The organism is Methylobacterium sp. WL9, from assembly GCF_008040035.1.
GTDB lineage: Bacteria > Pseudomonadota > Alphaproteobacteria > Rhizobiales > Beijerinckiaceae > Methylobacterium > Methylobacterium thuringiense.
Genome location: NZ_VRVE01000032.1, coordinates 1 through 42,291, shown reverse-complemented (window position 1 = coordinate 42,291; position 42,291 = coordinate 1). Strand labels below are relative to the sequence as shown.

Genomic DNA, 42,291 nt, shown 5'->3' with positions numbered 1-42,291 from the left:
CGTGGCTCGCTGCCCGCGGCCCCCGCCGGCTTCGGCGGGTCGAGCCTCTCCGTGACCGTGCCGCTTCGCTTCAGCCCCGGCGGCTGACCGCGGAGCAGAGCGGCCGCGGCCACGTTACCGTCGATCGGGCTGGAGCGTGGCCGTGGCCGTCCATTTCACCAGCGACACGCATTTCGGTGATCCCAGGGGCCTGCGCATTGACCGCCGGCCCTTTCCCGATCTCGCCGCGCACGATGCCGCGCTGGTCGAGGCCTGGAATGCGGTCGTCGGGCCCGACGACGAGGTCTGGCATCTCGGCGACTTTGTCCTCGGGCCGCCGCCGGAGCGGATCCATGCGCTGCTCTCTGCGCTGGCCGGCCGAAAACACCTGATCATCGGCAACAACGACGGGCCGGCGACCGTCGCGGCGCCGGGCTGGTCCTCGGTCGGGCATTATGCCGAGATCGAGGTCGAGGGGCGGCGGCTGGTGCTGTGCCATTATGCGTTCCGCACTTGGAACGGCATGGGACGCGGCGCGCTCAACCTGCACGGCCATTCACACGGCCGGCTCACGCCGATTCCGCGCCAATACGATGTCGGCGTCGATCCGATGGGGTTCCGGCCGGTGACACTCGATTCGGTGCTGACCTTGCGCCGCCCCCGCACTGCGAAGACGGCACCCGAAAAACGCGGAACCTAACAGCAGCTTGACCGTTCATCGCTTCGGAACCGCAACAATTGGTCTCGCCGTCGGTGACGGCGTCGGACCGATCCCGCAGTCACCGCCTCGAGTGTCCGATCATGCGTCACACGATCCTCTCCGCCGGCCTCGCCGCGACCCTTCTCGCGACGATCGCCGCCCCCGCCTTCGCTTTCCCGTCTTGCGTGGACGGTCAGCGCAAGATCGAGGAGGCCAGCGCGCTGCGCTATCAGGCCCGCCAGGAGGCGCGCCTCGGCAACCACGACCGCGTCTGCGAAACCCTCGACGAGGTCGGCGACCGCTATCACGACGCGCAGGGCGCGTTCGAGGATTGCGGCAGCGCTGTCACGTCCATCGATATCCGCAGCGAGCTGCGAAACCTTCGCTTGGCCAAGCGCGTAAATCGTTGCGATTGAGCCCGGCTTCAGCCCTGCCGTCAGGGTCGGGTGCGTCCCCACACGCCCGAGCGGCCGGGATTGCGCCATCGTCACGACCTTACCTGCCCCGATCCGCTCACCGCACCGACCTCAAGAGCATCACGATGAACACCGCCAGCACCGCCGACACGCTCCCGACCGCCCCGTCCTTCGCCGCAGCCCTATGCGGATTCCTCAGCACGACGGCCGCGACCACGATGCTGATGTTCCTCGTCCGCAGCTTCTGAGCGGCTTCCGGCCGCGCGAGCATCGGCCGGGCGATAAGAAATCGTTTCAGAACAGAGGTTCGATACCCGGCCGATACGTCCGGGTCGGGCGCGACGCCTAGCGATCACCGTCAGGGTGCGACGTACCAGAACCGGCGCCGGGAAAAGAGCGCATCGGCCTGCGCAGCCGTCGCCTGCAACGGGTCGGTCTTCGCCGGAACCACGCAACGGACCTCTTTGCGGGTCGGCGGCTCCACCAGGGCGGCCTGCGCGGGCGGGACCAGCCCGAGGCGGGCCTGGATCTCGGGATGGCGGGTCGCGGAAATCGTCGCGACGCAGGCGATGAGGCTGCCGGCCAAGAGACCGAGCAGAAAATTTGTCATGCAAGCCGGGTCCAGGCTCGATCGAGCCGCACGCTCTCGCCCGGGCTATGGCGCACCAAGCCGGCACCATTGCGGCAGGCGGCGCGATGATGCCGAAATTTTAACATCCGGCATGTCAGATCCGAATACACCGGACGGGCCAACCGTGCGGTCGGGGAGACGTCGGGGCGATGATGCAAGGGGCCAACGCTTACGCAAGGGTTGCACGCAGCGCCTTGACGCCGAGAGAGGCCGAGGCTGCGGTGCTGTTGAAGGCCGCGGGGCGACTTCAGGCCTTCTCCGGACAGGATCTGTCGAGCTCGGCCGGCCTGAATGAAGCGCTGATGTTCAATCAGAAGGTTTGGGCGATCCTGGCCGGCGCCGTCGCCGATCCGGCCAATCCGCTGCCCGACGAGATCCGTCAGAACGTCACCAACATCGCGGTATTCGTGTTCCGCACCATCATCGATGCGATGATCGAGCCGTCGGCCCGTAAGCTCGATGCGCTCATCTCTCTCAATCACCACCTCGCGGCCGGCCTGCAGGGCAGCCCGGTGCCGTCGGCCACCTGATCCGCGATGGCCTCGGAAGCGCGCCGCTGAGATCACGCGGCGTTTCGATCGGATCGACCGAAACGCAGAAAACGTGATCGACGCAAAAGTTCGGAGCAGGCTTCGCGCGAAAAACCGTCGCCACTTTTTCGCAGCCTGCTCTAGGCGCGCTTCTCGACTCTTGCGCCGGTGACGGGCGGATTCGGATCGCGTCCGTAGACCCGCGCCTTGATGATGATCTCGTTCGGGATCTGCACGATCACGTCGCCGCTGATCGTATCGGTCACGCGGTAGACGAGGGATCGGCTGTCGCCGTCACGCTCGAAGCCGCGACGTTCGGTGTCGGCCTTCCTGGCCTTCCCGGCATCCGGGCTGATATCGACCGAGACGGCTGGATCGAGGGTGCGATCCCCGCTGCCACGCGCGTCGCCGGTATCGGCCGCGCGGGTGGGCGGATCGACGGCTGCGATCGGCGGCGGAGAGGTGACGGGACGGATCGGATCCATGACATGCTCCCGGATTGCGAGGGGCTACGTCGAAGGATTCATCGTCCGGAGTCATCCGACTCTTAACGCAGCCCGCTTATCCCCCGGCGACCCAGAGCAGTGCTTCCATTGCGTTAACGGCGTCCGGACATTTCTACGGAAATCGGATCGGCGCGCCCTGCCGGACACGCCGATCCGGTGATCGGGGCTACTCGGCAGCCTCGACGTAGAGCTTGCCGCCTTCGGCCAGAAATTCCTGCGACTTCGCCGCCATGCCCGCCTTGCGCTCGGCGTCGCTCATCGGCTGAGCCTGCCCGATCACGATGCCGGCTTCTTCCATGGCGAGGACGTCGGCGCGCAGGTCCTGCGTGATCTTCATCGAGCAGAATTTGGGGCCGCACATCGAGCAGAAATGGGCGACCTTGTGGGCGTCCTTCGGCAGGGTCTCGTCGTGGTAGGCGCGGGCGGTATCCGGATCGAGGCCGAGATTGAACTGGTCCTCCCAGCGGAAGTCGAACCGGGCCTTCGAGAGGGCGTCGTCACGCAGCTGCGCGGCCGGGTGGCCCTTGGCGAGGTCGGCGGCGTGGGCGGCAATCTTGTAGGTGATGACTCCGGTCTTCACGTCGTCGCGGTTCGGCAGGCCGAGATGCTCTTTCGGCGTGACGTAGCAGAGCATGGCGCAACCGAACCAGCCGATCATCGCCGCGCCGATGCCGGATGTGATGTGGTCGTAGCCCGGTGCGATGTCGGTGGTCAGCGGGCCGAGGGTGTAGAACGGCGCCTCGCCGCATTCGGTGAGCTGCTTCTCCATGTTGATCTTGACCTTGTGCATCGGCACATGGCCGGGACCCTCGATCATGACCTGGCAGCCCTTGTCCCAGGCGATCTTGGTGAGCTCGCCCAGCGTCTCCAGCTCTGCGAACTGCGCCGCATCGTTGGCGTCGGCGATCGAGCCGGGGCGCAGGCCGTCGCCGAGCGAGAACGACACGTCGTAGGCCCGCATGATGTCGCAGATCTCGTCGAAGCGCTCGTAGAGGAACGATTCGCGGTGCCCGGCGAGGCACCAGCGCGCCATGATCGAGCCGCCGCGCGAGACGATCCCGGTGGTGCGCCGCGCCGTCAGCGGCACGTGCGCCAACCGGACGCCGGCATGGATCGTGAAGTAGTCGATGCCCTGCTCGGCCTGCTCGATCAGCGTGTCCTTGAAGACCTCCCAGTCGAGCTTGAGCGGATCGCCGCCGACCTTCTCCAGCGCCTGGTAGATCGGCACGGTGCCGATCGGGACCGGCGAGTTGCGCACGATCCACGACCGGATGTTGTGGATGTTGCGGCCGGTCGAAAGGTCCATGACCGTGTCTGCGCCCCAGCGGGTCGCCCAGACCAGTTTCTCGACTTCGTCGGCGGCCGACGACGTGACGGCCGAGTTGCCGATGTTGGCGTTGATCTTCACCAGGAAGTTGCGGCCGATCGCCATCGGCTCGAGTTCGAGGTGGTTGATGTTGGCCGGAATGATCGCGCGGCCGCGGGCGATCTCTTCGCGGACGAATTCGGGCGTGATGAAGGGCGGGACCGAGGCGCCGAAGCTCTCGCCGTCGGCGAGCGCCTCGTGGGCGCGCTCCAGCATCTGATCGCGGCAGGCGTTCTCGCGATGCGCGACGTAGATCATCTCCTCGGTGACGATGCCGGCGCGGGCGAACTCGTATTGCGTCACGCGCTGGCCGGGCTCGGCCCGGCGGATCACCCGCTCGGCGGGGCAGGGGGCGACGAGCTTGTCCTCGGAGGCGAAGCCGTTGTCTTCGGGCTTCACCGCGCGCGGCGTGACGGTGGCGTAGCCGCGCTTAGCGATCCAGGCCTCGCGCACCGGCGGCAGGCCGGCTTCGAGATCGATGCGGATGTCGGTCTCGGTATAGGGGCCGGACGGATCGTAGACCCGGACCGAGGGCTCGTTCGGATCGCTCAGCACGATCTCGCGGAACGGCACCGTGATGTCGTCGCGGCCGGGAACGGTGGCGTAGACCTTGCGCGAGCCCTGGATGGGGCCGGTGGTGACGCTGGCGGGCGTACCGTTCGGAAGGTCCTTGGGACGGACGGGTGCGTTCATCGTGTGTCGCTCCTGGCGTTGGAGACGACCCGCGCGGCGGCGACGATACGGCAAGAAGGGCGGCGCGCTGTCGAGCGCCGGCCGTCTGTTCCCGTCCCTCCGCCGGTACGAGCCGGATCAGGTTCAAGGGTCAGGGCGACGCGCCCAATCTCAGCCCCCATCGGGGCTCCCCTCGGAACGGTTCCAGAGTCGGAGTCCGGGCGCGTTTTGTCAATGCGGACGGTGAGAGCTGGATGTCGAGGTCGTCCGGCTAAACGGCATTTCCCCCGGCCTCGAGATGACGATGCCGGGACGGCCCCTCAGTCCATGCACATCTTGAAGTAGATCTGCCGGATCTCTTCCATGGCCTGAAACCCCTCGGCGCGCGGGTTCAGAAGCTCCGGCCCGTCCGGAACCCGGCCGAAGAACGCGTTGGACAGATCGACCACGAAACCCCGCTCGCCCGAATAGAGGCCGTCCCGATTCTTCACGTTGACCGATCCGCAGATCCACGAGCCCTCGGCTTTGCGCAGGGACGTCACCTTCGGAGCGAGCTCCTCGAACCGCTGCCCGATCAGGTCGAGGACGATGCGCGCGTTCGCCTTGCCGATGGCCGTATCCGAGCCGTCTTCCACGACCTGTGCATGGGACGCGAGGGGCGTCACCAACGCAGAAAGCGCCAGGACATGAAGCGAAACCGCCAAAGCCGTCGCAGTTCTATGGCGATCGATTCGAGGACACATCGGCGTAAGTCTCTCGAACCTCATTTGCCCGACGTCTTGACGATCCGGCCTTTGGGGGCTGACGGGTTGGATTCGGCGATCAGGATGTCGAGCGACAGGCGCACGATCTCTACCGCGCTCACGCCTTTGCTATCCGCCTCGGCCTGAACTTCGGCTTGCTCTGCCGGACTCATGCCGTCGAACAGCGCCTGCGCGACCCCGGCGGATGCGTCCTTGTGATGTTCGCCCATCGTCATCGTCCCTAAGAATTCTTATTATAGACTTACAGAATAGAGCATCCTCTCGTCTCCACTCTGCTGTCGAGATCTCCTACCACAGCCGCATCAACCGGTAACCCGTCACCACGTCTTGCGGCGAGAAGCCGAAACTGGCGGTGATGGTGAGGCCGGCTCCGAAGATCGCGCGGGTGAAGGCACCCGAGAGCAGAAACAGCCCGGTGATGACGAGGCCGCTATAGCGGCCGATCTGGTCGCCGGCCTCGCGCGCGCCGTCGGGGATCCACGGCCGGATGATGCCGTAGCCGTCGAGGCCGGGGATCGGCAGCAGGTTCAGGACGATCGCGGTGGCCTGATAGAGCGCCGAGACGGCGAGCACCGCGCGGATCGTGTCGGCATCCTCGCTCGCGAGACCGTAGAGCAGCACCAGGAACACCAGGAAGGCGAGATTCATGGCCGGGCCGGCCAGCGAGACCGCCGACTGCCACATGGGCGACCGCAGCAGATCGCGGTTCACGAACACCGCGCCGCCGGGAAAGCCGATGCCGCCGAGGATCGTGAACAGTACCGGCAGGACGATCGAGGTCAGCGGATCGATGTAGAGGCGCGGATCGAGCGTCAGGTAGCCGGTGCCGGCGATCGCGTGGTCGCCGCCCTTCCAGGCGACGAAGGCGTGGCCGAACTCGTGCAGGCAGAGCGAGAGAACCCAGCCGGCCAGCACGAAGACGAAGGCGAGGCCCTTCTGGCCGCCGAGGCCGAACTGGATCGCCAACCCCGTGCCCGCGAAGGTCAGCAGGATCATCAGGAAGTTGAAGCTCGGGATGGCGGCGTCGCCCGCCTCACCCGATCGCGGCATCTGCACCATGGTCACCCGGCTTCCGGCGTCGGCGGTGGGCGAGAATGTGCCCGATCCGCCATGTCTTTGGTGGTCCGGCCTGTCTTTGGGCATCCGCCCTCTCTTTGGGAAGGGGTGCGAGGCGGTGTAAGCACGCCGTGGTTCGTGAGCTTGGCGGGGCCATGCGCATCCTCGGATACCTGCTCGTCGCCATCCTCTGCCTCTACGGGGCGGCGGCCGGCGTGCTGGCGTTCTACCAGCGCCGGTTGATCTATCCGGGCGCCTTCATGGCGTTTCCGCATGACGACGCCGTGCCGGCTGGGACCGAGGCGGTCACGCTGACGACTGCCGACGGCGAGCGGCTGCACGGGTTGTGGTCGGCGCCCAGACCCGGCTGTGGCGTCGTGCTCAGCTTTCATGGCAACGCCTCGTTTCCCGGGCCGCATGCGGCGCGCTTCGCCGGCTCGCCCTGGCGGGAGGCGGGCTGGGGCGTGCTCTCGATCGCCTATCGCGGCTATCCCGGCTCCACCGGATCGCCCAGTGAGACCGGGCTGATCGAGGACGGGTTCTCGGCTTACCGCTTCGTCTCCGAGAAGGCGCCCGGCGCGCCGGTGCTGCTCCACGGCCACTCGCTGGGGGCCGCCGTCGCGGTGGCCGTGGCCGAGAGCCGGCCGCATCTCGGCCTCTATCTCGAAGCGCCGTTCGATTCGATGAGCCACGTGGTGCGGGTGCATTTCCCCTACGTGCCCTCGGGCCTGTTTCTGCTCGACACCTACCGCTCCGATCTGCGCATCGCGCACGGCAGCGCGCCGGTGCTGATCGTCCAGGGCGACGACGACAACATCGTGCCGGATGCGCTTGCCCGCGAGCTGGCCTCGGCCGCCGGGCCGCGGGCGCGGATCGAGCTGATCCCGGGCGACCACGTGTCGATCCTCGGCAGCCGCGACGGCGAGGCCGAGGCGCTGTTTCGGGGGACGATCCCGGTGCCTTGCGGGGCTGGCCGATAGTTCATCCGGATTCGGCTTCGCCGAAGCGGAGTGCCGTGGCGATCAGCAGGTACAGCACGAGCGCGTTCAAGAGGTGCCAGAGGAAGTGCGTTCCCCCAGGATGCGCGGCGCAAACGCTCCGGTCGATCGTGCGGAAGGTCAGCGAGAGCAGGAACAGCGCCGCGACGCCGAGCAGCGACAGCCCCGCGCTCCGGCGCGCGGATATTCCAGACGCCGCCAGGATGCCGCCGACGCCGAGCAGGGCCAGCACCGCCGGCACGTAGTCGATCGAGCCGTTGGTCAGCGCCGCACTCGATTGCCCGAGCACGGAATCCGCGATGGCGCCGAAGCCGAGATTGACCGCGGCGAAGACCAGCGTGATCGCGGCCGCCAACAGGCTCGGCAGGCCGAGGAGGCGGCGCAGGGCCAGGAGCAGGTAGGCGTAGATGAACAGGCCGATCGGGATCACGTCGGCCAGCATCGACCAGCGGTTGGCCAGGGTGTGGAACAGGAACGAGCCGATCCCGACCAAAGCCACCAGGGCGGCCAGCACCAGTGCCGCCGGATCGCGATGCTCACATCTGCGCTCGCGCAGCACCGCGACGCCGGCCGCCGCGAGGAAGGCGCCGTTCGAGACGGCGTTCAGCGGCTCGGCCCAGAAACCACCGTCGAGGCGTTCGCAATAGGCCATCACCGGCGCGAACCAGGAAGCATCCATCGTCCAGAGCCCTCCGCGCTCCGCGCCTTGCCAGCGCGGCGCGAAGGCCCGATGACGGTCGCCTCACCCGAAGCGGCTGGTACCGGACCCGATGTGGATCACCACTTGGAACGTCAACTCGATCAGGCAACGGCTCGGCCACCTCCTCGCCTTCCTGGACGAGGCGCAGCCCGACGTGGTCTGCCTGCAGGAGCTGAAATGCCAGGATGCCGGCTTCCCGCGCGACGAGATCGAGGCGGCAGGCTACGCCGTCGAGACCCTCGGGCAGAAGGCCTATAACGGCGTCGCGCTGCTGGTGCGCCGGCCGCTCGCGATGACCCAAGTGCTGCGCGGGCTCCCCGGCGACCCGGAGGACGAGCAGGCGCGCTATCTCGAGGCGCTGGTGGTAGGGGAGGACACGCTGCCGGTGCGCGTCGCCTCGATCTACCTGCCGAACGGCAACCCGGCTCCCGGTCCGAAATACACCTACAAGCTCGCCTTCCTGGAGCGGCTGCGGCTGCATGCGCGCCGGCTGATGGAGACCGAGGAGGCGCTGGTGCTGGCCGGCGACTACAACGTCATCCCGATGCCGGAGGACGCCGCCAACCCCGAGGCCTGGACGGAGGACGCGCTCTTTCTGCCCGAAACCCGCCGCGCCTTCCGCGCACTGCTCGCGGAGGGGTTCACGGAGGCGGTCCGCGCCTGCGACCCGCGAACGGAACTCTACACGTTCTGGGACTATCAGGCCGGCTGCTGGCAGCGGAACGCCGGAATCCGCATCGACCACCTGCTGCTCTCGCCGCAGGCCGCCGACCGGCTGGTCTCGGCCTCGGTGCAGAAGCACCTGCGCGGCCTCGAAAAGCCCTCTGACCACGTGCCTGTGACGGTGGCGCTCAGTGCCGCGGCTTGAAAGCCGGGCCGCCGACACCAGAACTCAGCGCAACGATTCCGGAGGAACGGATTTTCACGCCATGACGACGATGTTTCACACCGCCCTCATTTGTGCCGCCCTCGCGGCCTCCGCCGGCACCGCCCAGGCCCAGACCGCCGTCAAGATGGAGGGGCGCTGCGAGAAGCTGGTCATCGCCGGCCTCGACATCACGCAGAACTGCAAGGAAAGCCTGACCAATTCGGTCGTGGGCAACCGCACCAGCTTCGATTTCGCGGCCTGGGACGGGCAGACCCTGAGTTTTGCCGGCAGCGGCGCCGTGCAGGAGGCGACCGAGCTGACCGAGCAATTGCAGCCGATCAACCTTGTTACGCCCGGCCAGTCGAGCAAGGAGGGAATCGCCCGCTCCCCGGCGCCGGCCGTCGGTGCCTGCCGCTTCTCGACGCCTGCGCCCGGCAAGTCGGCGATCACCTGCGAGGCGACCTCGCAGGGCAAGACCTACGCCGGCACCTTCGTTACCGACGCGAAGCCTAAAGAGGCGCCTGCGAAGCCCTGAACTGCGCCTGCGAAGTCCAACGATGCGCCTGCGAAGTCCAAGGATGCGCCCAAGCCCTGAGGCTCCGCATCGGGGATGCGCGACTGTGCAGGCTGGTCAGGGGCCGGCCGCTACACCATCTAAGCGCTCGAACGCCGAAACACGCAATTTGACCCGAGGGTTCCATGCTCACTGACATACCCGCGACCGGTGCCCGGCCGGGCGCTCCAGGCGGGGTGGTCAAGGATACGACGACGGCGGGCTTCCGGCAGGACGCCATCACCGAGTCGATGAATCAGCCCGTCCTCGTCGATTTCTGGTCGCCGCGCTCGCCTGCCTGCAAGGCCCTCTCGGCGGTTCTCGAACGGATCGTCGCGGCAACCGGCGGCAAGGTGAAGCTCGTCCGGCTCAATGTCGACGAGCACCCGGCCGTGTTCAGCCAGATCGGCCAGCAGCTCGGCCTCGAAGGCGTTCCTGCGGTGATCGCCCTCGATCGCGGCCGCCCGGTCGACATGTTCAGCGGCGCGGTGCCGGAGGCCGACGTCAAGGCCTTCGTGATGCGCCTGATCGGTCCCTCGGAGATCGACCAGCTGCTCGAAGAGGCCGACCGGCTCGCCGGCGCGGGCGACCACGCCCAGGCCTCCGAAATCTTTACCCACGTCATCCGCGAAGAGCCCGACAACGTCCGCGCCTATGCCGGTCTCGCCAAGGGCCAGCTCGATCTGGGCCAGCCGGCCAACGCTCGGCAGGTGCTCGAGATGGTGCCGCCGGAGAAGGCCGCCGACCCGGCGCTCGCCGGCGTGCGGGCCGCCCTCGAACTCGCCGAGCAGGCCGAAAGCCTCGGCGATCTCACGGCTCTCGAGCAGAAGGTCGAGGCGAACGGCGACGACTATCAGGCGCGGTTCGATCTGGCGCTCGGCCTCAACGCCAACGGACGGCGCGACGAGGCCGTCGACCAGCTCGTCGCCATCGCCCGACGCGACCGTACCTGGAACGAGGAAGCTGCGCGCAAACAGCTGCTGCAGTTCTTCGAGGCCTGGGGTTTGATGGATCCCGCGGCGATTCGCGGGCGGCGCCAGCTTTCGACCCTGATCTTTTCGTGAGCGCTGGCGGGCGCACGTCCAACCGTCGCCTCGGGGATGCGAATCGATGAGCCTGCATTCGGGCTACAAGTCGCCGGGGGATTGCCCGGCCATCATCCCGGTGTTTCCGTTGCCGGGTGCGCTGTTGCTGCCGCGTGGACAGATGCCGCTCAACATCTTTGAGCCGCGCTATCTCGCCATGGTCGACGACGCGCTGCGCACAGATCGGATCATCGGCATGATCCAGCCCGAAGCCGACGGCGGCGGCCCGCCGATGGCGCCGCGGCTCTACCGCGTCGGCTGTGCCGGCCGCATCACGCAATATGCCGAGACCGGCGACGGCCGCTGTCTGATCTCTCTGACGGGCGTCGCCCGCTTCCGCGTCGAGAGCGAGATCGCCGCCACCGGCTACCGCCGCTGCCAGGTCTCCTATGACGGTTTTGCCTCGGATTTCGAGCCGCGGGCCGGCGAGGAGGCCGTTGACCGGCAGGCGGTGCTCAAGGCCCTGCGCGAGTTCGTGGAGGCCAACGACCTCAAGGTCGATTGGGCCGGCATCGAGGAAGCCCCGAACGAGGCTCTCGTCAACGCGCTCTGCATGATGAGTCCGTTCGGCGTGCGCGAGAAGCAGGCCATGCTGGAAGCGCCCGATCTCAAGACCCGCGCCGAGGTGCTGGTCGCGGTCACCGAGATGGAACTGGTGCGCGGCGACGGCTCGGAACCGACCCTGCAGTGATTCTTATGGCGACGCGTGGGGCATTCCGGGGCTCGCCAGAGGCGAGAACCCGGAATCCATGACCGGAAGCGGCGGCTCGGGTAGATTCCGGGCCCCGCTTCGCCACTCTAAAATGACAGATGGCGGGACCGTCTTCGTCTTTTCCCGCGCGCCTGCCCGTCGCCCGCGCTATAGCCGCTCCGTTTCCATCGGAACCTGCCACCATGACTGACGACACCACCCAGCCGGTCGAGGCGACCCGCGTCGATCCCAAGCTCCTCGAACTCCTGGTCTGCCCGCTGACCAAGGAATCGCTGGACTACGACGCCACGCGCCAGGAGCTCATCAGCCGTTCCGCCAAGCTCGCCTACCCGATCCGCGACGGCATCCCGATCATGCTGCCGGAAGAGGCGCGGTCGCTGGCGGATTGAGATTTTCGCAGCTTGCGCGCGCATCCCCCTCGCCCCGCTTGCGGAGAGGGGGCGTGCTCTGCGCCGCTGGGAATTTTTACGTCAAGCCGCCGCATTCCGGTCCGGCTCGGCCGGCGCCGCCCGCCCGATACACCGCCGCCCGAAGATCGACCGGGCGAAGTCGTCGAGCGGCAGTATGATCGGCAGGACGTATTCCTTGAAGGTCGGCTCGAAGATCGGCGGACCGACGAAGCTCAGGCCGAGGCCGAGCAGGAAGCGGACGATGGCCGGCAGCGGCAGTGTGTCGAACGAGCCCTCCGCCGCGAGGCGGCGCTGCTCCTCGGTGTAGAACGGCCGGCACGGGACGTGGTCCGGTTCGGGAAGCGTCGAGCGCAGGCAGGGTCGCGAGGCGGTGCGGCCCTTTTCACCCAGGATCGCCAGGACGATGTTGGTGTCGGCACGCAGGTCGGTCTCGGTGAGGCTGAAACCGATCCAGTGGGTGATGCCGTCGCGGCGGGAGGCCTCGTAGGCCGCCCTGTAGAGCCTGCCGATGGCCGGCGAGCCCCGGTGTTCGCGCAGGATCGCCGCCCGGCCGAGTTCCGCCACATGCGCGCGGGGCGGCATGTCGTCGATTCGGCATTGCAGTTCGAGCGGCAGGCCGAGGGGCAGTTTCTGGACGCGGGCCACGGCCGGGTTCGGCCGCAGCAGCCGGATCGTGCCGATCGCCTCTTCGCCCCTGTAGCAGACGAAGTTGTCGGTCGTGTCGAGGACGTCGAAGCCGTTGATTTCCCGAAGAGCCGGTAGCAGGCCCGGCGCGAGTTGCATCGCGTCGGAAAACACCTGCCAACGGACACGTGCGGCGTCGTCGAGTTCGGCCACCGTGCAGGCCTTGGCGACGCGGTAGCCGGTGGTGGAATCGCTCGTCGACATTGCCCGGTTGCAATCTGCGGCCTTGCCGAGCCCGGCCCGTGATCGGGGCGCGCCGACCGTCATTCCGGGTCCGCATAGCGGAACCCGGAATCTACGGTGGGATGCGTCGTCTCAGGCCTCGGCGTCTTCGGCGGATTCCGGGTTCTCGCCTTCGGCGAGCCCTGGAATGACGATCGTGTGGTGTCGCTCGTCGTGTGTCCCGAGACTCAGTGCGCCGTCGCCCGTGTCCGCGCGACCTCGTCGAGCATTCCGAGATAGGCGCCCCGCGTGGCCGCCGCGGTCATGACGATGGCGTCGCGCTCGGTGGGATCTTCGAGGTTGGCGAGGATGCGTTCGAGATCGTCGACATGGCCGATATCGGCCTCGGCGTGGAGGTCGAGGAAGGTGACGGCGTCGGCGATCTTCGGGATGTTGCTCGACGCCACCAGCGCCTTCGCCACCTTGCCGGCGCGCTCGACGGCCAGCCCTTCGAGGATGTAGGCGCTGCCGAGGAAGGCCGCCGGATGGCGCCCGTTCGTCGCCGCCGTGATCCAGCTGTTGTAGGCGGTGATCCATTCGCCGGGCGGATGTGCCGCCAGCGTCGCCTCGGGATCGAGGCCCAGCGTGCGCAGGTCGTCGTCGACGAGGATGTCGTGGCCGGCCTCCTCGTCGGCCTTCTGGAAGAACAGGTCGGCGAGTTCGGGATGTTCGCCGAGCTCCTTGAGCCGGCGGCCGGCGGCTTCGAGGCAGGGCGCCGTCAGCGCGACGTAGTGACGGGTCTGCACGAGGAAGGCGACGTAGAGGTCCTTCTCGGCCGAACCGTCCTTGAAAGCTTTGATCGCCGGCTCCTGGTCCAGGCCCGCGACGAGCCGGTCGAGTTCGTTGCGCAGATCCGCGACGACGCCGCGCGGTGACAGATCGACGGCAGCTTCACCCATTCCACTCTCCTGGTTCTCGCGTCGGATACCGCTACCGGGGCAGGGCCGTCCCCGCCGTTGCCGGTGCCTCCGAACGACCTGGAGGCTAGGCCACCCTAGGCGGTCGCGTCCAGAAAAATCTACCTGTGATCTGCATTATCTATCTTTGGTTGTGCAATAAGTCACTCTAGGTTATATGTTCGTTCATAGATTGAATCTCTGCTGTGGATCGACGGCCACGAAAAAGGGCGCCGGATTGCTCCGGCGCCCTGTATCGATACGGTCGTTGCGACGGTCTGCGCTCAGCGGCCCTGCTGGATCGCGGAGAGCAGCCAGGAACCGCCGCGCTCGCGGGCGAAGGTCCAGAACTCCTTGGCTTCGGACGGGCCATTCTCGACGACGCGCTGCGAGTTGCGCTCGATGGTGACGTCCGTCAGCGCGAAGCGCATGGCGACGGTGGCGTATTCGACGTTGCCCTCGCGCCAGGCTTCCGACAGGTCGCCCTGAAGGAGCTTCACGTCGGAGATGCGGTTGACGACGCCGCGCTGGGCGTTGCCCCGAAGCTCCTCCTCGAAGTAGCCGACCATCTCCGGAGTCGCGACCCGGCGCAGGGTGCCGAGATCCTCGCGGCCATAGGCGGTCTGCACCTCCCCGAGCGTGCGCTCGAAGGCCTCGAAATCGGCCGGCTCGACGTTCACCGGCTGCGCCCGCGGGGCGGCACTGCCACCGCCGTAGGGTGCCGCGCCGCCCATGCCGGCTCCACCGATGCCTGCACCCGCACCGTCGAGGTTCGAGCGGGCGTAGGGCGCGTTCCCGGCCATGGCCGGCTGGCCGGCTTGCTGTCCACCCTGGCGGCGACGGAAGAACCGGACCGCCAGCATCACGAGGCCGACGAGCAGGCCGACCTGCAGGAGCAGGCCGAGGAACGACGCGATCCCGCCGAGGCCCCCGAAGAAGCCGCCGCCGACGAGCGCACCGAGAAGGCCCGCGCCGAGAAGTCCGGCGAAGAAGCCTCCGCCGAAGCGGCGCCCCGGAGCGGCCTGCATGCCCGGATTGCCCATGCCGGGGCTCGGCGACGTCTGCGAGCGCTGGATCGGCGCGGTGGCGCCGGGAGAGGTGCTGGTGCCCGCCGGCGGGCTGAAGGTGCGCGATCCCCGCGAGCCGAAGCCGCCGCCACCGCCGCCGGGACGGGCCTCGACGACCGGAGCGGCGGTGACCGCCAGCGCTGCGGCAAGGGCGAGCATGGTCGCCATGCGCCTGCGACCGGTGGTTGGGGTTGCCATGGACATCCTCTGAAAAATCCGAGCCGGGCGGAAATCGCCCGTTCTTATATGGGGACGTGCCGATTTAAGTTTTAGTCCCGTTTCAAGGTGCGGCCGGGAAGATCAGCCGCACCGTCGTTCCCTCGCCGGGCCGGCTTTCCAGTGAAACCGTGCCGTTCTGCCGCTTCATCAGGCCGTGCACGATGGCGAGCCCGACGCCGCGGCCGGCCTCGCGGCTGGTGGCGAACGGCGCAAGCGCCCGGGTCAGCATCTCCGGCGACATGCCGTGCCCGCGATCCGAGACGGCGATGCCGACGGCGCCGTCCGAGGGCCGCTGCAACGTACGGTCGCCCGGCGCGACGGCGAAGGTCGCGACGGTGATGGCGCCGGAACCGGCGGTCGCCTCGGCGGAATTCGCCAGGATGTGCCGGAGCGCGAGTTCGACCTGAGTCGGATTACACAGGGCCGGCACCATGTCATGCGTCGTGGCGAACACCAGGTCTATCCGTGGCGGCAGTGCCGCGCGCAGCGATTCGGCGATCGAATCGATGAAAGCGTCGAGGTCGACCGCCCGTACGTCCGGTGCGATCCGGCGCGAATGGGTGAGGAGATGGCGGGTCAGGATCGCCGCGCGCTCGGCGGCCTCCGTCGAGCGGGTCACGGCCCGCTGGATGAAGGGCTCCTGCCGGTCGGCGAGCCGGCGCTTCAGCCCGTCGACATAGCCGATCAGGATCTGCAGAAAATTGTTGAATTCGTGCGCCACGCTGTTCGTCAGCAGCCCCAGCGCCTCGCGCTGCTGCGACAGGACCAGCGCGCCCTCGGCGTCGACACGTCGTGTGATATCAACGACTTGTCCGATCAGTACGGGGGGGGTACCGAGGGGCGCCACCTGGATCGCGGCCCAGAACGAGGAGCCGTTCTTGCGCAGGCAGAGCAGGTCGGCGCCAGCGGTCCGGCCGGCCGCGACCGCTTCCCGTAGGACCGCCCAGGCGGCATGGTCGCCCTGCCTGGTCTGCAACACCTCGATGCCGCCGCCGACGAGTTCCTTCGCCGCATGGCCGCTGAGCGTCGCGAGCGCCGGATTGACCGCCGTAATCACGCCGTCGGCGACGACGAAGGCTGGAACCGGCGACGCCGTCAGAAGCGCGAGCGCATGAGCTGCCAGGCCGGCATCCCCCACCTCAAAAGTGCCGTCCACGTCAGGCGATGGCATGGCGTCAGGCAATGGCATGGCCGCGCTTCCTGATTGTATCTCGTCACGCCTGCACGGCTCGGACGAGTTCGCGTCGTCGCGATCGATACCCGCATTCGCTGCAATGCCCAAGGCGCGGCACAAGGCAGTGGCCGGCAGCTTTACTGGCGCACCCACATGACCCGCACCATCCAGGCGATCTCCGCCACCGGCACGGCACGGTCCTCGTGTTCGGGATTGAGGGAGGCCAGCTCCACCGTTCGGGCGGTGCGGCGGCGCAGCTCTTTCGCCAGCACCTCGCCCGAGGAAAGGCGTACCACGACGCGGTCGCCCTTCCGCACGCTCGCGGTCGGCGAGACGATCAGCACGTCCCCGTCGCGGTAAAGCGGTGCCATCGAATCGCCTTGCACCTCCAGCGCGAAAGCGCGGTCACCGCCGAGATCGGGAAACTCGATCTCCTCCCAGCCCGGCCCACCCGCGGGCATGCCCTCATCGTTGAAGAGACGCCCGGCGCCGGCCTGCGTCATGCCGATCAGCGGCACCATGCTGCGCAGCGGGCCGTCGCGAGAAACGATCAGGCGGAGGAAATCATCGAGGCTGGCACCGGTCGCGGCGAGCACCTTCGAGACGGATTCGGTCGAGGGCCAACGCTTGCGACCGTCCGGTCCTATCCGCTTCGAGCGGTTGAAGCTGGTGGCATCGAGTCCGGCTCGTCGCGCGAGCCCGGATGCCGAGTAGCCGTAGCGCTCGGCCAGACGGTCGATCGCCATCCAGATCTGGTCGTGCGAGAGCATAGGGACTCGTCAGGTCGGGCCGGCTAAGAACGCCGGCCTAGAACTAGGAAAGTAGAACTAAGGCGAGCCGAATGCAATGCGGGGAGCCTACGAAACGGCCGCGATCCTCGCACGTGACGTCGTGCGGAAAAAGATGGTCTTTCGGTTGATTGATCTTCATCGGTTGCGAGTGCCGGCCACCGGGCTTAATCGCTTGCGCCGCCCGCGAGAGAGGTCCCGAATGCTCATCTACAAGATCTGCCCGCGTGTTCTGTGGCTCCAGGCTGAAGCCGCCGGTTGCTTCAGCGGGGCGCCGATCGACCAGGCGGACGGCTTCATCCATTTCTCCACCGCCGCCCAGGCGGTCGAGACGGCCGCGCGCCACTTCGCGGGGATCGACGATCTCCTGCTCGTCGCTGTGGACGTCGAGGCGCTGGGACAGGCCCTTCGCTTCGAGCCCTCACGCGGCGGCGACCTGTTTCCACACCTCTACGGCGAACTTCCATTGAGCGCCGTGCGCGCAGTCCACGACCTGCGTCTCGGGTCCGACGGCTCCCATGCCTTTCCGGTGATGGTCACGGACGGGCTGGGCGCATGATCGGCGCGCTGTTTCCCCTCGCCAAGCCGATCCTGCACGGGCTCGACGCCGAGACCGCACACGATTTGACGCTCCGTGCCCTGTCGCTGTTGCCGCCGCGCACTCCGCCCGCTTCCGACCCGCTTCTGGCTGTGCAGCTGTTCGGCAAGACCTTCCCGAATCCGGTCGGCCTCGCGGCGGGCTTCGACAAGGGCGCGCGGGTACCCGACGCCTTGCTCGGCCTCGGCTTCGGCTTCGTGGAAGTCGGCGGCGTGGTGCCGAAGGCCCAGCCGGGCAACCCAAAGCCCCGGGTGTTTCGCCTCGCTGGCGACCGCGCCGTCATCAACCGGTTCGGCCTCAACAGCGAGGGCGTCGATGTCGTCGCCGACCGGCTGCGTGCGCGACGGGGGCGGGGAGGGATCGTCGGCGTCAATATCGGCGCCAACAAGGATGCGGCCGACCGGCTCGCCGACTACGTGTCGTGCACGCGGGCTCTGGCACCGCTCGTCGATTTTATCACGGTCAACATCTCCTCTCCCAACACGCCGGGCCTCCGCGACCTTCAGGGCGAGGCCTTCCTCGACGAGCTCCTGGCCCGTGTCATCGCCGCCCGCGACGAGGTCTCGGCCGGTACGGCGGTTCTGGTGAAGATTGCCCCCGACATCACCCTCGATGCCCTCGACGCGATGGCGGCGACGGCTCTCCGGCGTGGCGTCGAGGCGCTTGTCGTTTCCAACACTACCATCGCCCGGCCGGTGACGCTTACCGAGCGAGGCGCTGCGGCCGAGACTGGCGGCCTCTCCGGTCGGCCGCTCTTCGCGCCCTCGACGCGGCTTCTGGCCCAGACCTTTTTGCGGGTCGGCAATCAGATTCCGTTGATCGGCGTCGGCGGCATCGATTCGGCAGAAGCTGCCTGGATCAAGATCCAAGCTGGGGCGCGCCTCATCCAGCTCTATTCTGCGCTGGTGTACGAGGGGCCTGGGCTTGTCGAGTCGATCAAGGCCGGACTGGCGGCAAGACTGAGTGCGGAGAGGCTGCCGGCACTCGACAAGGTCGTCGGGCGCGACGCAGCATCGCTTGCCGAGGGCGCAGGTTAGGCCTGCTCAGCCCGATCGGAACAGTTCGACCTCGGCATCGCGAGTCTACGCCCAACGCGCTGCGACCGCGGTGGCCGATCGCCGTCGAATTATTCCAAAAACAGGCACCTACAGCAGAATAATGTCCGATCCATGCGTTTTCGGCATGGGCGTCCCATGGTTGGACGGCAATCATTTTGCAAATGCGAACTGTTAAATCCGGTCGTGTTCCCAGGCTCTTCCGCGCGACCGTCGCGCGACGGCCCGGCGGGCGAGACGTTTCTCCGACATCCGCGATCGGACCTCCATGGACCGCACCGAAACGAGCCCCAAGCGTTCGTCCGCAGCCGGCGGATGGGGCGCACTGAAGAGCTGCGGCAAGCACCTGCTGAAGAGCCGCGCGCCGCTCTCCGGGGCCCGCGCGCTGCTCGGGGCGAACCAACCGGACGGCTTCGACTGTCCCGGCTGCGCCTGGGGTGACCCGGCCCACGGCTCGTCGTTCGAGTTCTGCGAGAACGGCGTGAAGGCGGTCTCCTGGGAGGCGACCGACAAGCGCACGCCTCCGAAGTTTTTTGCGAAACACACCGTCACCCAACTTCGGGAATGGACGGATTACGCCCTCGAAGGCGAGGGCCGGCTGACGCATCCGATGCGTTACGACGCGGCGAGCGACCGCTACGTCGCCGTCACCTGGGACGAGGCGTTCGCCGAGATCGGCGCGACTTTGCGCGGCCTCGACCATCCCGACCGGGCCGAGTTCTACACCTCCGGCCGCGCCTCCAACGAGGCCGCCTATCTCTATCAGCTCTTTGCGCGCCACTACGGCACCAACAATTTTCCCGACTGTTCCAACATGTGCCACGAGGCCAGCGGCATCGGGCTCGTCGACGCCATCGGCGTCGGCAAGGGCACGGTGCTGCTCGAGGATTTCGAGAAGGCGGATGCGATCTTCGTCGTCGGCCAGAACCCCGGCACCAACCATCCGCGCATGCTGGCCGATCTGCGCCGCGCCGCCGAGCGCGGCGCGCGGGTTGTGGCCTTCAACCCGGTGCGCGAGCGTGGGCTCGAGCGCTTCGCCGATCCGCAGAACAGCGTCGAGATGCTGCGCGGCGCGAGCCGGCCGATCGCGAGCCACTACATCCAGCCGCGCCTCGGCGGCGACATGGCGGCGTTTCGCGGGATCGCGAAGGTCGTGTTCGAGCGGGATGATGTCGAGCTGGCCTCTGGCCGGCCCTCTCTCCTCGACCGCGCCTTTCTGCGCCGCCAGACCTCGGACTACGAGGCCTACCGCGCCGCCGTCGACGCGACCACTTGGGAGGCTATCCTCGACCAGTCCGGCCTGACCCGCGAGCAGATCGAGACCGCCGCCGACGTCTATCTCGGTGCAGAGAAGGTCATCACCACCTGGGCCATGGGCGTGACCCAGCACCGTCACTCCGTCGCGACGGTCCGCGAGATCGCCAACGTGATGTTCCTGCGCGGCCAGATCGGAAAGCCGGGCACCGGCCTCTGCCCCGTGCGCGGCCATTCGAACGTGCAGGGCGACCGCACGGTCGGCATCAACGAGAAGCCGCCGGCCGCCTTCCTCGACGCGCTCGACCGCGAGTTCGGATTCAAGTCGCCCCGCCGCCACGGTCACAACGTGCTCGCCGCCATCGGCGCGATGCTCGACGGGTCCTCGAAAGCCTTCATCGGGCTCGGCGGAAACTTCGCCCGCGCAACGCCGGACACGGCGCTGGTGGCCAAGGCGCTCGCCTCCTGCGAACTCACCGTCCACATCGCGACGAAGCTCAACCACTCGCACCTGCTGCCGGGCCGCTTGTCCTATCTGCTGCCCTGCCTCGGCCGCACCGAGATCGACCGGAACACGAAGGGCAAGGTCCAGATCGTGACCGTCGAGGATTCGATGAGCATGGTCCACGGCTCGGGCGGTATCAACAAGCCGGCCTCACCCGAACTACGCTCCGAGATCGGCATCATCGCCGGCATGGCCGCGGCCACCGTCGGCTCCGCCCATGTCGATTGGGCTGCGCTCGCCGACGACTACGACGGCATCCGCGACCTCATCGAGAAGACGATTCCCGGCTTCACCGGCTTCAACCTGCGGGTCCGCCGCCCGCGCGGCTTCATGCTGCGCAACCTCGCCGCCGAGCGCGTCTTCGAGACCGCCAGCGGCAAGGCAGGTTTCTCGTCGGGGCCACTTCCAGTGGCCACCGAGCACCAGAGGGCAGCCGGCACCGCGGACACCTTCGTGCTCCAGACTTTTCGGAGTCACGACCAGTACAACACGACGATCTACGGCCTCGACGACCGTTATCGCGGCGTCTACGGCGAGCGCCGGGTGGTGTTCGCGCATCCCGACGACTGCGCGGCGCTGCGGGCCCGGGCAGGCGATCGCGTCGACATTATCCGCGCTGGCGACGGTGCTGAAGAGAGCGTCGCCGAGGATTTCCGCCTGGTGCCGTTCGACATGCCCCGCGGGAGTCTGGCCGGCTACTATCCCGAGCTGAATGTGCTGGTGCCGCTGTCGAGCTTCGGCGAACTCTCGGACACCCCCACTTCGAAGTCGGTTCTGGTCAAGATCCGCGCTCGCACAACTGCCGCCAAGGCCGCATGAGCGAGCCCCCCGCCGACGCGGAAACGTTTCTGGCCGCAACGGACACGATCGCGGCCCTGCGCTCCGACCTGTCGCCGCTGGAGGCCGGCCTGCTCGCCGGCCTGTCGCTAAAGCTCGCGGCGGACACGCGCAGCTTCGCGCGTGTCTTCGCCCTCGAGCATGCCCTGGTGCTGCGAGCGCTCGAAATCCTCGTCGATCTCGGCCTGCTCGCGACGACGGCGCGCAACGCGCGCACGCAGCGCTGCCACTACGAGGCGACCGAGGAGGGGCAGATGCTGCTCCGCGCCCTCCGCAGCGAAGCCGCGCGCGAGCACAGCCGCAACTCCTGAAGCCTCGTTCTCGACGTTATCGGGAGCGCTGGAGCTCAGTTCCGGCCGGGTCGTCAAGACGTGTCCGGTCGAGGCCGCCCGCAGTCGCTTACTGTTCAGGCTTCCTCAGTACCGACCGACCCGTTTGCCGCCGTATGGCCGATAGCCGGTCCAGTTCGGATTGCGAACCTGCGTCTCGCCCCGCTGCATCCGGCGTTCGGCTTCGGTCTGCTCACGGTACCGCATCGGATCCTGATGCGAATGAAAGTGATGGTCCCAGTGGCTCGTGCTGGGAGACCAATCCACCACCGTGACGGTGTCGCCACGGATGAGATCCGGCTGCGGCAAGGCAGGCGCGGCGTGCGCTGCCGTTGCGATGACGGCTCCGAACACGACGCTGGCTGCGAAAGGAAGGATGATCCGCATTTTTGCATGGCTCCTGACATCCGACGAACACTGTGTCGCAGACTGTCACAAAAGCTTCATGGATGGCATGCAGTTTCGGCGTTAAACGCCAATTTTAGTGAAATATATCATCTGTTTACGTAGGATTTCCGGTGTGCGCGAAACGTGACGCACGAAACCAGTATTCAATCCCGAGCGCGAAACGGCGGGTGCCATAACGCGCTTTTGGCCGGTTTTGCCGGCGTTGCCTCGGTAGGGGCAGCCATCGTCCGAACCCGTCACGCCGACGCGGCGAAATGGTCCGAACAGGTTGGGCTTTCGATGGCGCGACGGGGCGGCCCGGTTCGGGCCGGCCCTCAGAAGTCCTGCGGCTCGGCTTCCGCCAGGATTTCGCGCTTGCCGGCATGGTTCGCCTGGCCGACGAGGCCTTCGGTCTCCATGCGCTCCATCAGCGAGGCGGCGCGGTTGTAGCCGATCTGCAGGCGGCGCTGGATGTAGGAGGTCGACGCCTTCTTGTCGCGCAGCACCACCGCCACGGCCTGATCGTAAAGGTCGCCGCCCTCGGCCCCGAACTGGCCGGCGTCGAACACGGGGGCATCCTCCGCCGCACCCGGTGCGCCGGCAGGAATCTCGGTTTCATCCGCCGTGACGGCTTCGAGGTAGGACGGGCGACCCTGGCGCTTGAGATGCGCGACCACGCTCTCGACTTCCGAATCCGAGCAGAACGGGCCGTGCACGCGGGTGGTGCGGCCGCCGCCGGCCATGAACAGCATGTCGCCCTGACCGAGCAGCTGCTCGGCGCCCATCTCGCCGAGAATCGTGCGCGAATCGATCTTGCTGGTCACCTGGAAGGACATCCGGGTGGGGAAGTTCGCCTTGATCGTGCCGGTGATGACGTCGACGGACGGGCGCTGCGTCGCCATGATCAGGTGGATGCCGGCGGCACGCGCCATCTGGGCGAGACGCTGGATCGCACCTTCGATGTCCTTTCCGGCGACCATCATCAGGTCGGCCATCTCGTCGACCACGATCACGATGTACGGCAACGGGTTGAGGTCCATGACCTCGTCCTCGTAGACGGCCTCGCCGGTCTGCCGGTCGAAGCCCGTCTGCACGGTTCGGGTCATGGTCTCGCCGCGGTCGCGCGCCTCGGTGAGGCGGGCGTTGAAGCCGTCGATGTTGCGCACACCGACCTTGGACATCTTCTTGTAGCGCTCCTCCATCTCGCGCACGGCCCATTTGAGGGCGATCACCGCCTTCTTGGGATCGGTGACGACGGGCGAGAGCAGGTGCGGGATGCCGTCGTAGACGGAGAGTTCCAGCATCTTGGGGTCCACCATGATCAGGCGGCACTCCTCCGGCTTCAGCCGGTAGAGCAGCGACAGGATCATCGTGTTGATGGCGACCGACTTGCCCGAGCCGGTGGTGCCGGCGACGAGCAGGTGCGGCATGCGGGCGAGGTCGGCGATGATCGGCTCGCCGCCGATGTTCTTGCCGAGGCACAGCGCGAGGCGGTGCTTGGTCTCGACGAAGTCGCTCGAGGCCAGCAGCTCCCGAAGGAAGACGGTCTCGCGCTTCACGTTCGGCAGTTCGATGCCGATGGCGTTGCGGCCGGGAACGACCGCAACGCGGGCCGAGATTGCCGACATCGAGCGGGCGATGTCGTCGGCCAGCGAGATCACGCGGCTCGACTTGGTGCCGGGGGCCGGTTCGAGCTCGTAGAGCGTCACCACCGGACCGGGGCGAACGGCCAGGATGTCGCCGCGCACGCCGAAATCCGAGAGCGTGGCTTCGAGCAGGGTGGCGTTCTGCTCCAGGGCGTCGCTGGAAACCTCCGAGCCGGGGGCCGGAGGACGCGGCTGCGTCAGGAGTTCGAGGGCGGGATGATGATACTCGCTCGCCTCGCCGCGCGGCATCGGCCGCTGGCTCGCGGGTGTGGCGGGCGGCAGCGGGGCGGACACGCGGGCACGCTGGGCCGGCATGGCCTCGACGTCGTCGGCGTCCGGTATCGGCGCGGCCGCTGGTGTCCGGCGGGCGACGGCGTCCGGCTGGACGGGCGCAAGCTGATGATCGGCGTGGTCGTCTCCGGCATCTTCGCTGCCATCTTCGAAGACCGGCTCGCGCCGCGTATCCGATCCGCGGGCAAGACGCTCCTGGGCCTGAGGCGCCCAGGGCGCATCGTCGGCGAAGGCGCGCTGGGCCGCCAACGCTCCGGGCGATGAACCGGCATAGGCGAAGTCGTCGGGCTGCTGGCGGGCCGCCCAGCCGGCGAGACGGGCGCGCAGGGCCCGGCGTCCATTCATGACGCCCTGCGCCAGGGCGCCGAGCGACAGGATGCCGAGGCTGGGCTCGTCGGCATCGTGGCGCTGCCCGCGCTCGTTGCCGTGAACCGGCTCGTCGTATTCGGCCTCGTCGTCCCCGGCTCCAGCGCGGCAGGCTCCGGTCAGGCTGAGGATGGCGACGGCCGCGTAGAGAAATCCGACGAGGGCGGCGGCCGGGCCGGCCACCGCGCCGACGACGAGCCGCGCCACCGACAGGAGTGCATCGCCGGCGACGCCACCGAGCCCCGTGGGAAGCGGCCAGCTCGCCGTCGGCGGCAGGGCGCTCGCCACGGCGCTGGCGGCGAGGAATCCGATGACCCAGAGCGCGAGCCGGAGCCCGCCGCGCGGCAGGTCGTGCTCCCGCATCAGCCGCACGCCCCACAGCACCGGCGGCAGGGCGAAGGCCAGTGCGCCAAGGCCGAGCAGCTGCATGGCGAGATCGGAGACGACGGCGCCCGGCCGACCGAGCACGTTGTGGGCGGCCCGTTCGGTGGCGTGGTTCAGGCTCGGGTCGTCGATCGACCACGTCGCCAGCGCCACGATCGTGGCCACGGCGCCGGCGAACAGAATGAAGCCGCCGCACTCCGTCAGACGCTTCGCCATGAACGGGCGGAAGCTGTCGACGAAGGTGTCGTACGGCGATGCGGAACGGCGGAGCGAGCGCATGCGAGACCGACGGAGAGAGAAACGTTTCGCTAAGGCTAGCCCGGCCCAGTTAACGGCCGTTTAAGCCTCGCGCCGGCCCGCCCGCTGCGATTTCAAGGCGTTAAACGCCGAGGCATCGGTGTTGACGATGATCATACGAAACGGGCCGGTGCCGCGGACGTCCTGTGACGAAGCCGATCAAGAGCGTTGCGGTCGGGCGCTCTATACGCGCCTTAGCCTGTCGCCCGCTTTCCATACCGGTCCCGGTCGCGTTACAGCGCGTGATCCCCTCGACCGTGCGATATCCGCCCGACTCGGAACCTGATGATGAGCCTGCTCGACCGCATCCTTTCGCCGCGCGGATCCTCGCGCGACGGTGCGCGGACCCTTCGCCTCGGCATTGCCGGGCTCGGTACCGTCGGCGCCTCCGTCGTGCGGATGATCGAGCGGCGCGCCGAGGCGCTGTCGGCCGCGACGGGCGCCACCATCCGCGTCACCGCCGTGTCGGCCCGCGATGCCAAGCGCGACCGCGGCATCGATCTGTCCGGGTTTACCTGGTTCGATGATCCGGTGGCGCTCGCGCGTTCCGCCGAGGTTGATTGCGTGGTCGAACTCGTCGGCGGTTCCGAGGGCGCGGCCAAGGAGATCGTCGAGGCGGCGCTCGCCGCCGGCAAGCACGTCGTCACCGCCAACAAGGCCCTGCTCGCCCATCACGGCAACGCGCTCGCCAAGATGGCCGAGACGCGCGGCGTGACGCTGGCCTACGAGGCGTCGGTGGCTGGCGGCATCCCGGTGATCAAGGCGATCCGCGAGGGGCTCGCCGGCAACGCCGTGAGCCGCGTCTACGGGATCATGAACGGCACCTGCAATTACATCCTCAGCCGGATGGAGGCCGAGGGCCTGACCTTCGAAGCCTGTCTCAAGGATGCGCAGGCGCTCGGATACGCCGAGGCCGATCCGACCTTCGACGTGGAAGGCTTCGACACCGCTCACAAGCTGGCGATCCTGACGAGCCTCGTCTTCGGCGTTGAAATCGACGTGGAGGGCGTCTCGGTAGAGGGCATCTCCGCGATCCAGCCTCTCGACCTGACCATGGCGGACGAGCTCGGCTATCGCATCAAGCTGCTCGGCGTCGCCCAGGCGACGGAGGCAGGGATCGAGCAGCGCGTCCACCCGACCATGGTGCCGAAGGCCTCCGCCATCGCGCAGGTCATGGGCGTGACCAATGCCGTCACGATCGACGCAGACGCCATAAAGGAACTGACGCTGATCGGCCCGGGCGCCGGCGGCGACGCCACGGCCTCGGCCGTCGTCGCCGACATCGCGGACGTCGCGGCCGGGCTGGTGCGCCCGACCTTCGGCAAGCCCGTGACGCAACTCGCCGCGTCCCGACGTGTGGAGATGCAGCGCCACGAAGGCGGCTACTACGTGCGGCTGACGGTGCATGACCGCACCGGCGTCGCCGCGGGCGTCGCCACCCGGATGGCAGAGCGCGAGATCTCGATCGAGAGCATCGTGCAACGCCGCTCGGCCAAGGCCGCATCCAGCGATCCGCACGGCCTGTCGCGCCAGCCGGTGCCGCTGGTGTTGATCACCTACGCGGCGACCGAGGGCAACATCCGTGCGGCCCTTGACGCCATCGCCGCGGACGGGCTGCTGGCGGAGGCGCCGCAGCTGATCCGGATCGAGCGCGAATAAGGGCCGGACCGCGGACGCGGCGGCCCGATAGAAATGACGGGGACGAAACCACGATGCCCTTGGCCGATACCGGGATCTTCAGCGACCGCTCCGCGCGGGGCCTGACGCTGGAACTCGTGCGCGTGACCGAGCGCGCCGCCATCGCTGCGGCGCAGTTGCGCGGCCAGGGCAAGGAGCGCGAAGCCGACCAGGCCGCCGTCGACGCCATGCGCGAGGAATTGATGGCACTGCCCATCGTTGGCACCGTGGTGATCGGCGAGGGCGAACGCGACGAGGCGCCGATGCTCTACATCGGCGAGGAACTCGGCACCGGCCAGGGTCCCGAAGTCGACATCGCCGTCGATCCGCTCGAGGGCACTACGCTCTGCGCGAAGGACATGCCCGGCGCGATCGCCGTGATGGCGCTCGCCGAAAAGGGCACGCTGCTCGCCGCGCCCGACGTCTACATGCAGAAGATCGCCATCGGGCCGGGCTATCCCCCGGGTACGATCGATCTCGACCGCAGCCCGGCCGAGAACATCGCGGCGCTGGCCAAGGCCAAGGGCGTCGAGCCCTCGGCGCTCACCGCGATCATTCTCGACCGTCCGCGCCACATCGACCTGATCGCGGCCGTGCGCGCCACGGGCGCGGGCATCCGCCTGATCTCGGACGGCGACATCGCCGCGATCATCCACGTGACGAAGCCGGAAGAGACCGGCGTCGACATCTATCTCGGCTCGGGCGCCGCACCGGAGGGTGTGATCGCGGCAAGCGCGCTCTGCTGCATCGGCGGCCAGATGCAAGGGCGGCTGATCCTCGACAGCGCCGACAAGCGGGCGCGTGCTGCGAAGATGGGCATCACCGATCCGAACCGGAAATACGACATGCACGATATGGCGCGCGGCGACGTCATCGTCGCGGCGACAGGCGTGACCGACGGGGCGTTGCTCGCCGGCGTGCGCTTCAAGCCTGGAATGATCGAGACCGAGACGGTGGTGTACCGCTCGAACACCGGCACGGTGCGCCGCATTGCCTGCGAGCACCGTCGGCCGGAGCTGATAAACGGCTGACGGCATCAACGAAAAGGGCAGCGGATGATCCGCTGCCCTTTTCGTTCGTCTGCCTGATCGGAGACTTTAAAAAATCCCGCCCGACATCCGGCTGACGCCCTGCTTGGCGATCGGATTGCTCGGGTCGAGTTGGGCGGCCTGGGTGTAGCTTTCCTTGGCCTCTTTCTTCCGGTTCGTCTTCTCGTAGGCGAGACCGCGATAGGCCCAGGAATTGGCGTCCTTCGAGTTGACGTTGAGGGCCGCGTTGTAGTCCTCGATGGCCTTGTCGTACTGGTTCGTGGCGATGAGGCTCTGGCCGCGGGCGGCATAGGGCGCTGCGACGAAGGGATTGCGGTCGATGGCGGCGGCGAAGTCGCCGATGGCCTCGGCGTCGTGGCCCTGCTTCTGCCGGACGAGGCCGCGGGCGTGATAGGCCTCCGCTGATTCCGGAGCGAGGCGGATCGCGACGTTCAGGTCGTTGACGGCACCGCCGAGGTCGCCCTGGGCGCGCTCGAGGTTGGCCCGGCCGATATAGGCGGCGGCGAAGTTCGGATCGTTGGCGATCGCCTTCGAGAAGTCCTGCAGCGCTGCGTCGTTGCGGCCGGTCTGGCGGTAGGCCAGCGCGCGGTTGTTGTAGGCCGAGCCGGAATTCGGATCGAGCTGGATCGCCTTCGAGAAATCGTTGATGGCGTCGCTGTACTGGCCCGAGCGGGCGAAGGCCGCGCCGCGGGTGACGTAGGCGCCGGCATCGGACGGATTGCGCGAGATCACGTCGCTGAGCGAGGAGATGTTGACGTTCGTGGCGCCCGTCGTGTCGGCCGCTTCGAGTACCGCATACTGGCGCGGCGAGCCGGCGCTGTAGGTCTCGCAGCCGGCAAGCGACACCGCTGAAAGCGCTACCGCACCGACCAATCCGACGTAGTGCGTCCTCAGCTTCATGGACGTCATCGACCCGCTCCCCTTCGGCCCGTTCGCGCTCGGTGCGCGAGGCCGACCCTGTCTACGATCCCGTCGCGCGCTCGACGTCTGGTCCGAGTGTCCGGTACGTTCGCCGAATGCGGTGAACGCACGCTTAAGACGGCGCGACTTTGCCGCTGAAGCCTTTCGATGTGGCGAAGGTGTGGCCCAGCCGGGCGCAGGGGCCAATCGGGGCGTCCGAAGACGGTCGGAAGGGCCTGACGAGGCCGGGCTGTTGCGCCGGAGCTACGGATGGCGGCGACGGATCAGCCGGGTGACGTGGCCCATCTTGCGGCCGGGTCGGGCGTCGCCCTTGCCGTAGAGATGCAGGTGGGCGCCGGGCTTGGCTAGGATCTTTGGCCAGTCGTCGACCGCATCGCCGATGAGGTTCCGCATCTCGACGTCGAGGCCGCCGACGCGCGAGGCGTCACCGAGCGGCCAGCCGCAAACGGCCCGGACGCTCTGGGCGAATTGCGAGGTCGTCGCGCCCTCGATGGTCCAATGGCCGGAATTGTGGACGCGCGGCGCGATCTCGTTGACGACGAGACGCCCGGTGCCGACAGGCCCGGCGATCTCGAATAGTTCGACGGCAAGCACCCCGACATAGTCGAGCGCCTCTGCGATCCGTTTCGCGATGCCGGTCGCCGCTTCGGAGGTCTCGGGAGCGAGCCCCGGGGCGGGCACGCGGGTGAGGGCGAGGATGTGGTCCTCGTGCTCGTTGGCGCAGGGATCGTAGGCGGCGAAGGTGCCATCCAGGCCACGTGCGGCGACGACGGAGATCTCGCGCTCGAACGGGACGAAGCCTTCCAGGATGCACGGCGCACCGCCGAATTCCGCCAGCAGCGCCGCCGGATCGTCGCCGTGGCGGATCATGCGCTGGCCCTTGCCGTCGTATCCGAAGCGTCGGGTCTTCAGGACGGCGGGACGGCCGAGCGCGCCAAGGGCGTCCGCGAGATCTTGTGCCGTATCCACGGCTTGGAACGGTGCGGTCGGAATGCCGAGGCCGTTGACGAAACGCTTCTCTGCGAGGCGGTCCTGCGTCGTCAGCAGCGCGCGCGGGTTGGGGTGCAACGGGGCGTGCCGCGCCAGGATCTCGGCGGTCGCGTGCGGGATGTTCTCGAACTCGTAGGTGACCACGTCGACGCTGTCGGCAAAGGTGGCGAGCGCCTCGGCGTCCTCGTAGGGCGCCACCGTCTTCGCGGCGGCGACATCGAAAGCCGGGCTGTCGGCATCGGGCGCGTAGACGTGGACCTTCAAGCCGTAATTCGCCGCGGCGAGTGCGATCATGCGGCCGAGCTGGCCGCCGCCGAGAATGCCGATGGTGCCGCCGGGCCGAACCGGCCCCTCCTTTTTAGTCGTCGTCATGAATTCAGGTCTTTTTAGTTGGCGGTCGTGTCGGGCCGCTCGGTGACGGCATCGGTCTGGCGCGCGCGCCAAGCATCGAGTCGTTCGGCGAGGGCCTCATCGGTGAGTGCCAAGACGGCAGCCGCGAGAAGCGCCGCATTGACCGCGCCGGCCCGCCCGATCGCGAGGGTGCCGACGGGAATGCCGGCCGGCATCTGCACGATGGAGAGCAGGCTGTCCTGGCCCGAGAGCGCCTTCGATTCCACGGGCACGCCGAAGACCGGCAGCGGTGTCATCGCGGCGGTCATGCCGGGCAGGTGCGCGGCGCCGCCGGCACCGGCAATCACGACCTTGAAGCCGGCCTCGCGCGCGCCCTTGGCGAACGACACGAGCCGGTCGGGCGTGCGGTGTGCCGAGACGATGCGCGCGTCATAGGCGACCGCGAGCGCATCGAGGGTCTCGGCGGCGTGCCGCATGGTCGCCCAGTCCGACTGGCTTCCCATGATGATCGCGACCGGGGTCGATCCCGTCATCCTCGTCACTTCCGGTATCTCGAAACGGACCGGCGAAGGGCGCCAAGGTCCTTGCGCCGAATACAGGGGCTGCCGTCGCCCGGCAAGGCTGCGGCGCCGGTGTAGGCCTCCGGCAAAGAATCTTGAGAAACGTTCAGAAACACGCCTTGGACGCGGGAGCCCGGAGCGGGAGGCCGCGTTGTCTGCGAAATGGGCCTCGTCCGGTCCAGTCCCTCGAGCCTCGACGGAACCGACATGTCTCCCTCGGCTGCCTCCCCTCAGATCAGTGCCAACGCCCATATCGACATCTACGATCACGCAAGCCGCGCCCGCTGGGCCGAACTCCTCGGCGTGACGGACGAGCGACTGCGCAAGGCGGTTCGCATAGTCGGCACCCGCGTCTCCAGCGTGAGCGCCTACCTATCGAAATGAGCCGGCCCGCTCGGCTAAGCGAAACAAAGGGCGTGCCGCGACGGCGCGCCCTTTTTCGTAGTCGTCAGGCGATGATATCCGGGTGCATCTGATCTTCGAGATGCGCGATCCGATCCCGCAGGAAGAGTTTGCGCTTCTTGAGTCGCTGAATCTGCAACTGATCGCCGGCAATCCCGACCTTCAACGCCTCGATCGCGCCGTCGAGGTCGCGATGCTCCTCCTTGAGGCGGCTCAGCTCGGGCGCGAAGTCCGTCGCTGCGTCGCCCGTGTCGTTGTCTCCCACTTCCACCGGCAGATCTCGCTCAGGCCCCTATCGAAAACCATGCGCCATGGCCTCGCTTCGGGCAAGACGGCACGGTCTGCCGCGGGCGACGGTCCACGATGTTTCTCCGCCCTGACGACGCGACCGCTCAGTCCCGAAAGTCTCCGCCATAGTTGCGGAAAACCGGCGGCAATTCGATGACGAAATCGAGAGCTTGACAAGGGAATCGCTTCGACAGCCGGCTCAGCGTGTGCCACGATGCCCGAGTCGGTAACGATGACAGGAGAGACGACTCATGTCCTTGGACACGCATTTGAGCCAGCTCGCTCGCAAGCACGATGCCTTGGAGCGAGAACTGCACGACGCGATGCAGTCACCATCGAGCGACGACCTCCGCATCGCCGAACTCAAGCGCAAGAAGCTCCATCTCAAGGACGAGATCAACCGCCTCCGGGATGACGGAGACACTCTCCACTGATCCGTACAACGGCAAGGTTTTTCCGGCCGTATCCCTCGATATCCTGACGCGTTCGCCGCCGCCCCGGACCACCGGTGCGGCGGTTGTTTTTTGGGGTATCCATCTCGGCTTCGTGAGAAGATGCCGCATAAGCCGGCGCCGACCGGCGGATCGACGCCGAGGAACGCCATGACCGCCGCTGCGCCCGCCTATGCCGCCGTGCACGCAGCTTCGATCGCAGATCCCGAGCGCTTCTGGCTGGACGCGGCGAAGGCGATCGAATGGGAGACCGCGCCGGAGCGCGCCTTCGACGAAGGCGCTGGAATCTACGGCCGTTGGTTTCCAGATGCCCGGCTAAACGCCTGCCACAACGCCGTCGACCGTCACGTCGAGGGCGGTCGCGCCGATCAGGCGGCGATCATCCACGACTCCCCCGTCACCGGCACCAAGCGCACGATCAGCTATCGCGAACTGCGGGACGAAGTGGCCACGCTCGCTGCCGTGCTCTCCGGATTCGGCGTCGGCCGGGGCGACCGGGTGGTGATCTACATGCCGATGGTGCCGGAAGCCCTGTTCGGGATGCTGGCCTGCGCCCGGCTCGGTGCGATCCACTCGGTGGTGTTCGGAGGTTTCGCGGCGAACGAGCTCGCCGCGCGCATCGAGGATGCATCGCCGACGGTGATCCTGGCCGCCTCCTGCGGCGTCGAGCCGGCGCGAACCGTCGCCTACAAGCCGCTGCTTGACGCGGCGATCGCGCGCTCCAGCCACAAGCCCGAAGCCTGCCTGATTCTACAGCGCCCGCAAGCACTTGCCGGCCTGATGGAAGGCCGCGACCACGACTGGGCGGAGACGGTCGCCGCGGCCAAGGCCGAGGGCCGGACGGCCGATCCGATCGCGATGGCGGCGACCGACCCGCTCTACATCCTCTACACCTCGGGCACGACCGGGAAGCCGAAGGGCGTGGTGCGCGATACCGGCGGCTACTGCGTGGCGCTCACCTGGTCGATGACGAACCTCTACGGGGTGAGGCCCGGCGAGGTGTATTTCTGCGCCTCCGACATCGGCTGGGTCGTCGGGCATTCCTACATCGTCTACGCGCCGCTGCTGCACGGCTGCACGACCGTACTCTACGAGGGCAAGCCCGTGGGCACGCCCGATGCCGGCGCGTTCTGGCGCGTGGTGGCCGAGCACGGCGTCGGCACGCTGTTTACGGCCCCGACGGCGCTTCGCGCGATCAAGAAGGACGACCCGCGCGCCGCAAAAATCGCCGACTACGACCTGTCCGGATTTCGCGCCCTGTTCCTGGCCGGCGAGCGGGCCGACCCGGATTCCGTGGCCTGGGCCGAGACCGCTTTGGGCAAGCCCGTCATCGACCATTGGTGGCAGACCGAGACCGGCTGGGCCATCGCCGGCAACCCGATCGGCATCGAGAAGCTGCCGGTGAAATACGGCTCAACGGCGATGCCGATGCCGGGCTACGACCTTCATATCCTCGACGAATCCGGGAAGCCCGTCCCAGCCGGCACGATGGGCACCATCGCCCTGAAGTTGCCGCTACCGCCGGGCTGCCTGCCGACCTTGTGGGGCTCGGACGCGCGCTTCCGGTCGAGTTACCTGGCGACCTTCGCCGGCTACTACGACACCTCGGATGCCGGCATCCGGGACGCGGACGGCTACGTCACCGTGCTGGGGCGCACCGACGACATCATCAACGTCGCCGGCCACCGCCTCTCCACCGGCGGCATGGAGGCGGTGCTGGCCGCCCATCCCGACGTCGCCGAATGCGCCGTCATCGGCATCCGCGACGCGCTGAAGGGCGAGGCTCCCTGCGGCTTTGTCGTCCTGAAATCAGGGGTTTTCAAAGAACCGGCGGAGATCGAGCGAGAGCTCGTCGCCCGCGTCCGCGACGAAATCGGACCCGTCGCCGCCTTCAAGCTGGCGCTCACCGTCGAGCGTCTGCCGAAGACGCGATCCGGCAAGATTCTTCGCGCCACGATGAAGGCCATCGCCGACGGGCAAAGCTACACCACGCCGCCGACTATCGAGGATCCGGCGGCCCTCGACGAGATCGGCGAGAGCCTGAAGAGCCGCGGACTCGGCGCGTAGCCGGATGCTGCCTCGGTATTCGCGGTACGACGGCGGCCGTCGGCATTCATCGTTGCCATCATGGCGACGTCGCTGCCGGCGCGGCATCGCGGCGGTGGGGTTGCACGGTGCGCAAGGCTACCTGCTCGCGTGGTGTGGTCGGCGCCGAACCCGCCGATTCCGAACCAATCGGGCCGGCGGCGTTGAAGGCGGTGTTCGGGGAGCGGGGTCTCGAAACCGGATGCGCGGACCATGTCGGCGCGAATCACGCGCGGCCCCTCGACTCCCGGCGACGAGCTACGCGACCACGAGGTTGAGCGTCTGAGGAGCCGGCGCGATCGTGACCCGGCTGCCCCAGCCGAAGGCCAAGAAATCCTGTTCGATGCCGTCGGCGAACACCACGCCGCCCTCGTTCATCCGCGAGGTCACAACGAGGGCGGTCTCGGCGAGCTTGCCGGCGCGCAGGCCGGTGGCGGTGGCGACGCTCGGGAACGGTTCACGCACCCAGTAGCCGACGGCCGGCTCTTCCGGGCCGATCGCGAGGCTGAGATGGCTCGCTTCGCTGATGGACCGAGCCCAGCCCGTCACCCCCGTCCCGGAGGCGACGATGAGACCGCTCGACGACTGGTCCTCGGCCGTGCCTCCGGCCTCGATCCGGTAGCGGGCGGATTGGTGGCTGCGGTGGCCGACGAAAATCTCGTTCAGCGCCAGCAGCCGCTCGCCGCCGTCCAGAACCGCCTGCACCATGGTCCGCCGCTCGACGCGGGCCGCGCCGGCGACGCTCGCCGGGAGCAGCGCGCCCAGGCGTTCCACGGCGACCCGCGCCAGGACGCCGTCGTACAGATCGGGCGCCGGATTGACGCCGATCACCGGCTGCGCGCCGAGATACTTCGCGACGTTGGCGACGAGCCCGTCCTGTCCGACGGCCACGATGACGTCTTCGGGTGCGAACAGGAAGCGATCGAGGTCGGCCCGGCGCGCCAGCGTCTGTCGCCAATCCGCCGGCACGGCGGCGCGCGCCCGGCCGAGCACGGTATGGAACACGACGTGGCGTGCCTCGACCTCCGCGATGCTCTGTTCGCGGCTGTCCAGGAAGAACTTGGCCTGGCCGCGCGTCGCGTGCCGGGCCAGCAGCAATTCGTAGTCGGTGTCGCGCACCACGAAGACGGCGCGTGGGGTGACGGCTGCCATCGCATGTCCTCAGCGTGCCGCGATCGACGGGGGGACCTTGCGGAACTCGCCGAGCGCGGCGGCGAGCAGGTCCGGCGTGATGTTGACGTGCTCGATCGTCTCCAGCTTGCCGGCGAGTTCCCGCGCGGCGAGCCCGAACAGCACGGCCGGCGGCAGGTCGCGGTAGGTGGCCACGCGCTGCCGCTCGGCCTCGGCCTTGGCACCCTCGACGAGGCGGATGCGCTCGGCCTCGGCGGCGGATTCCAACCCGCGCGCTTCGGCGACGCCGACGGCGCGGTTGCGGGCGTTCTCGGATTCCTGCGCGATCAGCTGCGTCTCGCGGCGGGCCAGTTCGGTCTTGGTGGCGAGTTCGTTCTCGGCGATGGCCCGCTCCTTCTCGACCGCCAGCGCGCGGCGCGAGAACGTCGCCTCGTCGGCCTTCTGCTGAAGCGCTTCGAAGGTCGGCGTCTGCAGGGCGCGTTCCAGCTCACTCGTCGGCGCGAGGTTGGTGAGCCGCACCGAGACCACCTCGACGCCGATCTCGGCCAGCGCAGAGGCCGCCGCGAGGACCGATTCGAGGGTGATGCGCAACGGCTCCGGGCCGGCATCGAGCAGCGCGCCGACCGGGTTCGCGCCGAGATATTGCAGGACCGCCTGACCGGCGATGCCGTTCAGGCGCGCCTCGATCCGCTCGATCGGCTCGCCCCGCAGCTTGCCGGTGGCCAGCCCGATCGAGAAATCGACGCGGCTCGCCAGCAATTCGGGATCGACGACGTGCCAGCCGATCGTCCCCTGCACGGCGACGGCCTGGAAGTCGCGGCTGCGGCCGCGCACGAACAGCGTCATCTCGCGGTCGTCCATGGGCAGCTCGCTGATGCTCGCAGTTTCCGGCCGGAACCAGAAGACGAGCCCGCGCCCGCTCTGCCGGACGCGCCCGTTGCGGTAGCGGATGATGTGGCTGCTCGCCTCGCTCCTGAGCTGGGCGATCAGACCGATGTTGCGAATCGTGGCCATGGCACCTTTCCCTGGATCAACTTGGCTTCTGGAAACGATAGAGTTCGGCGGGACGGAACGACGTCCCGGCCTCGCGAGAGCCCGTCGGCGCGAGCCAGCCCCGGTCGAGCATCCGGCGGCGGAAGGCCGGCTTGTTGAGCGGCGTGCCGAGGATGGCCTCGTGCACGTCCTGCAGCTGGCGCAGGGTGAAGTGCTCGGGCAGCAGCGCGAAGCCGACATCCGAATAGTCGAGCTTGCCCCGCAGCCGCAGGATCGCGAGGGCGAGGATCTCGGCATGATCGAAGGCGAGGGCCAGGGGCTCGCCCCGCATCCGGCCGTCGGCCGGGAGCACCGCGACGGGCCCGCCGGCCTCGCCCGTCCACGGCACGTCGATCACCGCCCGCGACAGTTTCGGCATGCCGTCCAAGGCCTCGCCGAAGGCACGCTCCGGCAGCAGGGCGAGATAGGCGACGGACACGATGCGCATGCGCGGGTCACGGTCGAGCGCGCCGAAGGTGTAGAGCTGTTCGCACTGAATCCCGGCGAGCCCGGCCTTGTCGCGCAGGACGCGTTCGGCCGCCGCATCGAGCGTTTCGTCGAGGGCGACGAAGCCGCCGGGGAGCGCCCAGCGGCCGGCATGCGGATGCTCGGCGCGTTGCAGCAGGAGGACGGACGGCCGTCCGTCATGCAGGCCGAGGAGCACCAGATCGACGGCCAGGGCCGGCCGGTCGTAGGCGTCGGGATCGTAACCGGAGAGGAATTTTGCCTCGCTCACAGCCAAACCTTATATCTGTCTTGCGCCTAACTAATGCGCATAACGGATATATGTCAAGGCGTGGGTGGACCGGAGCTTGGGCGACGGCCTGATGCGTCGTGATGGATTCGGCGCCGAGGTCGGGTGTGCGAGCCCAACGGCGACGAGCGTGCGACGACCGCCGTGCCAATCGGCCAGTACGAGGTCAGACCCGTACTATCGATCCACTTCGTCATTGCGCGCGCAGCGAAGTAATCCAGGGCCACACACGCAAGCGTCGGTGAGTTGGCCCTGGATTGCTTCGCTGCGCCCGCAATGACGGGGAGAAAGCGTCAGCCCCGGCTCACACCGTCACCGGACGATCCGGGCGGCCGGAAAGGCGACCGCCTTGGCGCCCAGCGGGTCTGTTACAGTTCGACGGTCAGCCCAGCTCGTGCGCCGAAGCCGTGTTTCCGCGGATGAGCTCACGTCCCGCATAGATGCCGCCCGCGGTTTCGAGGTCGAGGCGTTCCGCGTCGTGCCGGCGGACTTCGGCCATGACCTCGGTGGCGGCCTCGGGGGAATCGCCAATCGTCAGCAGCGCCCGCTCGCCGAAGGCGAGGGCGGATTCGAGCGTTTCCCTGAGCTGGAATGCGACGCCGGCCTGAATCAGTTCGATGGCGTGCTCGCGGTCCCGGGCGCGGGCGAGGACCGGCACGAGCGGAAACTCGGCCTTCGCGAGTTCGGCGATGCGCTTGGCCGCCTCGCGATCGTCGACGCAGACGAGGATCGCGCGCGCCGTCGCGGCCCCGGCCGCACGCAGGATGTCGAGCCGGGTGCCGTCGCCGTAATAGACCTTGAAGCCGAATTCCTCCGCGACGCGGATGTAGCCGGAATTGGTGTCGATGATCGAGACGGAGCATCCGCGCGAGATCAGCGGCTGGCTGACGATCTGGCCGAAGCGCCCGAAGCCGACGATCAGGGCGCTGCCGACGAGGTTTTCCGGGATCTCGACGCCGTCCATCGAGACGGCGGGCTTCGGCCCGAGGCGGTCGAAGGCGATCACCATGAGGGGCGTGAGGGCCATCGACAGGATGACGGTCGCCGTCAGGATCGCGTTGGTCGGACCGTCGATGATGCCGGCGCCCGTCGCCGCCGCGTAGAGCACGAAGGCGAACTCGCCGCCCTGCGCCATCAGGGCCGCCCTCTCCACGGCCTCGGAATGGGAGGCCCGCAGCGCACGGGCCACCGCGTAGATGACGAGGCTCTTCACCACCATGTAGGCCGCGACGCTTCCCAGGATCAGGCGCCAGTTCGCGCCGATCACGGTGAGGTCGAGGGACATGCCGACGCCGAGGAAGAACAAGCCGAGCAGGATGCCGCGGAACGGCTCGACATCCGCTTCCAGCTGATGGCGAAAACTCGATTCCGAGAGCAGTACGCCCGCGAGGAATGCGCCCATCGCCATCGACAGGCCGCCGAGCTGCATGGCGAGGGCCGCGCCGAGCACGACCAGCAGGGCAGCGGCGGTCATCACCTCCCGGGCCTTCGACGCGGCCAGCAGCCGGAACATCGGGTTGAGCAGCCAGCGCCCCGCCGCGACCAGCGCCAGGACGGAGCCGAGGGCGATCCCGATGGCGACGGCGCGTTCCGCAGCGCCCGATTCCCCGCCGCCGGGGGCCAGCAGGGTGACGGCCGCGAGGAGGGGCACGATCGCGAGATCTTCTAGCAGCAGGATCGCCACGATCCGCCGGCCCTTCGGCTTCGAGAGCGAGCCGCGCTCTTCGAGCAGCTGCATGACGATGGCGGTCGAGGTCAGCACGAAGCCGGTGCCGGCCACGAACGCCACGGCCGGCGCGAAGCCCATGGCGATGCCGACGAGGGTGAGCGCCGCGATGCAGATGCCGACCTGCACGAGACCCAGGCCGAAGATCTCGCGCCGCATCCCCCAGAGCCGGGACGGCTCCATCTCCAGCCCGATGATGAACAGGAACATCACGACGCCGAGTTCGGCGACGTGGAGGATCGCATGCGCGTCCGAGAACAGGCCGAGACCGAAGGGACCGATGGCCAGCCCGGCCACGAGATAGCCGAGGACCGAGCCGAGACCGATCCGCTTGAAGAGCGGCACCGCGACGACGCCCGCCGCGAGGAGGGCGACGACCTGGACGAGGTCGCTCGCAGCGCCGGTCGCTTCGACAGCCATGGGCTTCATGCTTTCTCGATGACGGGACCCTGGGCGCGGTATTCGAGCCTCGGCCGATCTCTATCAGGGATAGCGGACGGGCGGGGCCGGGTCCGGCAGGGGGATGAACTCGGAATCACCCGGGACGGTGTCGAAGCGGGCCCGGCGCCAGTCCTCCTTCGCCTGCTCGATGCGCTCCGGGCGCGAGGAGACGAAGTTCCACCAGAGATGGCGCGGACCGTCCATCGGCTCTCCGCCCAGCACCATGAAGCGGGCAGCCTGCGTCGCGCGGATGCTGATGGGGTCGCCGGGCCGGAACACCAAGAGCTGCCCCGGTCCGAAGCCGTCGCCGGCGATCTCGATCGCGCCCGAGACCGTGTAGATCGCGCGCTCGTCGTAGGTCGGGTCGAGGGGCAGGACCGCGCCGGCTTCGAGGACGACGTCGGCGTAGACCATCGGGCTCGACGTGCGCACCGGCGAACGGGCGCCGAACGCCTCGCCCGCGATCAGGCGCACGGTCTTGCCCTCGCCGGTCAGGACCGGCAGCGCGGACGCGTCGTAATGCTCGAAGGCGGGGGCGGTCTCCTCGTCCTTCGCGGAGAGGGCGACCCAGCTCTGGATGCCGAAGAGCTTGGAGCCGGTCTGCCGCATGCCTGCGCCCGTGCGCTCGGAATGGGTGATGCCGCGCCCCGCGGTCATCCAGTTCAGCTCGCCCGGGCGAATCGGCAGTTCGGTGCCGAGGCTGTCCCGGTGCATGATCTCGCCCTCGAAGAGGTACGTGACCGTCGAGAGACCGATATGGGGGTGGGGACGCACGTCCATGCCCTGCCCGAGCAGGAATTCGGACGGCCCCATCTGATCGAAGAACACGAACGGGCCGACCATCCGGCACTCGGTCGATGGAAGCGCTCGCCGCACGGCAAAGGAGCCGAGGTCGCGTGAGCGCGGCACAATCAACGTCTGGATGGCGTCGCAACTGAAGCGATCGCCCGGAATCGGATCCTCTGCGCTATGCCAGCTCATCGCCAAAACTCCTCATGCGCTGCCCGGCCCGAACGGCTCGGCAGCGATGCGGTATTGTGCATGACGGGGAGGGAGGCTCGATAGAGAAACGATCGAAACGCATCGTTTCCAAATTCGATCAGGCGCCCGGCGGCATCGTGCGGCGGCGGTCCTCACTATGCCGCCGCGTCCGCGCCAGGACCCGGGCTCTGCGGCCGGAACGATCCGTGGTTTATGGCTTGGCTTTGATCGGCCAGTTGTCGGTGTTCCAGATCTCTTCGTTGCTGTCGATCATCTCGATGATCTGGTCGATCGACTTGCGCAGCATGGTCTTCGAGACGAGGCCGCCGTCGACGGTCTTTTCGAGGTCGAAGGCGAGCTGTCCCGGCTCGCCGTAGATCGCGAAGGCGAACGGGTAGCCGTTGTTGGCCTTCAGCATGGCGACGCCCGGGACGAGGGTCTGCTTGTCGCCGGGAATCGCCCAGGACTTGTAGATCGTCAGGGCCGTGTCGTCCTTCGCCAGCGTGAAGTTCAGATCGGCTTTGTGCGTGCCCTGGCCCTCGAGCGTCAGGACCCCGTCCCGGGGTCGCGTCGGCTTGAAGCCCATCTCGCCGAGCAGGGCCTTGACGCGGTTCAGCGTCAGGGTCTCGGCGGCCACGGGAGCCGGGGCGGCGAGGATGCCCAGCGCCAGCACGATGTTTGCAAGTTTTGCCACGGGCTCAGGACCTCTGTGTCGTCGGGTGCCTCACGAGCGCGCCCGTTGATAGGAGCTTGTCCCGCCGGCCTCGGGGGTCCGGCGGGCCTGTCGTGAGAGACGCTCAGCGCGGCTCCGCGACCACCTGCACCTTGTCGAAGAACGCAGCCGGGTTCGACAGGGTCTGGACGTCGGCGAGGCCGAGGCCCGGCGACTGCTTCGCCTTGATGCCGATGTGCAGCCGGCCGGACGCGGCGACGAAGCGGCCCAGCGCCTGGCCGAGGGCCTTCGCTTCCGCCGAATCGCCGAGGATGGCCGGCACCCCGAGCGTGGCCACGGCCGCGACCTCCGTCCGGGCGGAGCTGACGGTCCCGCCGCCCTCGGCGGCCTTGGCGGCGAGGCTCCGCTCCAGCAGGCCGCGGTCCTCGATGTCGATGTCGACAGATTCGACGGCCGCGCCGAGCGCCGCCACGGTGGCGAGCGACGGGTTGGGGCTGAACACGTCCTTCGGCACGTTGGCGACGACGCCGCGGACGGCGACGGTGCCCATGCCGGCCCCGTCGACGGACAGCTCCTTCACCACGAGCTGCCGCGACGCCTCGTTCCAGCCGAGATCGAGCCGGGCGGTGAGCCCGATGCTCGAATAGCCGAGGGCTCCGACCTGGCCGGTCCCGTCGAGCGCCTGCGCCGCATTGATCGGCATGACGAAGTTGTTGATCGCGAAGCGGAGGTTCGAGGGCACCCCTTCGACCGGGTTGGTCGTCTCGAGCTCGACCGCGCCGATCGAGACGCGCACCGGGCCGGACTTGCTCTCGGCGAGGTCCACGTCGGCGCCGCCGAGCCGGACCGTCCGGATCTGCGGGACGAGACGGCGGGCATCCGCCGGGCCGAACTCGGTCGCGCCCGAGGCCGCGAGGGTCCGCATGCCGGCGATGGCGGAGCGCAGCGAGATGCCTTCGACCGCGAACGAGGCGAGTCGCATTTGGCCGTCCGGGCTGCCGACCGCCAATCCGTCGGCCCGGATCTCGCCCTGGCCTTCGCGCTCCGCGCTGAAGCCGAACCGGGCCATGCGGACTATGATCGACTTGGGCGGTCCGTTCAGCATCTCGAAGCCGGTTACGTCGAGACTGCCGGGCTCGAAGGAATCGAGCAGGTCGGCCAGGGGCGCCAGGGCTGCGATGCGCGCCTGCGGCGGCGCCTTGTCGTCGCCGGCCGGCTGCGCCCGCTCGAACGCGGCCGCCCAGCCGTCGGAGAGCGGACGGACCCGCACGTCGCGGCTGGCGATCCGGGCGATGCGGAAGACGTCGCCGGCCTGATCCGTCGGGAAGGTGAGGCCCTCGATCGCGAAGCTGCGATAGGCCGGCTTCGCTTCAGTGGTTGCCTCCTTCGGCGCGGGCTTCGACAGGGAGGCCAGCAGCGGCAGGTCGAGGCCGGCGGATTCGAGGCGGGTGAAGCCGCCACCGCCGACGGCGTCGGCGCCCTGCGGAAACTCTCCGCCGCCGACGGTCAGGGATCCGATCCGGCCCTGCGTCACATCGGTGATCCGCACGTCGCGCAGCACGGTCACGCCGGCTCCAAGGTCGGCCGCGGTCTCGATCCGGATTTCCGGGGTGGCGATCTCGCGGGCCGTGATCGTCTGGAGCCGCTCCCAGCTGCTCCCGGCCGCCGCGGGGTCGAGCAGGCGGCCGAGGTCGTCGGCCGTCATCATGGTTCCACGCACCTCGATGCGCGAAACCGCGTAGATCTTGTCGCCGATTCCAGCGCGCAGGCCGGTGGCGAGCAGGCCGTCGCCGCCGAGCGCGGTGATGACCGGCTTGGCGGGCGGCAGGGCGG

General features: G+C 68.2%; 44 protein-coding genes and 1 riboswitch. Of the genes, 19 read left to right on the top strand and 25 right to left on the bottom strand.

Annotated features, from left to right (window positions below; translation table 11 throughout):
* Window positions 1-142 precede the first annotated feature (142 nt).
* From FV217_RS11710 to FV217_RS23675, 3 genes are all read left to right on the top strand, one after another.
* Entirely contained in the window at window positions 143-679 is a 537-nt protein-coding gene (locus tag FV217_RS11710) for a metallophosphoesterase family protein (protein WP_147817357.1), read from the top strand.
* 101 nt (window positions 680-780) lie between these two features.
* Window positions 781-1,095, top strand: a complete 315-nt coding sequence (locus tag FV217_RS11705; RefSeq protein WP_147817356.1) for a hypothetical protein — start codon at window positions 781-783, stop codon at window positions 1,093-1,095.
* A 125-nt stretch (window positions 1,096-1,220) separates the two neighbouring features.
* On the top strand, window positions 1,221-1,343 hold the full coding sequence (locus FV217_RS23675; RefSeq protein ID WP_281407164.1) for a hypothetical protein: 123 nt from the start codon (window positions 1,221-1,223) through the stop codon (window positions 1,341-1,343).
* A gap of 110 nt (window positions 1,344-1,453) precedes the next feature.
* Here FV217_RS23675 and FV217_RS11700 read toward each other — a convergent pair whose 3' ends face one another.
* Window positions 1,454-1,705: a hypothetical protein gene (locus FV217_RS11700; protein WP_147817355.1), complete on the bottom strand. Its 252-nt coding sequence runs from the start codon at window positions 1,703-1,705 to the stop codon at window positions 1,454-1,456.
* A gap of 170 nt (window positions 1,706-1,875) precedes the next feature.
* Here FV217_RS11700 and flaF point away from each other — a divergent pair, with 170 nt between their 5' ends.
* Window positions 1,876-2,256, top strand: coding sequence for a flagellar biosynthesis regulator FlaF (gene flaF, locus FV217_RS11695; protein ID WP_147817354.1), 381 nt, complete (start codon window positions 1,876-1,878; stop codon window positions 2,254-2,256).
* A 140-nt stretch (window positions 2,257-2,396) separates the two neighbouring features.
* Here the strand turns inward: flaF and FV217_RS11690 are convergent, their stop codons facing one another.
* The 5 genes from FV217_RS11690 to FV217_RS22860 all read right to left on the bottom strand — a co-directional run bounded on the left by FV217_RS11690 (window position 2,397) and on the right by FV217_RS22860 (window position 6,707).
* Window positions 2,397-2,741, bottom strand: a complete 345-nt coding sequence (locus tag FV217_RS11690; RefSeq protein WP_147817353.1) for a flagellar protein FlaG — start codon at window positions 2,739-2,741, stop codon at window positions 2,397-2,399.
* Window positions 2,742-2,928: 187 nt separating this feature from the next.
* The gene (thiC, locus tag FV217_RS11685; protein WP_147817352.1) at window positions 2,929-4,821 is read right to left on the bottom strand and encodes a phosphomethylpyrimidine synthase ThiC; all 1,893 of its coding nucleotides are present in this window, start codon (window positions 4,819-4,821) and stop codon (window positions 2,929-2,931) included.
* Window positions 4,822-4,898: 77 nt separating this feature from the next.
* A riboswitch (TPP riboswitch) is annotated at window positions 4,899-5,004 on the bottom strand.
* 116 nt (window positions 5,005-5,120) lie between these two features.
* Complete coding sequence (locus FV217_RS11680; protein WP_238230296.1) at window positions 5,121-5,465, bottom strand: hypothetical protein; 345 nt, start codon at window positions 5,463-5,465, stop codon at window positions 5,121-5,123.
* 98 nt (window positions 5,466-5,563) lie between these two features.
* A complete protein-coding gene (locus FV217_RS11675) occupies window positions 5,564-5,773 on the bottom strand; it encodes a hypothetical protein (protein ID WP_147817351.1) in 210 nt (69 codons plus the stop codon).
* A gap of 79 nt (window positions 5,774-5,852) precedes the next feature.
* Window positions 5,853-6,707, bottom strand: coding sequence for a site-2 protease family protein (locus FV217_RS22860; RefSeq protein ID WP_238230298.1), 855 nt, complete (start codon window positions 6,705-6,707; stop codon window positions 5,853-5,855).
* A 68-nt stretch (window positions 6,708-6,775) separates the two neighbouring features.
* Here FV217_RS22860 and FV217_RS11665 point away from each other — a divergent pair, with 68 nt between their 5' ends.
* Window positions 6,776-7,600 (top strand): alpha/beta hydrolase, encoded by an 825-nt coding sequence (locus FV217_RS11665; protein ID WP_147817350.1) that lies wholly within the window; start codon window positions 6,776-6,778, stop codon window positions 7,598-7,600.
* 1 nt (window position 7,601) lies between these two features.
* Here FV217_RS11665 and FV217_RS11660 read toward each other — a convergent pair whose 3' ends face one another.
* Complete coding sequence (locus FV217_RS11660; protein WP_147817349.1) at window positions 7,602-8,297, bottom strand: ceramidase domain-containing protein; 696 nt, start codon at window positions 8,295-8,297, stop codon at window positions 7,602-7,604.
* A 91-nt stretch (window positions 8,298-8,388) separates the two neighbouring features.
* Here FV217_RS11660 and xth point away from each other — a divergent pair, with 91 nt between their 5' ends.
* From xth to FV217_RS11635, 5 genes are all read left to right on the top strand, one after another.
* Entirely contained in the window at window positions 8,389-9,186 is a 798-nt protein-coding gene (xth, locus tag FV217_RS11655) for an exodeoxyribonuclease III (RefSeq protein WP_147817348.1), read from the top strand.
* Between the two features lie 61 nt (window positions 9,187-9,247).
* Window positions 9,248-9,721, top strand: coding sequence for a hypothetical protein (locus tag FV217_RS11650; protein WP_147817347.1), 474 nt, complete (start codon window positions 9,248-9,250; stop codon window positions 9,719-9,721).
* 164 nt (window positions 9,722-9,885) lie between these two features.
* A complete protein-coding gene (locus tag FV217_RS11645) occupies window positions 9,886-10,803 on the top strand; it encodes a co-chaperone YbbN (RefSeq protein ID WP_147817346.1) in 918 nt (305 codons plus the stop codon).
* 46 nt (window positions 10,804-10,849) lie between these two features.
* Complete coding sequence (locus tag FV217_RS11640) at window positions 10,850-11,515, top strand: LON peptidase substrate-binding domain-containing protein (protein WP_147817345.1); 666 nt, start codon at window positions 10,850-10,852, stop codon at window positions 11,513-11,515.
* A gap of 203 nt (window positions 11,516-11,718) precedes the next feature.
* Window positions 11,719-11,925: a Trm112 family protein gene (locus FV217_RS11635; RefSeq protein ID WP_147817344.1), complete on the top strand. Its 207-nt coding sequence runs from the start codon at window positions 11,719-11,721 to the stop codon at window positions 11,923-11,925.
* A gap of 81 nt (window positions 11,926-12,006) precedes the next feature.
* Here FV217_RS11635 and FV217_RS11630 read toward each other — a convergent pair whose 3' ends face one another.
* The 5 genes from FV217_RS11630 to FV217_RS11610 form a co-directional block, all read right to left on the bottom strand.
* On the bottom strand, window positions 12,007-12,834 hold the full coding sequence (locus FV217_RS11630; protein ID WP_187272529.1) for a GNAT family N-acyltransferase: 828 nt from the start codon (window positions 12,832-12,834) through the stop codon (window positions 12,007-12,009).
* 206 nt (window positions 12,835-13,040) lie between these two features.
* Window positions 13,041-13,751 carry an iron-containing redox enzyme family protein gene (locus FV217_RS11625; RefSeq protein ID WP_147817342.1) on the bottom strand — a complete coding sequence of 237 codons (711 nt, stop codon included), beginning with the start codon at window positions 13,749-13,751 and terminating at the stop codon, window positions 13,041-13,043.
* Window positions 13,752-14,032: 281 nt separating this feature from the next.
* Window positions 14,033-15,013 (bottom strand): TIM44-like domain-containing protein, encoded by a 981-nt coding sequence (locus FV217_RS11620; RefSeq protein ID WP_147817341.1) that lies wholly within the window; start codon window positions 15,011-15,013, stop codon window positions 14,033-14,035.
* Window positions 15,014-15,095: 82 nt separating this feature from the next.
* Window positions 15,096-16,205, bottom strand: a complete 1,110-nt coding sequence (locus tag FV217_RS11615; RefSeq protein WP_246682769.1) for an ATP-binding protein — start codon at window positions 16,203-16,205, stop codon at window positions 15,096-15,098.
* Window positions 16,206-16,345: 140 nt separating this feature from the next.
* Window positions 16,346-16,978, bottom strand: a complete 633-nt coding sequence (locus FV217_RS11610) for a helix-turn-helix transcriptional regulator (protein ID WP_147817339.1) — start codon at window positions 16,976-16,978, stop codon at window positions 16,346-16,348.
* Window positions 16,979-17,198: 220 nt separating this feature from the next.
* Here FV217_RS11610 and FV217_RS11605 point away from each other — a divergent pair, with 220 nt between their 5' ends.
* From FV217_RS11605 to FV217_RS11590, 4 genes are all read left to right on the top strand, one after another.
* Window positions 17,199-17,555, top strand: coding sequence for a DUF952 domain-containing protein (locus FV217_RS11605; protein ID WP_147817361.1), 357 nt, complete (start codon window positions 17,199-17,201; stop codon window positions 17,553-17,555).
* Window positions 17,552-18,631 carry a quinone-dependent dihydroorotate dehydrogenase gene (locus FV217_RS11600; protein ID WP_147817338.1) on the top strand — a complete coding sequence of 360 codons (1,080 nt, stop codon included), beginning with the start codon at window positions 17,552-17,554 and terminating at the stop codon, window positions 18,629-18,631. The genes FV217_RS11605 and FV217_RS11600 overlap by 4 nt, the downstream gene beginning before the upstream one ends.
* Window positions 18,632-18,917: 286 nt before the next feature.
* Window positions 18,918-21,227, top strand: a complete 2,310-nt coding sequence (locus tag FV217_RS11595; protein WP_147817337.1) for an FdhF/YdeP family oxidoreductase — start codon at window positions 18,918-18,920, stop codon at window positions 21,225-21,227.
* Window positions 21,224-21,556: a hypothetical protein gene (locus FV217_RS11590; RefSeq protein WP_147817336.1), complete on the top strand. Its 333-nt coding sequence runs from the start codon at window positions 21,224-21,226 to the stop codon at window positions 21,554-21,556. The genes FV217_RS11595 and FV217_RS11590 overlap by 4 nt, the downstream gene beginning before the upstream one ends.
* Window positions 21,557-21,661: 105 nt before the next feature.
* Here the strand turns inward: FV217_RS11590 and FV217_RS11585 are convergent, their stop codons facing one another.
* Both FV217_RS11585 and FV217_RS11580 read right to left on the bottom strand, forming a co-directional pair.
* Entirely contained in the window at window positions 21,662-21,961 is a 300-nt protein-coding gene (locus FV217_RS11585; protein ID WP_147817335.1) for a hypothetical protein, read from the bottom strand.
* Window positions 21,962-22,296: 335 nt separating this feature from the next.
* Window positions 22,297-24,927 (bottom strand): DNA translocase FtsK, encoded by a 2,631-nt coding sequence (locus FV217_RS11580; RefSeq protein ID WP_147817334.1) that lies wholly within the window; start codon window positions 24,925-24,927, stop codon window positions 22,297-22,299.
* 306 nt (window positions 24,928-25,233) lie between these two features.
* Between FV217_RS11580 and FV217_RS11575 the strand changes: the two genes are divergently transcribed.
* Window positions 25,234-26,604 carry a homoserine dehydrogenase gene (locus tag FV217_RS11575; protein WP_147817360.1) on the top strand — a complete coding sequence of 457 codons (1,371 nt, stop codon included), beginning with the start codon at window positions 25,234-25,236 and terminating at the stop codon, window positions 26,602-26,604.
* Window positions 26,605-26,657: 53 nt separating this feature from the next.
* Entirely contained in the window at window positions 26,658-27,653 is a 996-nt protein-coding gene (gene glpX, locus FV217_RS11570; RefSeq protein ID WP_147817333.1) for a class II fructose-bisphosphatase, read from the top strand.
* Window positions 27,654-27,719: 66 nt separating this feature from the next.
* Here the strand turns inward: glpX and FV217_RS11565 are convergent, their stop codons facing one another.
* The 3 genes from FV217_RS11565 to purE all read right to left on the bottom strand — a co-directional run bounded on the left by FV217_RS11565 (window position 27,720) and on the right by purE (window position 30,466).
* Entirely contained in the window at window positions 27,720-28,580 is an 861-nt protein-coding gene (locus tag FV217_RS11565) for a tetratricopeptide repeat protein (RefSeq protein WP_147817332.1), read from the bottom strand.
* A 255-nt stretch (window positions 28,581-28,835) separates the two neighbouring features.
* Complete coding sequence (locus FV217_RS11560) at window positions 28,836-29,954, bottom strand: 5-(carboxyamino)imidazole ribonucleotide synthase (protein WP_147817331.1); 1,119 nt, start codon at window positions 29,952-29,954, stop codon at window positions 28,836-28,838.
* A 14-nt stretch (window positions 29,955-29,968) separates the two neighbouring features.
* The gene (gene purE, locus FV217_RS11555; RefSeq protein WP_147817330.1) at window positions 29,969-30,466 is read right to left on the bottom strand and encodes a 5-(carboxyamino)imidazole ribonucleotide mutase; all 498 of its coding nucleotides are present in this window, start codon (window positions 30,464-30,466) and stop codon (window positions 29,969-29,971) included.
* Between the two features lie 234 nt (window positions 30,467-30,700).
* Here purE and FV217_RS11550 point away from each other — a divergent pair, with 234 nt between their 5' ends.
* On the top strand, window positions 30,701-30,877 hold the full coding sequence (locus FV217_RS11550) for a DUF3606 domain-containing protein (protein ID WP_147817329.1): 177 nt from the start codon (window positions 30,701-30,703) through the stop codon (window positions 30,875-30,877).
* A gap of 64 nt (window positions 30,878-30,941) precedes the next feature.
* Here FV217_RS11550 and FV217_RS11545 read toward each other — a convergent pair whose 3' ends face one another.
* Entirely contained in the window at window positions 30,942-31,160 is a 219-nt protein-coding gene (locus FV217_RS11545) for a DUF465 domain-containing protein (protein WP_147817359.1), read from the bottom strand.
* 274 nt (window positions 31,161-31,434) lie between these two features.
* Here FV217_RS11545 and FV217_RS11540 point away from each other — a divergent pair, with 274 nt between their 5' ends.
* Together FV217_RS11540 and FV217_RS11535 are read left to right on the top strand one after the other, a co-directional pair.
* Entirely contained in the window at window positions 31,435-31,617 is a 183-nt protein-coding gene (locus FV217_RS11540; RefSeq protein ID WP_147817328.1) for a DUF465 domain-containing protein, read from the top strand.
* Window positions 31,618-31,785: 168 nt separating this feature from the next.
* On the top strand, window positions 31,786-33,702 hold the full coding sequence (locus FV217_RS11535; protein WP_147817327.1) for a propionyl-CoA synthetase: 1,917 nt from the start codon (window positions 31,786-31,788) through the stop codon (window positions 33,700-33,702).
* 276 nt (window positions 33,703-33,978) lie between these two features.
* Here the strand turns inward: FV217_RS11535 and FV217_RS11530 are convergent, their stop codons facing one another.
* The 7 genes from FV217_RS11530 to FV217_RS22855 form a co-directional block, all read right to left on the bottom strand.
* Complete coding sequence (locus tag FV217_RS11530; protein ID WP_147817326.1) at window positions 33,979-34,872, bottom strand: NAD(+)/NADH kinase; 894 nt, start codon at window positions 34,870-34,872, stop codon at window positions 33,979-33,981.
* Between the two features lie 9 nt (window positions 34,873-34,881).
* A complete protein-coding gene (locus FV217_RS11525) occupies window positions 34,882-35,865 on the bottom strand; it encodes an SPFH domain-containing protein (protein WP_147817325.1) in 984 nt (327 codons plus the stop codon).
* Between the two features lie 16 nt (window positions 35,866-35,881).
* Window positions 35,882-36,619: an NUDIX domain-containing protein gene (locus FV217_RS11520; protein WP_147817324.1), complete on the bottom strand. Its 738-nt coding sequence runs from the start codon at window positions 36,617-36,619 to the stop codon at window positions 35,882-35,884.
* A 400-nt stretch (window positions 36,620-37,019) separates the two neighbouring features.
* Window positions 37,020-38,783: a monovalent cation:proton antiporter-2 (CPA2) family protein gene (locus FV217_RS11515; RefSeq protein ID WP_147817358.1), complete on the bottom strand. Its 1,764-nt coding sequence runs from the start codon at window positions 38,781-38,783 to the stop codon at window positions 37,020-37,022.
* Between the two features lie 63 nt (window positions 38,784-38,846).
* Window positions 38,847-39,785, bottom strand: coding sequence for a pirin family protein (locus tag FV217_RS11510; protein ID WP_147817323.1), 939 nt, complete (start codon window positions 39,783-39,785; stop codon window positions 38,847-38,849).
* A gap of 211 nt (window positions 39,786-39,996) precedes the next feature.
* The gene (locus FV217_RS11505; RefSeq protein ID WP_147817322.1) at window positions 39,997-40,479 is read right to left on the bottom strand and encodes a hypothetical protein; all 483 of its coding nucleotides are present in this window, start codon (window positions 40,477-40,479) and stop codon (window positions 39,997-39,999) included.
* 103 nt (window positions 40,480-40,582) lie between these two features.
* Window positions 40,583-42,291: hypothetical protein (locus FV217_RS22855; protein WP_187272528.1), on the bottom strand; the 1,709-nt coding region annotated here is incomplete at its 5' end.

Bases quoted from the DNA above. Each gene is read 5' to 3' on its own strand.
- FV217_RS11705 (WP_147817356.1), top strand. From the start codon at position 781: ATGCGTCACACGATCCTCTCCGCCGGCCTCGCCGCGACCCTTCTCGCG.
- FV217_RS23675 (WP_281407164.1), top strand. From the start codon at position 1,221: ATGAACACCGCCAGCACCGCCGACACGCTCCCGACCGCCCCGTCCTTC.
- FV217_RS11700 (WP_147817355.1), bottom strand. From the start codon at position 1,705: ATGACAAATTTTCTGCTCGGTCTCTTGGCCGGCAGCCTCATCGCCTGC.
- flaF (WP_147817354.1), top strand. From the start codon at position 1,876: ATGATGCAAGGGGCCAACGCTTACGCAAGGGTTGCACGCAGCGCCTTG.
- FV217_RS11690 (WP_147817353.1), bottom strand. From the start codon at position 2,741: ATGGATCCGATCCGTCCCGTCACCTCTCCGCCGCCGATCGCAGCCGTC.
- thiC (WP_147817352.1), bottom strand. From the start codon at position 4,821: ATGAACGCACCCGTCCGTCCCAAGGACCTTCCGAACGGTACGCCCGCC.
- FV217_RS11675 (WP_147817351.1), bottom strand. From the start codon at position 5,773: ATGGGCGAACATCACAAGGACGCATCCGCCGGGGTCGCGCAGGCGCTG.
- FV217_RS22860 (WP_238230298.1), bottom strand. From the start codon at position 6,707: ATGCCCAAAGACAGGCCGGACCACCAAAGACATGGCGGATCGGGCACA.
- FV217_RS11665 (WP_147817350.1), top strand. From the start codon at position 6,776: ATGCGCATCCTCGGATACCTGCTCGTCGCCATCCTCTGCCTCTACGGG.
- FV217_RS11660 (WP_147817349.1), bottom strand. From the start codon at position 8,297: ATGGATGCTTCCTGGTTCGCGCCGGTGATGGCCTATTGCGAACGCCTC.
- xth (WP_147817348.1), top strand. From the start codon at position 8,389: ATGTGGATCACCACTTGGAACGTCAACTCGATCAGGCAACGGCTCGGC.
- FV217_RS11650 (WP_147817347.1), top strand. From the start codon at position 9,248: ATGACGACGATGTTTCACACCGCCCTCATTTGTGCCGCCCTCGCGGCC.
- FV217_RS11645 (WP_147817346.1), top strand. From the start codon at position 9,886: ATGCTCACTGACATACCCGCGACCGGTGCCCGGCCGGGCGCTCCAGGC.
- FV217_RS11640 (WP_147817345.1), top strand. From the start codon at position 10,850: ATGAGCCTGCATTCGGGCTACAAGTCGCCGGGGGATTGCCCGGCCATC.
- FV217_RS11635 (WP_147817344.1), top strand. From the start codon at position 11,719: ATGACTGACGACACCACCCAGCCGGTCGAGGCGACCCGCGTCGATCCC.
- FV217_RS11630 (WP_187272529.1), bottom strand. From the start codon at position 12,834: ATGTCGACGAGCGATTCCACCACCGGCTACCGCGTCGCCAAGGCCTGC.
- FV217_RS11625 (WP_147817342.1), bottom strand. From the start codon at position 13,751: ATGGGTGAAGCTGCCGTCGATCTGTCACCGCGCGGCGTCGTCGCGGAT.
- FV217_RS11620 (WP_147817341.1), bottom strand. From the start codon at position 15,013: ATGGCAACCCCAACCACCGGTCGCAGGCGCATGGCGACCATGCTCGCC.
- FV217_RS11615 (WP_246682769.1), bottom strand. From the start codon at position 16,205: ATGCCATCGCCTGACGTGGACGGCACTTTTGAGGTGGGGGATGCCGGC.
- FV217_RS11610 (WP_147817339.1), bottom strand. From the start codon at position 16,978: ATGCTCTCGCACGACCAGATCTGGATGGCGATCGACCGTCTGGCCGAG.
- FV217_RS11605 (WP_147817361.1), top strand. From the start codon at position 17,199: ATGCTCATCTACAAGATCTGCCCGCGTGTTCTGTGGCTCCAGGCTGAA.
- FV217_RS11600 (WP_147817338.1), top strand. From the start codon at position 17,552: ATGATCGGCGCGCTGTTTCCCCTCGCCAAGCCGATCCTGCACGGGCTC.
- FV217_RS11595 (WP_147817337.1), top strand. From the start codon at position 18,918: ATGGACCGCACCGAAACGAGCCCCAAGCGTTCGTCCGCAGCCGGCGGA.
- FV217_RS11590 (WP_147817336.1), top strand. From the start codon at position 21,224: ATGAGCGAGCCCCCCGCCGACGCGGAAACGTTTCTGGCCGCAACGGAC.
- FV217_RS11585 (WP_147817335.1), bottom strand. From the start codon at position 21,961: ATGCGGATCATCCTTCCTTTCGCAGCCAGCGTCGTGTTCGGAGCCGTC.
- FV217_RS11580 (WP_147817334.1), bottom strand. From the start codon at position 24,927: ATGCGCTCGCTCCGCCGTTCCGCATCGCCGTACGACACCTTCGTCGAC.
- FV217_RS11575 (WP_147817360.1), top strand. From the start codon at position 25,234: ATGAGCCTGCTCGACCGCATCCTTTCGCCGCGCGGATCCTCGCGCGAC.
- glpX (WP_147817333.1), top strand. From the start codon at position 26,658: ATGCCCTTGGCCGATACCGGGATCTTCAGCGACCGCTCCGCGCGGGGC.
- FV217_RS11565 (WP_147817332.1), bottom strand. From the start codon at position 28,580: ATGACGTCCATGAAGCTGAGGACGCACTACGTCGGATTGGTCGGTGCG.
- FV217_RS11560 (WP_147817331.1), bottom strand. From the start codon at position 29,954: ATGACGACGACTAAAAAGGAGGGGCCGGTTCGGCCCGGCGGCACCATC.
- purE (WP_147817330.1), bottom strand. From the start codon at position 30,466: ATGACGGGATCGACCCCGGTCGCGATCATCATGGGAAGCCAGTCGGAC.
- FV217_RS11550 (WP_147817329.1), top strand. From the start codon at position 30,701: ATGTCTCCCTCGGCTGCCTCCCCTCAGATCAGTGCCAACGCCCATATC.
- FV217_RS11540 (WP_147817328.1), top strand. From the start codon at position 31,435: ATGTCCTTGGACACGCATTTGAGCCAGCTCGCTCGCAAGCACGATGCC.
- FV217_RS11535 (WP_147817327.1), top strand. From the start codon at position 31,786: ATGACCGCCGCTGCGCCCGCCTATGCCGCCGTGCACGCAGCTTCGATC.
- FV217_RS11530 (WP_147817326.1), bottom strand. From the start codon at position 34,872: ATGGCAGCCGTCACCCCACGCGCCGTCTTCGTGGTGCGCGACACCGAC.
- FV217_RS11525 (WP_147817325.1), bottom strand. From the start codon at position 35,865: ATGGCCACGATTCGCAACATCGGTCTGATCGCCCAGCTCAGGAGCGAG.
- FV217_RS11515 (WP_147817358.1), bottom strand. From the start codon at position 38,783: ATGGCTGTCGAAGCGACCGGCGCTGCGAGCGACCTCGTCCAGGTCGTC.
- FV217_RS11510 (WP_147817323.1), bottom strand. From the start codon at position 39,785: ATGAGCTGGCATAGCGCAGAGGATCCGATTCCGGGCGATCGCTTCAGT.